52 protein-coding genes (2 of these 52 cut by a window edge) are annotated in these 57,671 nt (G+C 65.2%); 30 read left to right on the top strand and 22 right to left on the bottom strand.

Annotation, left to right across the window (positions count from 1 at the left end; translation table 11 throughout):
* The 10 genes from RF638_RS04640 to RF638_RS04685 form a co-directional block, all read left to right on the top strand.
* Positions 1 to 452: the 3' portion of a TetR/AcrR family transcriptional regulator gene (locus RF638_RS04640; RefSeq protein WP_129699987.1), read on the top strand. The gene continues 106 nt to the left of window position 1, outside the view; the window shows 452 of its 558 coding nt (coding positions 107-558); the start codon falls outside the window, past its left edge; it ends in the stop codon at positions 450 to 452.
* A complete protein-coding gene (locus RF638_RS04645) occupies positions 449 to 847 on the top strand; it encodes a DUF6463 family protein (protein WP_368629068.1) in 399 nt (132 codons plus the stop codon). The genes RF638_RS04640 and RF638_RS04645 overlap by 4 nt, the downstream gene beginning before the upstream one ends.
* Before the next feature lie 24 nt (positions 848 to 871).
* Positions 872 to 1,849: a hypothetical protein gene (locus RF638_RS04650; protein ID WP_202976179.1), complete on the top strand. Its 978-nt coding sequence runs from the start codon at positions 872 to 874 to the stop codon at positions 1,847 to 1,849.
* Between the two features lie 79 nt (positions 1,850 to 1,928).
* Positions 1,929 to 3,953: an alpha/beta fold hydrolase gene (locus RF638_RS04655; RefSeq protein ID WP_238663054.1), complete on the top strand. Its 2,025-nt coding sequence runs from the start codon at positions 1,929 to 1,931 to the stop codon at positions 3,951 to 3,953.
* 162 nt (positions 3,954 to 4,115) lie between these two features.
* Positions 4,116 to 6,023 carry a translational GTPase TypA gene (typA, locus tag RF638_RS04660; protein ID WP_095797466.1) on the top strand — a complete coding sequence of 636 codons (1,908 nt, stop codon included), beginning with the start codon at positions 4,116 to 4,118 and terminating at the stop codon, positions 6,021 to 6,023.
* 2 nt (positions 6,024 to 6,025) lie between these two features.
* The gene (locus RF638_RS04665) at positions 6,026 to 6,955 is read left to right on the top strand and encodes a PIG-L family deacetylase (protein WP_129699985.1); all 930 of its coding nucleotides are present in this window, start codon (positions 6,026 to 6,028) and stop codon (positions 6,953 to 6,955) included.
* Positions 6,952 to 7,569: a hypothetical protein gene (locus RF638_RS04670; RefSeq protein ID WP_095797464.1), complete on the top strand. Its 618-nt coding sequence runs from the start codon at positions 6,952 to 6,954 to the stop codon at positions 7,567 to 7,569. Before RF638_RS04665 ends, RF638_RS04670 begins: the two co-directional genes overlap by 4 nt.
* 54 nt (positions 7,570 to 7,623) lie before the next feature.
* Positions 7,624 to 7,947, top strand: a complete 324-nt coding sequence (fdxA, locus tag RF638_RS04675) for a ferredoxin (RefSeq protein WP_095797463.1) — start codon at positions 7,624 to 7,626, stop codon at positions 7,945 to 7,947.
* Positions 7,948 to 7,949: 2 nt separating this feature from the next.
* Positions 7,950 to 9,095 carry a succinyldiaminopimelate transaminase gene (gene dapC, locus RF638_RS04680; RefSeq protein ID WP_129699983.1) on the top strand — a complete coding sequence of 382 codons (1,146 nt, stop codon included), beginning with the start codon at positions 7,950 to 7,952 and terminating at the stop codon, positions 9,093 to 9,095.
* 174 nt (positions 9,096 to 9,269) lie between these two features.
* A complete protein-coding gene (locus RF638_RS04685) occupies positions 9,270 to 10,571 on the top strand; it encodes a citrate synthase (RefSeq protein WP_095797461.1) in 1,302 nt (433 codons plus the stop codon).
* 371 nt (positions 10,572 to 10,942) lie between these two features.
* Here the strand turns inward: RF638_RS04685 and RF638_RS04690 are convergent, their stop codons facing one another.
* The 5 genes from RF638_RS04690 to dapD form a co-directional block, all read right to left on the bottom strand.
* A complete protein-coding gene (locus RF638_RS04690; protein ID WP_143469950.1) occupies positions 10,943 to 11,224 on the bottom strand; it encodes a hypothetical protein in 282 nt (93 codons plus the stop codon).
* A 39-nt stretch (positions 11,225 to 11,263) separates the two neighbouring features.
* Entirely contained in the window at positions 11,264 to 11,821 is a 558-nt protein-coding gene (locus RF638_RS04695) for a dihydrofolate reductase family protein (RefSeq protein ID WP_129699979.1), read from the bottom strand.
* A gap of 43 nt (positions 11,822 to 11,864) precedes the next feature.
* Positions 11,865 to 12,881: a UDP-glucose 4-epimerase GalE gene (galE, locus tag RF638_RS04700; protein ID WP_095797458.1), complete on the bottom strand. Its 1,017-nt coding sequence runs from the start codon at positions 12,879 to 12,881 to the stop codon at positions 11,865 to 11,867.
* A 19-nt stretch (positions 12,882 to 12,900) separates the two neighbouring features.
* Positions 12,901 to 13,863: a hypothetical protein gene (locus RF638_RS04705; RefSeq protein ID WP_259913432.1), complete on the bottom strand. Its 963-nt coding sequence runs from the start codon at positions 13,861 to 13,863 to the stop codon at positions 12,901 to 12,903.
* A 98-nt stretch (positions 13,864 to 13,961) separates the two neighbouring features.
* Entirely contained in the window at positions 13,962 to 14,933 is a 972-nt protein-coding gene (gene dapD / locus RF638_RS04710) for a 2,3,4,5-tetrahydropyridine-2,6-dicarboxylate N-succinyltransferase (RefSeq protein ID WP_095797456.1), read from the bottom strand.
* A 58-nt stretch (positions 14,934 to 14,991) separates the two neighbouring features.
* Between dapD and dapE the strand changes: the two genes are divergently transcribed.
* The gene (gene dapE, locus RF638_RS04715) at positions 14,992 to 16,098 is read left to right on the top strand and encodes a succinyl-diaminopimelate desuccinylase (RefSeq protein ID WP_259913429.1); all 1,107 of its coding nucleotides are present in this window, start codon (positions 14,992 to 14,994) and stop codon (positions 16,096 to 16,098) included.
* Positions 16,099 to 16,215: 117 nt separating this feature from the next.
* On the opposite strand, the gene RF638_RS04720 is transcribed toward dapE, so the two are convergent.
* The 4 genes from RF638_RS04720 to RF638_RS04735 form a co-directional block, all read right to left on the bottom strand.
* Positions 16,216 to 17,079 carry an amino acid ABC transporter permease gene (locus RF638_RS04720; protein ID WP_238663053.1) on the bottom strand — a complete coding sequence of 288 codons (864 nt, stop codon included), beginning with the start codon at positions 17,077 to 17,079 and terminating at the stop codon, positions 16,216 to 16,218.
* Positions 17,076 to 17,762 (bottom strand): amino acid ABC transporter permease, encoded by a 687-nt coding sequence (locus RF638_RS04725; protein ID WP_259913423.1) that lies wholly within the window; start codon positions 17,760 to 17,762, stop codon positions 17,076 to 17,078. The genes RF638_RS04720 and RF638_RS04725 overlap by 4 nt, the downstream gene beginning before the upstream one ends.
* Before the next feature lie 77 nt (positions 17,763 to 17,839).
* Positions 17,840 to 18,670 (bottom strand): glutamate ABC transporter substrate-binding protein, encoded by an 831-nt coding sequence (locus RF638_RS04730; protein WP_095797453.1) that lies wholly within the window; start codon positions 18,668 to 18,670, stop codon positions 17,840 to 17,842.
* A 72-nt stretch (positions 18,671 to 18,742) separates the two neighbouring features.
* Positions 18,743 to 19,540 carry an amino acid ABC transporter ATP-binding protein gene (locus RF638_RS04735; protein WP_095797452.1) on the bottom strand — a complete coding sequence of 266 codons (798 nt, stop codon included), beginning with the start codon at positions 19,538 to 19,540 and terminating at the stop codon, positions 18,743 to 18,745.
* Positions 19,541 to 19,669: 129 nt separating this feature from the next.
* Here RF638_RS04735 and RF638_RS04740 point away from each other — a divergent pair, with 129 nt between their 5' ends.
* The 3 genes from RF638_RS04740 (at position 19,670) to RF638_RS04750 (ending at position 21,981) form a co-directional block, all read left to right on the top strand.
* Positions 19,670 to 20,452, top strand: coding sequence for a TIGR00730 family Rossman fold protein (locus RF638_RS04740; protein WP_095797451.1), 783 nt, complete (start codon positions 19,670 to 19,672; stop codon positions 20,450 to 20,452).
* Positions 20,449 to 21,714 (top strand): hypothetical protein, encoded by a 1,266-nt coding sequence (locus RF638_RS04745; protein WP_254049321.1) that lies wholly within the window; start codon positions 20,449 to 20,451, stop codon positions 21,712 to 21,714. Before RF638_RS04740 ends, RF638_RS04745 begins: the two co-directional genes overlap by 4 nt.
* Positions 21,715 to 21,813: 99 nt before the next feature.
* Positions 21,814 to 21,981: a DUF3117 domain-containing protein gene (locus tag RF638_RS04750; RefSeq protein WP_016997557.1), complete on the top strand. Its 168-nt coding sequence runs from the start codon at positions 21,814 to 21,816 to the stop codon at positions 21,979 to 21,981.
* Positions 21,982 to 22,152: 171 nt separating this feature from the next.
* On the opposite strand, the gene RF638_RS04755 is transcribed toward RF638_RS04750, so the two are convergent.
* On the bottom strand, positions 22,153 to 22,785 hold the full coding sequence (locus RF638_RS04755) for an O-methyltransferase (protein ID WP_095797449.1): 633 nt from the start codon (positions 22,783 to 22,785) through the stop codon (positions 22,153 to 22,155).
* A 264-nt stretch (positions 22,786 to 23,049) separates the two neighbouring features.
* Between RF638_RS04755 and RF638_RS04760 the strand changes: the two genes are divergently transcribed.
* A complete protein-coding gene (locus tag RF638_RS04760; protein WP_238663051.1) occupies positions 23,050 to 23,760 on the top strand; it encodes a hypothetical protein in 711 nt (236 codons plus the stop codon).
* A 46-nt stretch (positions 23,761 to 23,806) separates the two neighbouring features.
* Positions 23,807 to 24,163 (top strand): twin-arginine translocase TatA/TatE family subunit, encoded by a 357-nt coding sequence (locus tag RF638_RS04765; protein ID WP_095797448.1) that lies wholly within the window; start codon positions 23,807 to 23,809, stop codon positions 24,161 to 24,163.
* Positions 24,164 to 24,265: 102 nt separating this feature from the next.
* Here RF638_RS04765 and RF638_RS04770 read toward each other — a convergent pair whose 3' ends face one another.
* The 3 genes from RF638_RS04770 to RF638_RS04780 are packed head-to-tail and all read right to left on the bottom strand — an operon-like array spanning position 24,266 to position 27,412.
* Positions 24,266 to 25,474, bottom strand: coding sequence for a P-loop NTPase (locus tag RF638_RS04770; RefSeq protein WP_129699968.1), 1,209 nt, complete (start codon positions 25,472 to 25,474; stop codon positions 24,266 to 24,268).
* Complete coding sequence (locus RF638_RS04775; RefSeq protein WP_095797446.1) at positions 25,471 to 26,121, bottom strand: DUF1003 domain-containing protein; 651 nt, start codon at positions 26,119 to 26,121, stop codon at positions 25,471 to 25,473. The genes RF638_RS04770 and RF638_RS04775 overlap by 4 nt, the downstream gene beginning before the upstream one ends.
* A complete protein-coding gene (locus tag RF638_RS04780) occupies positions 26,114 to 27,412 on the bottom strand; it encodes a CBS domain-containing protein (protein ID WP_095797445.1) in 1,299 nt (432 codons plus the stop codon). The genes RF638_RS04775 and RF638_RS04780 overlap by 8 nt, the downstream gene beginning before the upstream one ends.
* Before the next feature lie 140 nt (positions 27,413 to 27,552).
* On the opposite strand from RF638_RS04780, the gene RF638_RS04785 reads away from it, so the two are divergent.
* On the top strand, positions 27,553 to 28,716 hold the full coding sequence (locus RF638_RS04785; protein WP_368841530.1) for a general stress protein: 1,164 nt from the start codon (positions 27,553 to 27,555) through the stop codon (positions 28,714 to 28,716).
* Positions 28,717 to 28,875: 159 nt separating this feature from the next.
* Here the strand turns inward: RF638_RS04785 and RF638_RS04790 are convergent, their stop codons facing one another.
* A complete protein-coding gene (locus RF638_RS04790; protein ID WP_368841531.1) occupies positions 28,876 to 30,459 on the bottom strand; it encodes an aminopeptidase P family protein in 1,584 nt (527 codons plus the stop codon).
* A gap of 97 nt (positions 30,460 to 30,556) precedes the next feature.
* Here RF638_RS04790 and RF638_RS04795 point away from each other — a divergent pair, with 97 nt between their 5' ends.
* A complete protein-coding gene (locus RF638_RS04795) occupies positions 30,557 to 31,408 on the top strand; it encodes a PHP domain-containing protein (RefSeq protein ID WP_368841532.1) in 852 nt (283 codons plus the stop codon).
* 129 nt (positions 31,409 to 31,537) lie between these two features.
* Here RF638_RS04795 and RF638_RS04800 read toward each other — a convergent pair whose 3' ends face one another.
* From RF638_RS04800 to RF638_RS04825, 6 genes are all read right to left on the bottom strand, one after another.
* Positions 31,538 to 32,386: an urea carboxylase-associated family protein gene (locus RF638_RS04800; RefSeq protein WP_368841533.1), complete on the bottom strand. Its 849-nt coding sequence runs from the start codon at positions 32,384 to 32,386 to the stop codon at positions 31,538 to 31,540.
* Between the two features lie 73 nt (positions 32,387 to 32,459).
* Entirely contained in the window at positions 32,460 to 33,329 is an 870-nt protein-coding gene (locus tag RF638_RS04805) for a site-specific DNA-methyltransferase (protein WP_368841534.1), read from the bottom strand.
* Between the two features lie 6 nt (positions 33,330 to 33,335).
* Complete coding sequence (locus RF638_RS04810; protein WP_238663065.1) at positions 33,336 to 34,952, bottom strand: DEAD/DEAH box helicase; 1,617 nt, start codon at positions 34,950 to 34,952, stop codon at positions 33,336 to 33,338.
* 403 nt (positions 34,953 to 35,355) lie between these two features.
* Positions 35,356 to 35,589, bottom strand: a complete 234-nt coding sequence (locus RF638_RS04815) for a DUF3107 domain-containing protein (protein WP_095797440.1) — start codon at positions 35,587 to 35,589, stop codon at positions 35,356 to 35,358.
* 84 nt (positions 35,590 to 35,673) lie between these two features.
* Positions 35,674 to 36,330 (bottom strand): TetR/AcrR family transcriptional regulator, encoded by a 657-nt coding sequence (locus RF638_RS04820; protein WP_129699963.1) that lies wholly within the window; start codon positions 36,328 to 36,330, stop codon positions 35,674 to 35,676.
* Positions 36,331 to 36,367: 37 nt separating this feature from the next.
* A complete protein-coding gene (locus RF638_RS04825) occupies positions 36,368 to 37,696 on the bottom strand; it encodes a glutamyl-tRNA reductase (RefSeq protein WP_129699961.1) in 1,329 nt (442 codons plus the stop codon).
* Positions 37,697 to 37,820: 124 nt separating this feature from the next.
* Between RF638_RS04825 and hemE the strand changes: the two genes are divergently transcribed.
* From hemE to hemL, 8 genes are all read left to right on the top strand, one after another.
* On the top strand, positions 37,821 to 38,972 hold the full coding sequence (gene hemE / locus RF638_RS04830; RefSeq protein WP_368841535.1) for a uroporphyrinogen decarboxylase: 1,152 nt from the start codon (positions 37,821 to 37,823) through the stop codon (positions 38,970 to 38,972).
* Entirely contained in the window at positions 38,969 to 40,465 is a 1,497-nt protein-coding gene (hemG, locus tag RF638_RS04835) for a protoporphyrinogen oxidase (protein WP_259913411.1), read from the top strand. Before hemE ends, hemG begins: the two co-directional genes overlap by 4 nt.
* 39 nt (positions 40,466 to 40,504) lie before the next feature.
* Positions 40,505 to 41,230, top strand: a complete 726-nt coding sequence (hemQ, locus tag RF638_RS04840; RefSeq protein ID WP_315277067.1) for a hydrogen peroxide-dependent heme synthase — start codon at positions 40,505 to 40,507, stop codon at positions 41,228 to 41,230.
* Between the two features lie 2 nt (positions 41,231 to 41,232).
* On the top strand, positions 41,233 to 42,447 hold the full coding sequence (locus tag RF638_RS04845) for a ferrochelatase (RefSeq protein WP_368841536.1): 1,215 nt from the start codon (positions 41,233 to 41,235) through the stop codon (positions 42,445 to 42,447).
* A complete protein-coding gene (gene hemC / locus RF638_RS04850) occupies positions 42,444 to 43,379 on the top strand; it encodes a hydroxymethylbilane synthase (protein ID WP_129699953.1) in 936 nt (311 codons plus the stop codon). Before RF638_RS04845 ends, hemC begins: the two co-directional genes overlap by 4 nt.
* An 8-nt stretch (positions 43,380 to 43,387) precedes the next feature.
* Positions 43,388 to 44,245 carry a uroporphyrinogen-III synthase gene (locus RF638_RS04855; protein WP_238663049.1) on the top strand — a complete coding sequence of 286 codons (858 nt, stop codon included), beginning with the start codon at positions 43,388 to 43,390 and terminating at the stop codon, positions 44,243 to 44,245.
* A complete protein-coding gene (gene hemB, locus RF638_RS04860) occupies positions 44,242 to 45,249 on the top strand; it encodes a porphobilinogen synthase (protein WP_259913401.1) in 1,008 nt (335 codons plus the stop codon). The genes RF638_RS04855 and hemB overlap by 4 nt, the downstream gene beginning before the upstream one ends.
* An 84-nt stretch (positions 45,250 to 45,333) precedes the next feature.
* Positions 45,334 to 46,653, top strand: a complete 1,320-nt coding sequence (gene hemL, locus RF638_RS04865) for a glutamate-1-semialdehyde 2,1-aminomutase (protein ID WP_129699947.1) — start codon at positions 45,334 to 45,336, stop codon at positions 46,651 to 46,653.
* A gap of 184 nt (positions 46,654 to 46,837) precedes the next feature.
* Here the strand turns inward: hemL and RF638_RS04870 are convergent, their stop codons facing one another.
* On the bottom strand, positions 46,838 to 47,569 hold the full coding sequence (locus RF638_RS04870; protein WP_274542999.1) for a 3'-5' exonuclease: 732 nt from the start codon (positions 47,567 to 47,569) through the stop codon (positions 46,838 to 46,840).
* Positions 47,570 to 47,870: 301 nt separating this feature from the next.
* On the opposite strand from RF638_RS04870, the gene RF638_RS04875 reads away from it, so the two are divergent.
* Positions 47,871 to 51,266, top strand: a complete 3,396-nt coding sequence (locus RF638_RS04875) for a PD-(D/E)XK nuclease family protein (protein ID WP_368841537.1) — start codon at positions 47,871 to 47,873, stop codon at positions 51,264 to 51,266.
* On the top strand, positions 51,263 to 54,739 hold the full coding sequence (locus RF638_RS04880; RefSeq protein ID WP_095797429.1) for an ATP-dependent DNA helicase: 3,477 nt from the start codon (positions 51,263 to 51,265) through the stop codon (positions 54,737 to 54,739). Before RF638_RS04875 ends, RF638_RS04880 begins: the two co-directional genes overlap by 4 nt.
* 52 nt (positions 54,740 to 54,791) lie before the next feature.
* Here the strand turns inward: RF638_RS04880 and RF638_RS04885 are convergent, their stop codons facing one another.
* Positions 54,792 to 55,913: a macrolide 2'-phosphotransferase gene (locus tag RF638_RS04885; protein WP_238663048.1), complete on the bottom strand. Its 1,122-nt coding sequence runs from the start codon at positions 55,911 to 55,913 to the stop codon at positions 54,792 to 54,794.
* 94 nt (positions 55,914 to 56,007) lie between these two features.
* Between RF638_RS04885 and nudC the strand changes: the two genes are divergently transcribed.
* Together nudC and RF638_RS04895 are read left to right on the top strand one after the other, a co-directional pair.
* The gene (gene nudC / locus RF638_RS04890) at positions 56,008 to 56,991 is read left to right on the top strand and encodes an NAD(+) diphosphatase (protein WP_095797428.1); all 984 of its coding nucleotides are present in this window, start codon (positions 56,008 to 56,010) and stop codon (positions 56,989 to 56,991) included.
* Between the two features lie 4 nt (positions 56,992 to 56,995).
* Positions 56,996 to 57,671, top strand: partial view of an ATP-dependent helicase gene (locus tag RF638_RS04895; RefSeq protein ID WP_095797427.1) — the 5' end (the start) only. Its footprint extends 1,121 nt past the window's final position; 676 of the gene's 1,797 nt are visible here — the first part of the coding sequence; it begins with the start codon at positions 56,996 to 56,998; its stop codon lies beyond the right edge, outside the window.

Raw genomic sequence — 57,671 nt, forward strand, 5'->3', positions numbered from 1 at the left:
GGGGTTCCTTCTACCACCACTTCGTAGACATGCCCGGATACCGAGTGGCCTTGTTGGAGGAGTTCGAACTGAGGTGGACCTCGCGGTTGATTGACCACGCGGAATCTATCGCAAGTCAAGGCCCAGCGAGTCAATTACAAGTGTTGTCGGATGATGTGGTCGACAGTCTCTCTCCCCGCGAGGCGATTATCGAAAGAAATGTGCGTGCCTGGGCGACGCAAGACGCTGATGCCGCCACAATCTGGGCGCGCATCGACGCGCGCAGGTTGGCCTACCTCACTGACCTGTTGCGCGGTCTTGGATACGACCAAACAGAATCCGAACGGGGCGCGCGACACCTAGCCCTGTTGGTGATCGGCGCCAATCTCATGAGTCCACCGAGTAGCCCATCGGAGTTGCGTGAAGTTTTCCAGCCTCTGATCGAGAATTTGTTAGCAGGTGCATCACAATGACCAATTGTCCGAAACGCATTTCGCCGCTGCGCAGTGCGGGGGTATGGACCATGGTGCTGGGGTCGGTTCATATCGCCACGACAGGGATGTTCTACCCTGCCTCTGTGCGCAGCATCATCAAAGCCGGGGTCGTTTCTTCGGTCGATGCAGACCCTGCACTGGCTGAACGTCGTGGAGTCGGTTTCTGGTACTTCACGTCTGGCCTACTGCTGATCGGCCTGGGAGCTACGGTTAGGGAGCGAGAAAGGGCTCATGGCCGCCCACCGCGTAGCACCGCAGCCATTCTGGGGTTGACCGGTCTCTGGGGCATTACGCTCTCGCCCGCCTCTGGTTTCTGGCTGTTCTTGCCGATTGCCTGGCTTGCACACACGGCCCGACGTCGCGCTTCACAATGATTGATCGCGAACAAAGGACACGTGATGAAAAACCTCATGGCCGATCAAGTGCGCCGGGTACGGGTAACCGAACCGATCGCTACAGATGGCCGCCCCTTCGACTACGCCGATGCCTTTGAAGTTAGTGTTCCCCATCCGGATATGAGCGCTCCACGGGAGTGGCTGCATGAAGGGTTGGCAACGACCTCGGGTGTGGTGACGCGGCTCGTTGGTGTTCTTGGGCTTGGTGAATCACCAACTGAGGTTGGCCAGCTGGGACCTTTCCGGATCATCGAATCCAGCGCGGAAGTGATCCACCTCGAAGCGGCCATTCCACTGATGCACATCACTATGGTGGGTCGACGAACTGTGCCTTCGCAGCGGCGGCTAACGACCGTCCTCCACTTCAGGCGACCACTTCTGGGCCGAATTGCCTGGACGATTATCGGTCCGGTGCATCGCCGAGCGGCAAAGTCGCTCATCACCGCCGCGACGACTCTTCGTCCGGATCAGGAGCTTGACTCGGCGGCGGGCTCGACCCAGGTTGACCGTGGGTCTCGCGTTTCCGGTCTGGCTTTCGTGGACGAACATGCCGTGGTGATCAATGCACCTGCGAACAACGTCTGGTTGAACCTGAGTGCCGCGCTTGACCAGACGTTCTCAGGATCAGTCGCAACAACCTATGCCCGGGTTGCAGGTTGTGCAGAACGATCTCCATCTGGACCGAGGCCCCTTGCTATTGATTCGACACTCGTCGGGTTCCGAGTCGCCAGTGCGAGGCCCGGAGCGGAACTTGAGCTCACAGGGAGGCACCGGTTTTCCGTGTATGCCCTGTCGTTCCACATGGAGCAGGCAAATAGCGGACAGACGCGTCTTCGGGCAAGAACCCATGCCAATTTTCCGGGCGGGGGCGGTCGCTTGTATCGCTTGCTCGTGGTGCGGACCGGTTTCCATGCTCGATCCGTGAGGCATTTGCTCAAGGACATCCAGCGTCAAACTGAATCCTCCCGGGGCACCGGCTGAGACGACCGCAACGAAAGGACCGGGATCGGGAAAATGAGAGTCATCATGGCGCTGAATGATTGGCGCTAGTGTGACTCACATGACATTTCGCTTTGACACCCCCGAGCATCTGGTCGCCTCACCTCGACTCTCCGGATTCAGTACCCATCCCTCCGGAGGTGTGATTGCCCTGCGTAAAGAACTCTCCGCTGACGGCAAGAAATACGTGGCCCAGGCGTGGTCCGTAGAACACATTGATGATCGTGCGGTCGGTAGGCAACTGACCCACGATCAGCACGGGGTCTCGGAAGTGTGTCCGGCGCCCGATGGCAATGTGTTCTTCACTTCGGGTCGGCCGTACGGGGATGACGACAAAGAACGCACGCGACTATGGTTGCTGCCGCCGCACGGTGAGGCGCGGATGATTCTGGAACGGCCCGGCGACGTCGAAGACCTCAAGCTGGGTGGCGAACGCTTGTTCTTCGTGAGCGGTACGCTCCCGTCTGCCCGCCATGCGAAAGACATGAAGGCGGAGAACGAGCGGTTGGACAAGCTCCGTGAGGATTCGGGGGTGAGTGCGATCCTGTACGAGAAAGCGCCCACTCGAGACTGGGATCACGACCTGGGACCGGATGAACCGACCTTGTGGTTCGTGAACGCGTCGGAAGCGATCGGCGGCGCTGCGGTCCAGGACAGCATGCGACCTGTTCGGCTTCCGGAAGGCCGTCTGCTTGGCTATGAGCCTTCACCCGATGGAAGCTTTGTGGTGGTCACAGTGAACGCCTGGATCGACGGCGGCTGGGAGCGATCGGAGGTCTGGCGCATCCCGGCAGCGGAGGATGGTTCCGGCGAACCCCAGCTTATCCGCGCCGCTGACTCGAACATCTGGTGGGAAACGGGCCCGGTCAGCCCCGATGGAAGCCGGGTCATTCTGCTCAAGGAACAGCTGTGGAGGAGTACGCAAAACCTCTCGGTGTCACTGTGGGCGTACGACTTCGACTCGGGTGATGCGCAAGAAATCCTGCACGGAGACGAATACTGGGGAGAAGGCCCCCGGTGGATCGATGACAACACCGTGGTGTGCAGTGCGGATTACCGGGGCCGCGGGATTGTGTTGCGCGTGACCTGCGCCCCGGGGCAGGAACCCAGTGTCGAAATATCTGCCGGTGGTGATGGCCAAGGGTGGACGTACGGTTCTGTTCAGGTTGCAGGGGACGGGCTCTGGGCCCTGCGATCGCGGGTGGATCGTCCCGAGGAACTTGTCCGCTGGCCCGTCGACGAATTCTCAGCTGATCCCGCGCCTGTCGAGGGCATCCTTCCCGACGACGTTCCGGCCGGTCGGCTCGAAGAGGTCACCACGCTTGCGGAAGACGGCACGGAGATCCGAGCCTGGCTCGCACTACCGGACACCCCCGCCGCGGCGGAACTTCCCCTGCTGGTGTTCGTACATGGCGGTCCGTGGGCATCCAACAACGCGTGGTTGTGGCGGTGGAACCCCTGGCCGTTCGTGACCCGCGGCTACGCGGTATTACTTCCGGACCCTGCCATCTCGACCGGCTACGGCCAGCACATGATCGACCGGGGTCAACAGGAACTAGGTGGTGCACCGTTCACTGATGTCATGGCCCTGGTGGAAGCTGCGACGCAACGCCAGGACATCGACGCCGACCGGCAGGCACTACTGGGCGGTTCCTACGGCGGGTACATGGCCAACTGGGTGGCCGGGCACACGGGGGAGCGGTTCAAATGCATCGTGACCCACGCGTCCTTGTGGGATCTGCACACCATGGGCTCGACCACCGACAACACCGAATGGGAGGAAGCAATGGCGCCGTCGCAGGCGGATCACTATTCACCCCATCGGTTCGTGGATGACATCCAGGTGCCCATGTTGGTGATCCACGGCGACAAGGACTACCGCGTGCCCATCTCCCAGGGTCTGCAACTGTGGTCTGATCTACAGCGGCATACCGCGGTTACGGGACACAAGTTCTTGTACTTCCCGGATGAGAACCACTGGATCCTCAAGCCCGCGAACGCGCGTACCTGGTACGAGACGGTTCTGGCCTTCGTGGATGAGCACGTGCAGGATAAGCCGTGGCGCAGGCCGGAGTTGTTGGGGTGAGAAGCGGAACTGTGAGGGGAATACTGCGGCTCCCTTTACAGTGTCAGACCTTGGAACGCGTGAGAAATGAGTGATAGGTCACGTGTGGACGAGCAGCTCACTCAGGAAGAGTAGAATCGCTGAGATTCCCCTCTACCTCGATTCATGAAGAGAGACTTGCGTATGTCTGAAACCACCGCCCAGCGCGCCGATCTGCGCAACGTGGCAATTGTTGCCCACGTTGACCACGGCAAGACCACCATCGTCGATGCCATGCTCCAGCAGACGCACGCTTTCTCCTCACACGGAGAGGTCGAAGAACGAGTCATGGACTCGGGCGACCTGGAGCGGGAGAAGGGCATCACCATCCTCGCGAAGAACACCACGGTGTTCTACGACGGCCCCTCGGCCGACGGCGAAACCATCACGATCAACGTGATCGACACCCCGGGCCACGCTGACTTCGGTGGCGAGGTGGAGCGCGGCCTGTCCATGGTGGACGGCGTGGTGCTCCTGGTCGATGCTTCCGAGGGTCCCCTGCCCCAGACCCGTTTCGTGCTGCGTAAGGCCCTCGAGGCCAAGTTGCCCGTGATCCTCGTGGTCAACAAGGTGGACCGCCCGGACGCCCGCATTGAGGAAGTGGTCTCCGAGACCATGGACCTGCTGCTCGGCCTGGCTTCCGATATCTCCGAGGACTACCCGGAGATGGATCTGGACGCCGTTCTGGACGTCCCCGTGGTCTACGCCTCCGGTAAGGCCGGTCGTGCGTCCACCGACCAGCCCGGCAACGGCGAGCTCCCCGACAACGAGGACCTCGAGCCGCTGTTCAAGACCATCATCGAGCACATCCCGGCACCTTCTTACGAAGAGGGCGGCGTGCTGCAGGCCCACGTGACCAACCTGGACGCCTCCCCGTTCCTGGGTCGTCTGGCCCTGCTGCGTATCTTCAACGGCACCCTGAAGAAGGGCCAGACCGTTGCGTGGGCCCGCCAGGACGGCCAGCTGAAGAACGTCCGCATCTCCGAGCTGTTGGCCACCAAGGGCCTCGATCGCGTTCCCGCCGAGCAGGCCGGTCCCGGTGAGATCGTGGCCGTCGCCGGTATCGAGGACATCACCATCGGTGAGACTCTGACCGACCCGGAGAACCCGCAGCCGCTCCCGCTGATCACCGTGGACGATCCCGCGATCTCCATGACCATCGGTATCAACACCTCCCCGCTGGCCGGTCGCGTCAAGGGCGCCAAGGTGACCGCCCGTCAGGTGAAGGATCGCCTGGACAAGGAGCTCATCGGTAACGTCTCGCTCAAGGTTCTGCCCACCCAGCGCCCGGACGCCTGGGAAGTTCAGGGTCGTGGCGAGCTGGCACTGGCCATCCTCGTGGAACAGATGCGCCGCGAAGGCTTCGAAATCACCGCCGGTAAGCCGCAGGTGGTCACCAAGACCGTCGAGGGTAAGGTGCACGAGCCCTACGAGCACATGACCATCGACGCCCCGGACGAGTTCCTCGGTGCCATCACTCAGCTCATGGCGGCACGTAAGGGCCGCATGGAGGGCATGGTCAACCACGGCACCGGTTGGGTGCGCATGGAGTTCAAGGTTCCTTCGCGCGGTTTGATCGGCTTCCGTACCAAGTTCCTGACCGAAACCCGCGGCGCCGGCATCGCCTCCTCGTACGCGGACGGATACGAGCCGTGGGCCGGCGACATCGAGTACCGCACCAACGGCTCGCTCATTGCTGACCGTTCCGGTGTGGTCACCCCGTTCGCCATGATCAACCTGCAGGAGCGCGGTTCCTTCTTCGTGGAACCCACCTCTGAGGTGTACGAGGGCATGATCGTGGGTGAGAACTCTCGCGCGGACGACATGGACGTGAACATCACCAAGGAGAAGAAGCTCACCAACATGCGCTCTTCCACCTCGGACAGCTTCGAGCACCTCACTCCGCCGCGCAAGCTCACGCTCGAGGAGTGCCTCGAGTTCGCTCGCGAGGACGAGTGCGTCGAGGTCACCCCGGAGGCCATCCGCATCCGCAAGGTCGTCCTTGACGCCAACGAGCGCGTGAAGGCTGCTCGTCAGCGGGCTCGCGTCTGATCATGAGCACACCGCAATACCCCCAAGCGGGCACGGTCACCAAGGGCGCAGTGGATTCACTGCTGCCCGCGGGCCGTGCCCCGGGGGACGCGCGGATCCTGTGGGTTCACGCCCACCCGGACGACGAGTCGATCGCTACCGGTGGCTCGATCGCCCACTACGCGCGCACCGGTGCCAGCAACGTGCTGCTCACCATGACGCGCGGTGAACGCGGCGAGGTCATTCCCGCGCCATTGGGCCACCTCGAGGTCGGCCAGCCCGGCTGCCCCGACACCGACGGCACGGCCCTGGGCCTGTATCGCGTGGGCGAGCTCGACGACGCCGCCGCGGCACTCGGTCTCTCCGATCGCTTTTTCGCGGGGGAGACCCCCGCCTTTGATGAGTCCGTAGGTTTCGCCAACGGGTTGGGCCGTTACCTGGATTCCGGGATGAGCTGGGGCGACAACGGTAGGGCACAGCCCGCTGAGGACGTCTCGTCGGCAGCCCTCACGTCGGCCACCGAGGACGAAGCCGCCGCCCACGTGGCCGCGGCGATTCGAGAAGTCCGTCCGCACGTGGTGGTCACCTACTGCGACGACGGCGGTTACGGCCACCCGGACCACGTGCGCACCCATCACGTCACGATGCTCGGCATCGACAAGGCCAAGAGACCGGCCGACGGCGCGGAAGCCTGGGACGTCCCACTCGTCTGGGGCACCGAGGGCGACGTGGATCCCGAGGACCAGCGGCAACAGGCCGTGATCTCCGGGGACCTCGACGCCAAACGCGCGGCCATGGCGGCCCACGCCACTCAAATCGTTCTACCGGAAGACGCATCCGAGACGTTCGAGCTGTCCAACGGCGTTCCGCAGAGGTTGACGGCCACCGAGCACTATCGCTTGCTCAGTGGGGACCTGAACAGCGGAGACCTAGACAGCGGAGACCGCTCATGAGCCGTGCCGAACGGACTCCCGTGAATCCCGCCCCGTGGCAGAACAGCGCAGGGAACGGGAACCGCGGCGACCAGATCTCCACTGGATACGACTCCGCTACTCGACTCTCCGCAGACGGCACTAAGCCTGCCGCGGCGGATCCCGCGGTTGCGAACCCGGCCGACGAAACGGGGGAGACGGACGAGACCACCGCGACCGGGGCGGCGTCGGCGCGCCCGACCACCCTGTCCGCCGTGCTGACCACCGTGATCACCGGCCTGCTGATCGGCTCCGTGGCCACCGTGATGCACGCGAACATCTGGTACGTCAACGAATCCTTGTGGCTACCGTGGGGACTGTTGTTCTCCGGAGCCCTCGTGTGGTTCGCGAGCGTGTGGTGCGGTACCGCGACCCGTCGGGTGTGGGCCGCTGCGGTCCCCGGCCTGCTGACCTACGTGCTCTCGTGGGGGTTCGCCTATCTCAAGAACGGCTCAGCCCTGGTGGTCACCTCGTGGGAAGCGCCCATCGGCATGGTGGGTTACGGATGGTTCGCCGTGATTTTCGTGGCAGTCATGGCGGCCGTGATTGTTACGGGCCGCTACATCGTCAGACTCCGCCGACAAGCACGTGACTGACCACGCGGTTAGACTGTTGGCTGATCCCCTCGAACCAGGAAAGGTACGTTTACCGTGACATACGTGATCGCTCAGCCTTGTGTGGACGTCAAGGACAAGGCATGCGTCGAAGAATGTCCCGTGGACTGCATCTACGAGGGAGAACGCTCCCTGTACATCCACCCGGACGAGTGCGTGGACTGCGGCGCGTGCGAACCGGTGTGCCCCGTGGAAGCCATCTACTACGAGGACGACACCCCGGAGGAATGGGCCGAGTACTACAAGGCCAACGTGGAGTTCTTCGATGACCTGGGTTCCCCGGGCGGTGCCGCCAAGCTGGGCAACACCGGTAAGGATCACCCGATCATCGCCGTGCTGCCCCCGCAGAACCAGGACTGACCGTGACGCAGCAGCGCGCCTTCGGTCTGGATCTGCCGGATTACCCGTGGAACTCGCTCGCGCCCTATCGCCAGCGCGCGGCTGAGCACCCGGGCGGCACCGTGGACCTGTCCATCGGCACGCCCGTGGATCCCACGCCGCTCGTGGTCCAGGATGCGCTCGCGGCCGCCTCGGACGCGCCCGGCTATCCCACTACGCACGGAACGCCCGCGCTGCGCGAGGCGATCGTGGACTGGTACTCCCGACGCCGCGGCGTCGCCCATCTGGACCCGGCCGCCGTGATGCCCACCGTGGGTTCCAAGGAATTGGTCGCGTGGCTGCCGCTGTTGCTGGGACTGGGCCCGGGCGACGTCGTCGCGCGTCCGACCGTCGCGTACCCCACCTATGACATCGGGGCGCAGCTGGCCGGCGCCGAGGCCGTGGCCGCCGATGACCTGGACGACCTGGAGCCGGAGATTCGCTCTCGTGTGCGCATGGTGTGGGTCAATTCGCCGGGTAACCCCACCGGAATCGTGCGTGACGCTGCGAGCCTGAAGAAGATCGTGGACCAGGCGCGTGCGCAGGGTGCCTTGGTCGTTTCGGACGAGTGCTACGCCGAACTGGGCTGGGGCGATTGGGACGTGGCCGAAGGCGGCGAACCCGTACCGTCCGTGCTGGACGAGCGCGTGACCGGGGGAGACCTGTCGCTCGTGCTGAGCGCGTACTCGCTGTCCAAGCAGTCGAACCTCGCGGGCTACCGTGCAGCGTTCTTGGCCGGTGACCCCGAACTGATGCCGTCGCTGATCAATTCGCGCAAGCACGCGGGCATGATCGTGCCGTATCCCGTGCAGGAGGCCATGCGAGTGGCTCTCGCCGACGACGCCCACGTGGCGTCCCAGAAGGCGCTCTACCGTGACCGTCGCGCCAAGTTGTTGCCCGCCGTGGAGGCTTTCGGGCTGCGCATCGACCATTCCGAGGCCGGTCTGTACCTGTGGGGAACCGCGGGGGAGGACACCTGGGACACTGTGGGTCGCTTTGCCGAACTGGGCATCGTGGTGGGCCCCGGAACGTTCTACGGGGACGCCGGAAACGGCTACGTGCGACTGTCCATGACCGCCAGTGACGAGCGGATCGATGCCGCTGTAGCACGACTGCGCGAGGCCGTGTAACCACACTCATCGCATGTCGAATGAGTGGAACCTACGCCACACCACGGGGTAGGTTAGATGATGATCAAACTGTGCCCCATTATGTGCGTGACAGTCACGGAAACGAAGTTGTTGCCGTGAACGGGACCGCGAACAGCTCGCGGGGCACCCAAGCAAACCGTGGAGGACAACACCATGGCAGAGGCCAAGAAGAACGCCCAGAAGGTTGAACTGAACTATCAGGACGGCAAGGCATTGGAGCTGCCCGTCCTGGAAGTCACCGAAGGCAACCAGGGCTACGGTCTGGGTTCGTTGCTCAAGGAAACCGGCAACGTGACCTACGACCCGGGCTTCATGAATACGGCCAACACCAGGTCCCAGGTCACCTACATCGACGGCAACAACGGGATTCTTCGTTACCGCGGTTACCCGATCGAGGAACTGGCGGAGCACTCCAACTTTGTGGAGACCGCCTACCTCCTGATCTACGGTGAGCTGCCCACGCGCGAAGAGTACGAGGACTTCGAGCACCGCATCACCACACACACCATGGTCCACGAAGACATCAAGATGTTCTTCAACGGTTTCCCGCGTTCCGCGCACCCCATGCCCGTGCTGTCCTCGGCCGTGTCCGCGCTGTCCACGTTCTACTCGGACTCCCTGGATCCGTTCGACAAGGAACAGGTGGAGATCTCCACCATCCGCTTGCTCGCCAAGGTCCCCACCCTGGCCGCATACGCGTTCAAGAAGTCCATGGGTGAGCCGCAGCTCTACCCCCAGAACAAGCTCAACTACGCGGAGAACTTCCTGCGCATGTGCTTCGGCGTGCCCGCCGAGGACTACGAGGTGGACCCGGTGGTCGCCAAGACCCTGGACATTCTGCTCATGTTGCACGCGGACCACGAGCAGAACTGCTCCACCTCCACCGTGCGCCTGGTGGGCTCCTCGCACGCCAACATGTTCGCTTCCGTCTCCGCGGGCATCAACGCCCTCTACGGCCCGCTGCACGGCGGCGCCAACGAGTCGGTGCTGCACATGCTTGACCAGATCCAGAACCGCGGCCTGTCCGCAGACGAGTTCATGGAGAAGGTCAAGAACAAGGAAGACGGCGTCCGCCTCATGGGCTTCGGACACCGCGTGTACAAGAACTACGACCCGCGCGCCAAGATCATCAAGGGCTACGCCCACGACGTCCTGGCCAAGCTGGGTGGCAACAACGAGATGCTTGACCTTGCCATGAGCATGGAAGAGAAGGCCCTTGCGGACGACTACTTCGTGGAGCGCAAGCTGTACCCGAACGTCGACTTCTACACCGGCCTGATCTACAAGGCCATGGGCTTCCCCGAGAAGATGTTCACCGTGCTCTTCGCCATCGGCCGCCTGCCGGGCTGGATCGCCCAGTGGCGCGAGATGATCGAGGATCCGGAGACCAAGATCGGCCGCCCGCGCCAGCTCTACGTGGGCGAGGGCGAGCGCCACTACCCGACCTCCAACTAAGCGCCACGCTTCAGTAGAACACCCCGTCACCGACTCAGGTCGGAGGCGGGGTGTTCTGCTGTGCGGCGGTGCGCTGCGGCCTGCGTGTGAGGGGACGTTAGGGCCGTGCGCCGCACCTGAGGTGTCGTTGGAACCCTTGGAGGGGCGGAGAAGGGTTCTTGGGGCGCAGGAGGTGTCCGTGAGGGTTCCAGCGGCGCATGGGGCGGTGTGCTTGTGAGGGGACGTTAGGGCCGTGCGCCGCACCTGAGGTGTCGTTGGAACCCTTGGAGGGGCGGAGAAGGGTTCTTGGGGCGCAGGAGGTGTCCGTGAGGGTTCCAGCGGCGCACAGTGCGGCATGCATTCCAGGGGACACGGCGAGCAGCGCGACGAGACTAATCGTTCAGATCAGCGAGCTTCTTCTCAAGTTTCACCTGTTTACGATGCAGGCGGCTCCAGCTGAACATCCGCAGGCTGACCATCTTTGCCAGTTCCTTGCGAGAGGGGAGGTCGTGAGCGGCGAGATCGCGATCGATGGCGGCTTCGTCGTCGCCGTCGTGCCGGTCCATGAGGTCGTTCGCGGCCTTGGCGCGCTCGGAACTCAACGGATGCTCCTGGATTTCGGCATTGACCGCATCGAGTTCAGCCTGTAGCTCCTGGCGTTTGTCCAAAGACAAGTTTGTTCTCCCTGATAGCCCTATGCGTACGAATAGAAACTAACAAGGTTCGTAGCGCATCGCGACAGCGCCGGACTTGTACTCGACGCGGTCAACGAGTCGGAGGTCCAGGGGTTTGGACAACCCTGCGAACAGCGTGGGGCCGTGGCCGATCACCCGTGGGTGGACGACCAACTCGTATTCGTCGATCAATCCCAGATCAGCCAGCGCCAGCGGTAATGTCACGCCACCGACGAACAGCCCTTCGCCGGGTTCCTCCTTGAGAGCGCGGACGGCTTCGCCCGGATCACCCCGCAGGAATTCGGAGTTCCAGTCGAGGCTGTCCAGAGTGCTTGAGACCACGTACTTCTTGGCCGAGTCGATGGTCTTCGCGAACGGCTCCATCCACGGCACGATCCACTCGCCCCACGTACCCGTGACCGGGTCGCGGCGCCATGCTTCTTCCATCATCTGATAGGTCACCCTGCCGAAAATGAGGGCGTCCGCTCGTGCAAGGGTCTCCGCCGCACGGCGGTGAAGTTCTTCGTCAGGAACGGCCGCCATATGATCTACGCAGCCGTCCAACGTGACGTTGACGGAGTACCTGAGCGGTCTCATGGCCCCAGGGTACGCCCGGGGCGGGGCGAGCATTCGGGAAGGGTCAGCCGTCGTAACCGTTGGGGTTGTTCTTCTGCCAGTTCCAGTGATCGCGGCACATGGTGTCCATGTCGCGGTCCGCGGACCAGCCCAGTTCGGCCAGAGCGGAGGAGGGGTCGGCGTAGGACACGGCGGCGTCACCGGCGCGGCGGGGTGCGATCTCGTAGGCGATGTCGCGCCCCGATGCCTTCTGGAATGCGTCGCGGACCTCGAGCACGGAGTAACCGCGGCCGGTGCCCAGGTTCCAGACGTGCACTCCGGGGTCCTGGCTAATGCGGTCCAGCGCCTTGAGGTGACCGTCCGCGAGGTCCACCACGTGGATGTAATCGCGCACGCCGGTGCCGTCCGGAGTGGGGTAGTCATCGCCGAAGACCATGAGCTTCTCGCGGCGGCCCACGGCAACCTGCGCCACGAACGGCATCAGGTTGTTGGGAATACCCGAGGGATCCTCGCCGATCCGGCCGGATTCGTGCGCACCCACCGGGTTGAAGTAGCGCAGCAGCGCCACGGCCCAGCGGTCGTCGGACGCGGCGAGGTCCGCGAGCATGTCCTCGATGTGCTCCTTGGTGCGCCCGTACGGGTTCTGCGCGTCCATGTTCTGCTTCTCGGTGAGCGGCATGGTCTCGGGCGCGCCGTACACGGTGGCCGAGGACGAGAACACGATGGAGCGGCAATCGTTCTCATCCATGGCCCACAGCAGGTTCACGGTGCCGGACACATTGTTCGTGTAGTACCACAACGGCTTCTCGTTGGATTCGCCCACGGCCTTGAGGCCCGCAAAGTGGATGACGGCCTGGGGGCGATGACGAGCGAACACGCGGTCGAGCCCGGCGCGGTCCAGTAAGTCGACCTCTTCGAACGCGGTGATCTCGCGGCCGGCCAGTTCCTGGACCCGTTCCAGGGACGTCTTGGACGAGTTGGAGAGATTGTCCAACACCACCACGTCGTGGCCTGCCTCAAGCAGTGCCAGAACAGTGTGCGAGCCGATATAGCCGGTTCCCCCGGTCACGAGAATCTTCATGGGCACCAGCTTAATCAGTTCAGGCTGGATCCTGGCTTGTTGCAGTACTGATCACCACTTGTGTGGACGGCGGCGCAGCTTGGCCCTCGTCGGTCAACTCAGCCGCGGACTCCCACCCGGGCACCGGGGAGAAGCGCGTGGAGGTCTGGTGCTCACGGTCCCAGGTCTGCCCCTCGTAACTCACGCGCGTGATGCCCAAGCGTTCGGCATTGGCCACGGCCCAGTGGGCGGCGGCCCAGCCGGCCTCGGAATTCTCGGGTTCGACGACGGCGCTCTCACCCTCTGCGCGCACCTCACCCAACGTGTCGCCGTAGTCCCGTTGCAATCCGACGGTCGTCGAATCCGCGCGCTGCTCTGCGGAAGCGGCACCATTCGAGGTCGAGGGGGACTTCTCCACCGGGTCCAGCACGCAGTTGAGCAGCGCGGGCTGTGTCCCGTGGAAGGCGTCCGTGAGGGCGGTGGCGCTGCCCTCGTGTTTGGCGTAACCGTCCGGCACACCGGATTGCTGCACGGCCTGGGCCGCCTGCGTCACGGACATCGAGTGGTAGTCCACGTGCACCAGGTGGTTGTAGAAGGCCACCGTGGAGTAATGGGGATCCATGATTTCTTCGACGGTCCCCCAACCCTGGGAGGGCCGCTGCTGGAAAAGTCCCACGGAATCGCGGTCGCCGTAGTCGATGTTGACCAGTTCCGACTCTTGCTGTGCGGTGGCCAGTGCAATCACGGAGGCCCGGTCGTCCAGGTCCCGCGCGAGCGCCTCGGCGGAGACGATCGAGGCATTGAGGGTTTGTTCCGGGGTGAACGTGTGTTTGGTGCCGTCCGCAGCGACCACCGTGCACCGGGGATCGCCGACCGCGGGTTTACCGGCGATCAGGTTGAACCCCACGTACAGGGCGGCCGCGATCAAGGCGCAGATCAGCACGATGATCAGGATCAGGTGAAGCGCGGCATGGCGGCGACGACCGGACGAAGTGGAAGACATGATTCCCCGGAGTAGGCAGCTGAAGAGTCGAGTGTATCGCCGAGCCCGCGGCACCTCGCTCGGAGGTGCCGCGGGCTCACCGGCTTCAGTGGGTGTTCCTAGTTGGCGTGCAGGGCGGGGTTGAGCTCAATGGCTCCACCTTCGCGCGGCAGCGCCTCGACCGCGCCGTTGGTCGAATTACGGCGGAAGAGCAGGTTGGAGATCCCGGACAGCTCGGAGGCCTTGACCACGCGGGAATCGGCGCGGGCTTCCAGCAGGGTTACGCGGGTACCGGCGGTGACGTACAGGCCGGCTTCGACCACGCAGTCATCGCCGAGGGAGATGCCCACACCCGCATTCGCACCCAGGAGGCAGCGCTGGCCCAGGGTGATGCGCTGCTTGCCGCCACCGGACAGGGTGCCCATGATGGAGGCGCCGCCGCCGATGTCGGTGTGGTCGTTGACCACGACACCTGCGGAAATGCGGCCCTCGACCATTGCGGATCCCAGGGTGCCCGCGTTGAAGTTCACGAAGCCCTCGTGCATTACGGTGGTGCCCTCGCCCAGGTAGGCACCCAGGCGCACACGGTCCGCGTCACCGATGCGCACACCGGTGGGAACCACGTAGTCCACCATGCGGGGGAACTTGTCCACACCGAACACGGTCACGTGCCCACCGGCGCGCAGTCGCACGAGCGCGGTGGTCAGTTCCTCGGCGAGCACGGGGCCGCGGCTGGTCCAGGCCACGTTGGCCAACTGGCCGAACACGCCGTCCATGTTGATGGTGTTGGGCTTGGCCAAGCGGTGGGACAGGACGTGCAAACGAAGGTAGGCGTCCGCGGCGTCGGCGGGGGCGGCGTCGAGATCGATCACGGTGGTGACGATCTCGGAACGTACGTTGCGATCGGGATCGGTGGTCGCGGCCACGCGCAGGTCGGCCTCGAAGGACGTGTCAGCGTTGGGGCTCAGCGCGGGAGCCGGGTAGAAGACATCCAGGACGGTGCCGGCCTTGGGACCGGAATCGACCACGGTGGCCAGGCCTACGCCGGATGCGGTGCGGGAAGTTTCGGTGCTCTCGCTCGTTGAAGTCATGAACACCATCCTAGGATGTCCGCCACGGTGTGACGCGAAGGTGACTAGGCTGGCTCGCATGGACTCCACCACCACACCCATCGAACTCGACCTCACTATGGACCCGGCCGATCTCACCGCGGCACTCGTGGACGTGGAATCGGTGTCCGATCATGAGGGCCCCCTCGCGGACGCCGTGGAAACCGCCCTGCGTCAGCTGCCGCACCTCGAGGTGCACCGCGACGGGGACTCCATCGTGGCCCGGACCAATCTCGGCCGTGACGAGCGCGTGGTCCTGGCCGGCCACCTGGACACCGTGCCCCTGCCCACCGTGGAAGGCTCGCTGGGCACGGTGCCGTCTGTGCGGCGTCGGGAATCCGAGCGAGACGTGATCTACGGACGAGGCACCACCGACATGAAGGGCGGGGTGGCGGTCCAGCTCGCGCTCGCGAACGCGTTGACCGACCCCAACCGGGACATCACCTTTGTCTTTTACGACCATGAAGAAGTCGCCAGCGACGCCAGCGGACTGGGCCGACTCATGCGCAACAGTCCCGAGTTACTGGAGGCCGATTTCGCGGTGCTGCTCGAACCGACAAATGGCACGGTGGAGGGCGGCTGCAACGGCACCATGCGTTTCCGCATCACCACGGCCGGCAAGGCCGCGCACTCGGGCCGCGCGTGGATCGGAGAGAATGCGATCCACAAGCAGGCCGACGTCCTTGCGCGGTTGGCCGCCTACGAGCCCCGAACCATCACCGTGGAAGGTTTGGACTACCGCGAGGGCCTCAACGCGATCCGGATCGGCGGGGGAGTGGCCGGCAACGTGATCCCGGACAGCGCGTGGGTCGACATCAACTTCCGTTTTGCCCCGGACAAGACTCTGCAGCAGGCGCAGGACCACGTGCGCGAAGTTTTCAAGGGTTATGAGCTGGACTTCCAGGATCTGTCTCCGGCCGCCCGGCCCGGGCTCGATCGGCCCGCCGCGGCGCAGTTCGTCGCGGCCGTGGGTCAGGAACCGATGCCCAAGTACGGCTGGACGGATGTTGCTCGGTTCTCGGAGGCGGGGGTGCCGGCCGTGAATTTCGGTCCCGGGGACGCGCTGCTGGCTCACACGGATGACGAGCACGTCTTCGACGACGCAGTGCGCGAGTGCTACCGGGCGCTCGCGGAGTGGCTGGCCTAGTCACTTTTCCGCATGAGTGACGAAAGGGCCTCGGAAGCTCTCGGCTTCCGAGGCCCTTTCGCTGCGTTGATTTCCTGGTGTTCTCATTTGATTCGACGACGACGACGCTCGGCCGGCTCAGCCGGTCTCGTCACCCGCCGCGGCCTCGTGGAGGGGCCGGGTCTTGCCGGAGGTGCGGTAGCTGAGCAAGCGTGAGAGCCTCCCCGCGAGGAACGTCAGAGCCGAGTTGATGATCATGAACACCACTGCGGCCAGCAGCAGAGTTTGCAGAATGTTGCCGTCACCGGAACCCAGTCGGCGCGCGGAAGCGAGCAGCTCGGGGTAGGTGATGATGTAACCCAGGGCGGTGTCCTTGAGGATCACCACGAACTGAGAGACGAGCGAGGGCAACATGGCCGTGAGTGCCTGGGGCAGCAGGATGCTTCGCAGCGCTTGGGATGGTGTGAGTCCCACGGCCAAACCGGCTTCCCGCTGGCCCTTGGGCAATTGGTAGACACCCGAGCGCACGAGCTCCGCGATGACCGAGCCGTTGTAGAGGATCAACGCGATGACCACGGCCCAGAACGGTGTGTTCGACGGCTGAATCAGCCCGGTGCGTGCCAGCCCCAGGTAGAAGAAAATCATCATGACCAGCACGGGTACCGCGCGGAAGAACTCAACCACCACGGTGGACACCGCACGCAGGATCCACACACTGGAGAGGCGTCCCAGGCCGAAGATCAAACCGAAAATGACGGATCCCACGACGGCCAGGGTCGCAGCCCTGAGGGTGTCGAGCAGGCCGGGAATGAAAAAGTTGCTCCAGGTGCGTTCGGTGAACAACGCAGTCCACTTCTCCGCATCCAGCTGACCCTGTTCTCCCAGTTTCTGAACCACCAGCCACACCAGGACTGCGACCACGAGCACGGCCACCACATTGAGGATCATGGTGACGCGCTTGGCCCGTGGACCTTGAACATCGAAGAGTACGGACGTGCTCATCGCTTCACCGCCAATTTCTGCGACAGCCACGTGGTCAACAGACCCACGGGTATCACGATGATCACGAATCCCAACGCCACGGTGAGGAACACCGCAATGATCACGTCCGGGCGGAACTCGATCATGGTTTTCATGAGCGCGGAAATCTCCGTGACGGACGCCGCCGCGGCCACCGTGGTGTTCTTGGTCAGCGCGATCAGGGTGTTACCCAGCGGTGTGATGGCCCCGCGCAGAGCCTGCGGGAAGATGATCAACCGGGCCGCCGGTAGGAAGCTCAGGCCGATCGCCCGAGCCGCTTCCGCCTGCCCCGCGGGAACGGTGTTGACCCCGGATCGAATGGCCTCGCACACGAACGCCGCGTGATAGATGCTCAGGCCGATCACGGCGTAGATGAAGAAGTTCTGGTTGAAGTCGTCGGTGAAACTGATGGTCAGTTGCGACCACACGCCCAGAACCAGGAACACCAGGATGATGGTCAGCGGAGTATTGCGGATCAGGGTCACGTACGCGGCGCCCACGGCACGCATGGAGGCCGCCGGGCTGATGCGCATGAGCGCCAGGACACTGCCGAGCACCATGGAGCCGATCGCGGCCCAGAAGGTCAGTTGGATATTGACCCAAAAAGCACCCAGCACGTCGTACTGGGATAACAGTGAAGCGTAGTCACTGAGGTATTCGGACACGTTTTCCTCCCGTTGTACCCGGTGGGGTTCCGTAGGAATCTGTTGGGATCCCCACCGGGTGCGGGTCAGTCAATCGATCAGGCGCAAGCATCGGGAGTGGGCGGGTTCAAATCCTCGTTGTACTTGTAGTCAGCGCCCTCGGTGTTCTTGGTGACGGCTTCTTCCCACGCGCCGTCCTCAACCATCTTGGTGATCGCATCATTGATGGCCTGGCACTTGTCCGAGTCCTTGGGCAGGCCCACGCCGTACTTCTCTTCCGTGAACGGGTTGCCCACCACCTTGAACTTGCCGGAGTTGGCGTCCGTGGCGGCCAGGCCTGCCAGGATGATGTCATCGGTGGTGACGGCGTCCACGCCCCCGGAGCCCAGAATGGTCACGCAGTCCGCGTAGCCACCCTGTTCCACGAGGTTCACGGTGCCGGCGTACTGGTCCTTGATCTTCTGCGCGGAGGTCGAGCCGGTGACCGAGCAGAGGTTCTTACCCTCGAGGTCCTCGGGGCCCTTGATGTCCGTGTTGTCCTGGCTGACCAAAAGGTCCTGACCGGCCACGAAGTACGGCCCCGCGAACGCCACGGATTCCTTGCGCTTGTCGGTGATGGAATAGGTCGCGAAAATCATGTCGACCTGGTCGTTGGAGAGCATGTTCTCGCGATTGGCCGACGGCGATTCAACCCATTCGATCTGGTCCTCGGAGTAGCCCAGTTCCTTGGCGACGTACTTGGCTACGTCCACGTCGAAACCGGTGTATTCCTCGCCGTCCTTGAAACCCAGGCCGGGCTGGTCGTACTTGATGCCGATGCGGACCGACTCGCCGTCGCCGCCAGATGATTCCCCACCGCCGCCGTCGTCATTGCCACCGCACGCGGTCAGGGTCAGGGCTGTGGTTGCGGCCAGGGCCGCAAGGGTCATTGATTTTCCGTACTTCACGGGGTGCTCCTTAAATAGAGTGTGAGGTGCGCTGTGATCAGTGGTGCTGAGGCATCAGTGACCCAGAACCTTGCCGAGGAAGTCCTTGGCACGGTCACTGCGCGGATTGGTGAAAAACTCTTCCGGGGTGTTTTCTTCGACGATTGCGCCGTCCGCCATGAACACCACGCGGTCCGCCGCACGGCGGGCGAAGCCCATCTCGTGGGTGACCACGACCATGGTCATGCCGGCCTTGGCCAGAGAAACCATGGTGTCCAGGACCTCGTTGATCATCTCGGGGTCCAGGGCTGAGGTTGGTTCATCGAACAGCATGACCTTGGGGTCCATGGCCAGCGCCCGGGCAATGGCCACACGCTGTTGCTGACCACCGGAGAGCTGGGCGGGCAGCTTGTTCGCCTGATTTCCCACTCCCACCCGGTTGAGCAGTTCCATGGCCCGTTCTTCGGCCTTTTTCTTGCTAGCTCCGCGCACGCGCATGGGGCCAAGGGTGACGTTCTGCAACACGGACTTGTGTGCGAACAGGTTGAAGGACTGGAAGACCATGCCCACGTCAGCGCGGAGTTTCGCGAGCGCGCGGCCTTCCTTGGGTAGAACTTTGCCATCCACGGTGATCTCACCGCTGTCAATGGCTTCCAAACGGTTGATGGCCCGGCACAGGGTGGACTTCCCGGAACCGGAGGGACCGATGACGATGACCACCTCGCCGGCGGAGACTTCCAGGTTGATGTCTTTGAGTACGTGAAGGTCTCCGAAGTGCTTGTCCACGTGTGACAGTCGGACCAGGGGCTCTCCGGTGCGCGTTCCGGCCCCGGCGCCTGGATCGGTGTCGGTGGAGGCGGTTGAGTGTGACATGCAAGTAAAAGTAGTGCACGGATTGACCAAATGTGGTCTACAACACAAGACCGAATGTTAAAGTTCGGTTTCATTTTGATGGCGCGGTGCACGCCTGTGCGTGTCCCAGGCACCCCGTAGCCTGGAGCCATGACCATTCCCTCTGACTCCAGTCCAGATCAGGTTCCACCCGAGCGGTTCAAAGGTCCCGTGGTGCTGCGCCGTTCGGAAATGGCACGACGCACCTCTGATCAGCGGTTCTTGGATCAGCGCCCGGAAGTTCCGGGCGATTTCACGCGTACTGATCCGTGGCGGGTGCTGCGCATCCAAGCGGAGTTCGTGGAGGGGTTCGACGCCCTGGCAACACTGGGTCCCGCGGTCTCCGTCTTCGGTTCGGCACGCACACCGCAGGAGCACCCGGAATACCGAACTGCTCGTGAGATCGGCCAGGCCCTCGGGCGCGCCGGTTACGCGGTCGTGACCGGCGGAGGCCCGGGAGTCATGGAGGCGGCCAACCGTGGTGCGGTGGACGTGGGCGCTCAATCGGTCGGGCTCGGGATCGAGCTGCCCCACGAGCAGCGGCTCAATGACTGGGTCGATCTGGGCATCAACTTCCGCTATTTCTTCGCCCGGAAGACCATGTTCGTGAAGTACACGCAGGGGTTCGTGGTGCTCCCGGGTGGTTTCGGCACCATGGACGAGCTCTTCGAAGCGCTCACTCTGGTGCAAACGGGCAAGGTCACGCGTTTCCCGGTGATCCTCATGGGCACGGCATTCTGGTCGCCGTTGGTTGCCTGGTTGGAGCAGATCGTGACCCGGGACCTCAAGATCGCTCCCGATGATCTGGAACTTTTCCACGTCACGGACAGCGTGGAGCAGGCGGTGAACATCTTGATCGAGGCGCATGCGGCGTCCAACGGTTCCGGCGCATGAGCACTACGTCCGTGGCCACAGCGCAACGATCTCGGATAGGAACTTCGCTGCAACGCGCCTGGGAGATCACACCATGGTGGCTCGCGGTGGTACTCGTCTATGGACTGTCCAGGGTGTGGGGCTGGATCGTCTTCACGGTCGTGGGGCGTCAGCAGGGGCCCGGGCCCTGGGGCCAGGGTGCCATGGGCTATCTGCAGTTCGTGGACATCTGGGATTCGGACTGGTACCGCCGGATCTTCTCGGAGGGATACCCTGCCCAGATTCCCCGCGATGTCTTCGGTCACGCTGAGCAGAATCAGTGGGCCTTTTATCCAGTGCAGCCCTTCCTGGCCCGCGGCATCGATGCCGTCACGGGAACCGGGTGGGCACTCACGGCCGCCACGATCTCGCTGCTCGCGGGCTTCGGGGCGGCCCTGGTGCTCTACAAAATTTTCGACGGCGTTCCGGCTCTCCGCGAATCGCGCTGGGCCAACAACGTGGGCAAGGCGCCGCTGTGGGCGGTAGGAGTCTTCGCCTTCAACCCCGTGGCGCCGGTGCTTCAGACGCCGTACTCGGAGGCGTTGCACCTGCTGTTCTTGAGCCTGGCCATCCTGTCGGTGCTGCGAGACAAGGCCCTACCGGCCGGAGTGTTCACCGTACTCATGGCACTCACCCGGCCCACGGGAGTGGCCTTCGCCGCAGCCCTGGGCGTGTGGTGGCTGTGGCGCAGCGTGGTGAGTGTGCGGCGTCGTGAACGGAAGTGGTACCGATGCGCGGACCGCTGGCTCGTGGTGACCCTCATCGCGTGCGCCGCGGCCCTGAGCTGGCCCGCCATCGCGTGGGCCGTCACGGGGGAGCTCACCGCGTACACCGACACGGAAACGGCTTGGCGCGGTGACGACCGGGTGATCCCGATCCTGCCGTGGGTGGACCGGGGTGTGAATCTCTTCGGTCCGGTCGCCGGGGTTCTGGCCCCCGTAGTGCTGGTCGCCGCGGTAGTTCTGATGCTGCGATCCCGCGTGGTGAAGGAGGCCCTGCCGTTCTTCGCCCGGGTGTGGATCGCGGCGTACGGCGGATACCTCCTTTTGGTCCTTCATCCGCAGTCCTCCACGTTCCGACTGTTGCTCCCGTGGGCCCTGCTGGCCGGGCCGCTGGTCCATGTGTCCGATTCCAAGGCGTATCGAACGCTGCTCATCATTACCGGAGCCATCCTGCAGTTCGTGTGGGTGGGGTGGCTGTGGCACTGGAAACAGCTGCCCGGCGGCGGCGATTTCCCGCCGTAACGGCCCTGGTCGGCGGCTCCGAAGGTGGGGCTGGTCACGGCGGCCGGTCAGTGTTCGATAAGATGGAATCCGTAGGTACACACGAAGAGGAGTTCATATATGGCGGCCATGAAGCCTAGAACCGGTGACGGACCGATGGAAGTCACCAAGGAGGGGCGCAGCCTCATCATGCGAGTCCCCCTGGAAGGTGGCGGGCGCCTGGTGGTGGAGCTGAAGGCCAACGAAGCCACGGAGCTTCGCGAGTGCCTCGCCAAGGTGACCGAGTAACGGACGGTTCAACACCGCACCACATACCTCGAGGGTCCACACACGCATCGTGTGTGGACCCTCGAGGTATGTGGTGTTCGCTGCGGGTCAACTGAGTCCAGCCGAAGCCCGTTTCAACGGTGGCGCGGTGCAGATGCCGGCCCGTTGAGGGGTTAGGCCCGGGACCGACGATCAGCGGCGCACGGCCAGCAGCACGCCGGTACCGGTGGGAAGCAGGGTGCTCGCCAGACGGTCCTCGCCGCGCAGGGTACGTACCACGTCGCGCATGATCACAGTGTCCTCGTCGCGGTGGGCCGGTTGCGACACCCGGTCTTGGTGCAGAGCATCGTTGACGATCAACATGCCGCCGCGGCGCAGCAGCCGTGCACCCTCGATCACGTACTCGGCGGTGTTGGCGAGGTCCGCGTCCAGGAACACCATGTCGTAGGAGTTCTCGGTCAATCGCGGGAGCACCAGCGAGGCCGCACCGGAAATGGTGCGGGTCCGTTTGGTTTCGAAACCGGCCTCGCGGAAGGTATCACGCGCGGCACGCAAGGCACGGATGTCCGTGTCGATCGTGGTCAGCACGGAATTTGACGGCATACCGCGCAACAGCGACAGGCCGGAGACACCGGCACCCGTTCCTACCTCGACCACGGTGGCCGGGCGGGACGACGCCGCCAGGACCGTGAGCAGCGCCGCGGTCGCGGGGGTGACCGGGTCGAGTCGGAGGGCGAGGGAGCGCTCGCGGGCACGGTACGCGCTTTCGTCGTCCGTGGCGTAAGCCTCGCAATAGGCCCAGCTAGTGGTCTTATCCGTACTCATGGACGTTAGTGTGCCCTTCGCTGCTTCCCTGTGGTCTCGATCCGCGACAATCCTGCCCGTGCGGGTGATGATGGTTCAGCTTATCGCGGTCCCCGAGCCACGCGCGTACCCGGGACTCGACGGGTGGACCGGGCTGAAGAGCGCCGGGCCCATGGTGCGTAGGTCACCCAAGTGAGTCCAGGGTGCCGGGAGATTTTCCCGCGACCACCCAGAACCCTGTCAGCTTCACGGCACACAATAACAACGTCAAATCAACGATCCACCATGATGGTCCGGGAGGGGGAGACCTCACTGAGCACGCTGTATCGAAACCTCACTCGGACCCGTCGCATCCCCCAGCGCCGTACCGTGATGTTCGCGACCACCGTGGCCCTGTGCGTCACCGCAGCGTTGCTCATAGGCGTCGGGTGGTCGGTGGGTAACAAGCTGAACGGATCCGGTGCCGAAGACGCACCCCCGGCCGCGGCCGCCTGGAACGGTAGTCACGGCATGATCAAGACCACCACCGAAACGGACGCGCAGTCCCTGCGTGCCGAAGGGTGGACCCTGCCGTCCCTGGGATCGGAGGGCTACCAGGTCGAGTCCATGGTGCAAGGCGAAGTGGCCGGACAACCCATGGTGGCCATCACCCTGGTGAACGATCACCACCGAGTCCAGGTCATCGAACAACGCGGTGACGTGAACCCGGACAATCCCGTGGACGGTGCGACCGGCCTGCCCGTGAGCGCAGAGGGCCTGCATGAATCCGCCGTGGAAGGCACACAGCTGTGGGTCGTTCGTTCGGAACCGTGGCGCGCCGTGATGGCCCGAGACGATGTCGTGTACACGGTCATGACTGACGCATCCCCGTCCACGCTGTCGCGTACTCTTACCCTTGTAGCTGCGGAGGAACGAGGCCGCGTCGCGCTGCCGGGTTCCGAACCGGATGGTTTCGGCACCACGGTGCTGGACGGGCTGCGGGAAATTGTTGGGTAAACGCGGCGTTCACGTTCGCGTCATATGGCGTTGGTAGGTTCAGTAAGTGTTCGGCATTTCTGGCGGAGAAGCCATCCTCATCCTGGTGGTGGCCCTGGTGGTCATCGGGCCCGAGCGGCTGCCCGAATACGCCGAGAAACTCAAGGACCTGATCAAGTCCTTGAAGCGCTATGCGACCGGCGCCAAGGACGACCTCAGGGAAACCCTCGGCCCCGAATTCTCGGACGTGGACTGGCGCAAACTCGATCCACGGCAGTACGACCCCCGCGTCATCGTGCGCGAGGCCCTCATGGAGGACGACGAGCCCCAGACCCCCGGCTATCAAGCGGCATCGGTCGCGGCGCCCACGGTTCGCAGACTCGAACCGGGGGAGCGTGCCCCCTTCGACACGGAAGCCACGTGATCCGCACTCGCGCGTAAGTTTTCAGGACGAAAAGTCATGACAGAGACCCGGGGTCCGGCACAGCAGCCGGACCCCGGGTCTCTGTCTCGTTGTTCTCGGACGTCAGCCCCGCGGGGTGATCCCCAGACTGCGGCCGGCCAGATTACGACCCTGCTCGTCCAGTGCCTTGGCCACGGTCCAAAGGTGTTTGGCGGCCGGAGAATCCGGGTTCGCCCACACTGCGGGTTCGCCGCGATCGGCGGCCTCGCGCACGGTCACGTCCAGCGGAATCTCCCCGAGCAATGGCACGTCATAACCCAGGCGTTCGGTCAACGACGCCGCAATGGTCGCCCCGCCGCCCGCGCCGAACACTTCCATGCGCGTTCCGTCCGGTAGAACCATGGCGGACATGTTCTCGACCACGCCCGTGACCTTCTGATCGGTCTGCTGCGCCAGCGCGCCCGAGCGCTCGGCCACGGTCACCGCGGCGTGCTGCGGTGTGGACACCACCAGAACTCCCGAATTCGGCAGCAACTGACCCACCGAGATCGCAATGTCACCGGTGCCCGGGGGCAGATCCAGCAGCAAGTGATCGAGATCCCCGAAGTGTACGTCCGTGAGGAACTGCTCCACCGCACGGTGCAGCATGGGTCCGCGCCACGCAACGGGCTGGGAAGGGTCCACGAACATCCCGATCGAAATCACTTTGATCACGCCGCGGTTGGCCCGGCGCTGGGAGGCGCCCGGAGCGGCGTCGTCGAAGGGGATGGTGAGATCGGTGGGGACCTCCACCACGGGTGGCAGGATCATATCGCCCACGCGCGTGGGCGGCTGGGTGATGCCGAGCAGTCCCGGGACCGAGAAACCGTGGATGTCCGCGTCCACAATGCCCACCGTGCGGCCCATCGCAGCCAGCGCGGCGGCTATGTTCACGGTCACGCTCGATTTGCCCACACCACCCTTGCCGCTGGTCACGGCGTGAACGCGCGTGAGGTTGCGGGGGTCGGCGAACGGGTTGGACTTGCGGTGCCCGAGCTTCACCTGGAGTTCCTCGCGCTGGGCCGGGGTCATCACGCCCACCTCGACGGACACGTCCGTGACGCCGTCGACGGCGCTCAGGGCCTCGGTCACGTCCGTCTCGATCGTGCCCCGCATGGGGCACCCCGAGATCGTGAGGAGAATGGTGACCCGTGCAGTGGTGCCATCCAGGTGGGCGGACTGGACCATGCCCAGTTCGGTGATGGGCCGGCGAAGCTCCGGGTCGATGACCTTGTCGAGAGCCTTGCGCAGCAGGGGATCGAGTGATTGTGGATCGATGGGGGAGTTGGTCATGAATCCTTACCGTCCGCAGCGTTGGGCACCACGGGGATGGCCGTGGTCGGCGGCTGGTTCTTTTTCTTCTTCTTGCCCTGACCGGGTTCCTTCTTGGCCGACTTGGCCTCCTCCGGTTGCTCGCCCTGGTTATTGCCCTGGGCCTCCAAAATCTCCTCGAGCAGGGAACGCAATTCGGAACGAACGTAGTCTCGGGTGGCCACCTCACGTAGCGCGATGCGCAGAGAGGCGATCTCCCGGGTCAGGTACTCGGTGTCCGCCAGGTTCTGCTGGCCGCGCTTGCGATCCTCCTCTGCCACGACGCGGTCGCGGTCGTCCTGGCGGTTCTGGGCCAGCAGCAACAGCGGGGCGGCGTAGGAAGCCTGGAGGGAGAGCATCAACGTTAACAGGGTGTAGTTGAGCGCGCGCGGGTCGAACTGCATGCTCTCGGGTGCCAGGGTGTTCCACCCGAGCCACACGAACACGAAGATGGACATCCACAGCAGGAACTGCGGGGTGCCCATCCACCGGGCGAACGTCTCGGTCAGCTGACCGAAGGAATCCGGGTTCGGGCGGAATCGCTGGAAGAAGTTGGGGCGGTGCTCCCGGGGCTGGTCCAGTGGGACCGGGGCGTACTGGGAGGACAGATTGCGTTTGGGTTCACTCATACCGCTTACCCACCTTCCGGATCGGGGTGCCGTCGTCATAGGTGCGCCAGTCATCGGGCAGCAGCGCGTCGAGCACGTCGTCAATGGTCACAGCTCCCACGAGTCGATCGGCGTCGTTGACGATCGGCAGGATGGTGAGGTCGTAGGAGGCGAGTTCGCGAGCAACCTCTTCCAAGGAGGCCATGTCGGACACGGGCTCGATGGATCGGTCGATCAGGTTCCCGATGGCCTCGGGCGGGGGATAGCGCAGGAGTCGCTGGGTGTGCACGAAGCCCAGGTACTTACCCGTGGGGGTTTCCAGGGGCGGACGGCACACGAGCACCGCCGAGGCCGCGGCCGGGATGATTTCCTCCTGGCGGATGTGCGCCAGAGCCTCGGCCACCGTGGCTTCCGGTGACAGCACGATGGGCACCGGGGTCATGAGCGAACCGGCGGTGCCTTCTTCGTAGGTCCGCAGACGGCGCACGTCCTCGGCGTCCTCCGGTTCCATCATGGTGATGAACTTCTCGGCGTCCTCGGGTGGCAATTCGTTGAGGAGGTCGGCGGCGTCGTCCGGGTCCATTTCCTCAAGCAGCGTGACGGCACGCTCGTTCCCGAGGTTGGTCAGGATGAAAACCTGGTGCTCCTCGGGAAGCTCCTCCAGGACGTCCGCGAGGCGTTCGTCCTGCAGCTCGGCAGCGATCTCGAGCATGCGCTTCTCGGGCATGCCGCGCAGTTCGTCCGCGATGTCCGCCGCCTGGTCCTCTTCGTGCTGGGAAATCCACTGCGTAGCCGGTTGATGACCCGCGTTGGACGGATCGTCCGTGTCCTCCCAGTCCACGATCAACGTTTCACCCCGGCGGCGGATCAGGCCTCCGGCGCTGCTTGAGCGCCGGACGAACAGCTGGGTGATCTGCCAATCGCCGCGGTTACCCACCTGTTGCATGGCCATGTCCTCGACGGTCGCGGTGCCGGAACCGTCCAGCAGCACCACGGTGCGGTCGAAGAGCTCGCCCACAGCCAGCGTCTCCGCTCCGCGCTGCTCGAACCGGCGGAGATTCACCAGGCCGGTGCAGATGATCTGATCGGCGTCGATGCTGGTCACTCGCGTCATGGGTACGAACACGCGTTTCTTGCCGAGTACCTCCACCACAAGGCCCACCACAATGGGGCGGGCCATGGACTGACCGCGACCACCGGGGCGCAGGAGCACCACGAGGTCGCGCAATCGCCCCAGTCGGTCACCGAGCGGGTCGAAGACGTCCAGGCCGATCAATCGGGCCACGAAAATTTTGGAGAGGTTTGTGCTCACTGTCCCAGCCTAATGAACGGGGGCAGCTGAGCAGCATTCGCGCCGCTGAGATTCCGATGACAGGCCCCGGATGTTCACCAGTCGCGATGTTCCAGGGGTTTCCCTGCGGCCTCCTGGGAAACTACGCGAGAATGGGACGCATGAGTTATTCGTCCAGGGGCCCCATGACACTGTCCACCACCGCAGAGATCCCGCGCGGTGAAGCCATCGGCCGGTACACGAGCTATGCCGATGCGCAGAAGGCCGTGGATCACCTGGCCGACCAACAGTTCGAGGTTGCCAAGATCTCGATCATCGGCAGCGATCTGAAGTCCGTCGAGCAGGTGACCGGTCGCCTGTCCTATCCCAAGGTGGCGCTCCAGGGTGCGCTCAACGGCGTGGTGTTCGGTGCGTTCTTCGGTCTGTTGATGTCGCTGTTGGGCGGCATGGATCTGGCCCAAGCGCTCTTGCTGCCCATCATCATGGGTGGTGCCTTCTGGATGCTCCTGGCCACCATCACCTACGCGATGCAGCGCGGTAAGCGTGACTTCACCTCGACCAACCGCATCGTGGCCGGAAGCTACGAAGTGATCGCGGCCCCGGAGGTCGCGGGAGAAGCCCGACATGTTCTGGGTGGACTCAATTTGCGACAGGCTCCGGGTTCCCGTCCGCAGCAGGGTAGCTGGAACCAACCCCCGCAGGGTCCCAACGGTCAGCGCGGCCAGTGGGGGCCGCAGGGTCAGTGGGGACCGCAGGGTCAGAACGGGGCACAGGGACGACCCGGACCGCAGGGCCCCAATATTCCGCAGGGATACTCCGGCCCGTACGGCAGTCAGCCGGGTCCTCACCAGCCGGGTCCTCACCAGCCGGGAACGCAGCAGGGTCAGCAGGGCTGGAATGCCGGGCCGGGCCAGCAGGGTGGCGCGCCGCAGCAGCAGGGCAGTCCGAATGCTCCTGCATCCCAGGGTCAGCAGGGACAACCCGCCTACGGTCAGCGCGTGCAGGGCCAGCCCCAGCAGCAGCCGGATTCCAATCGCTCCGCCAAGTTCCCCGACCTGCCGGACGGCCGTCCGCAGTACGGCATCCGCCTGGAACCGGAAACACCGGTGCAACCCCAGGGTGCGCCGCAGCATCCGGCCCAGAGCCAGAGCCAGAGCCAGAGCCCGAACCATGCAGCGGCCCCCGGCCAGCCGGAGAACCGTCATCAGCCGCAGGATCCGAACCAGCCACAGCAGGGGTCATCGCCCGCCGGTGCCCCGTGGTACAAGGGAGACCCCGGGGCCCGGGGTTCCAAGGACGCGGACGGAGATTCCGACCGCAGCTAGCTCCACGGCGATCGTTGTCGAGGGGAGGGAGCCGGAAACGTCGACTCCTCGAAACACCCCTCCACTGAAGAACCGCGGTGGGTCACTCCTCGTGAGTGACCCACCGCGGTTCGTGTATGTCGGGTCCTCAGACCGCGTGACAGATCCGAGGAGTTCCGCTTATGCGTTGGCCGAACGGTTCCAGATCCCCTGGATCCAGGTCTCCACATCCTCGGGGGAACGCGGGAGGGCCTCGGAAAGGTTTTCATTGCCGTTCTCGGTGATCAACACGTCGTCCTCGATGCGCACGCCCATGCCCCGGTACTCCTCGGGGATCGAGAGGTCCTCGGCCTTGAAGTACAGGCCGGGTTCGATCGTGAACACCATGCCGGGTTCGATCACGGCGTCCAGGTAGAGTTCACGCTTGGCCTGGGCGCAGTCATGCACGTCCAGACCCAGGTGGTGGCTCGTTCCGTGTGGCATCCAGCGACGGTGGTGCTGGCCGACCTCGGACAGGGACACATCCGCCGATACAGGCAGCAGTCCCCATTCCTCGAGCCGCTGTGCCAGGACCTTCATGGCGGCCGCGTGCACGTCGCGGAACTTGTTGCCGGGCACGGCGGTCTCGAAGGCGGCGTCGGCGGCGTCGAGCACGGCCTGATAGACCTTGCGCTGGATGTCCGTGTAGCTGCCGTCGACCGGCAGAGTGCGAGTGAGGTCCGCCGTGTAGAGCGACTCGGCCTCGACACCCGCGTCCACCAGGATCATCTCGCCGGGCTTGACCGACCCGTTGTTGCGGATCCAGTGCAGCACCGTGGCGTTGTTTCCCGACGCCGCAATGGTGTCGTAGCCCAGGTCGTTGCCTTCCAGCCGGGCACGGGAGAAGAACGCGCCCTCGACCACGCGTTCGCCGCGCTCGCCACCGATCGCGCGGGGGAGGACCGCCACGATGTCCTCGAAGCCGCGAATCGTGGCGTCGACCGCGTGGCGCAGCTGACCGATCTCGTAGTCGTCCTTGATGAGGCGCAGCTCGCTCAGCGCCTCCGTGAGCTTGGCGTCCTTGGCATCGGACTGTTCCAGGTCCACACCGGTGTTCAGTCGGGAGGTGTCCACCAGAGCGTCCATGTTCAGGTCCACGTCGCGCACCAAGCGGATGGTCATACCGCCCAGGGCCGCGTTGCCGGCGTTGACCGTCACAGCGTCCTCAAGGCCCGAGAGGTCCTCGGTGGGCAGATCGAACTCATCGGAGAGCTGTTGCAGGGTGGGGCGCGGACCCACCCAGAACTCACCGTTCTTGGCGTCAGCGTAGAACTCGTCCGAGTCGCGGCCGGCCATCGGGTGGAAGTACAGGGTGGCGGTGTGGCCGCTGCCGTTATCGCCCTGACCGTCCTCGGTGGGCTCCATGACCAGAACAGCTTCCGGCTCGTGGTCCACACCCATGCCGGTCACGTGCGCGAACGCAGAGTGCGGCCGGAAACGGTAATCGGTGTCGTTGGAACGCACCTTGGGAGCACCGGCCGGAATCACCAGACGCTCGCCGGGGAACAAGCGAGACAGCTTGGCGCGGCGCGCGGCGGCGTATTCGGCGACCTCGGAACGCGCTGTGTTCGTGGTTTCGGGAGCGGCCCACCCGGACGCCATGAATTCACGGAAGGCATCCGTGTCAGGGCGCTGCGAGCGGTTGTCCACGCGCTGCTCGAGCGGCTGTTCCTCGCTGTCCTGGGACGCTGCGGACGGGGTGACGTGCTGGGAGCTTTCGCTCATGTACGTATTCATCTCCTTGGTGCGCTGTATCGCTGGAATCGTTGCTTCCATGGTGCCACGCGGGTCAAATGAGACGCTGCGGGTATCGTTGCCAGTGATGCGCATCGACCTCCACATCCACTCCATCGCGTCGGACGGGACCGAAACACCCGCCGACGTCGCTCGCTCGGCCAAGGCCGCCGGTCTGGACGTTTTCGCGTTGACCGATCACGACACCACCGCGGGCTGGCAAGAGGCCGGCGACACCGCCGTCGAACTGGGGCTGGCTTTCGTTCCTGGCATGGAAATCACGTGCACCACGTCCAATGGTGTGTCGGTGCACATGCTCAGTTACCTGCACGACCCCACCTACGAACCCTTGTGGAATGCGGTGGAGTCCTCTCGCTCCGGGCGGCTCACCAGGGCCAAGCGGATGGTGGAGCTGCTCTCCGCCGACTACGACATCTCGTGGGACGATGTCCTGCGCCACGTGGGGACGGACGCGACCGTGGGTCGCCCGCACATTGCGGACGCACTCGTGGAACTGGGCATCATCTCCAACCGTTCCGCGGCATTCTCCGACATCCTGTCGGGTCGTTCGCCGTACTACGTGCGGCACACGACCATGAACCCGGTGGAGGCCATCAAGCTCGTGCGCGCCGCCGGCGGTGTTCCGGTGTGTGCACACCCCATGGCTCCCACACGGGGCCGGATCCCCACGACCGCGGACTTCAACGCCATGATCGACGCCGGGTTGGCCGGCCTGGAAGTCGCCCACCGGGACAACCCGGACGAGACCCGGGCGATCCTCATGCAGATGGCGGCGGACCATGATCTGATCGTGACCGGTTCCAGCGACTACCACGGCAAGGGCAAACCGAATCTGCTGGGGGAGAACTCCACGTCCGTGCAGTCGCTGACCCGCATCAGTGAAGAGGCCACCTCGAGGGTCGAGGTGCGCTGGCCGTAAGTGCGACTCGGTACGGCGAACCGCTGGGGCGGAATACAGTGGCGTCTCAGCAGCGAGTGCGCAGCATCTAGCGGTCAGCGGCACGAGACGCGCCAGACGCGCCAGACCGGCGTACGCCGGTCAAGCGGTTCAGGCCCAGGGCTTCTCTGCCAGTCCGTGACGCCCGCCGTACCGCGGTGACTCGGGTTCACTCCAACCACGCGTGAGTTCCGGATCCAGCGAGTAGACCGTGACCGCCAAGGGATGACAGTTGCCGACCGGGTCCTCGCTGTCCTCCCCGAACATCGGCGCGGAGAGATCGCCGCCGGGGCACGCGGACAGGGCCACCAGAAGATCCTGCTCGGCGAAGAACTCGAAGTAGTCGCCGGGTCGAGCGGGGCAGGTCTTCATGAAGTACTCGTCGCGCTCATTGAGTCCGGTGCACTGGAAGACGTTGAGCACGTCGTGCACGTCGAACTCGGTGAGCCCGAACGGCAGCACGGCGCGGGTCAGATTCGAGTGACAGTGGTAGTCGAAATCCGCGTTGTTGAGCATGCGTGAAACGTACGGATCGCAGCGTGTGCCCAGGGTGTCGTGGACGCGCCCGCCCTCACGGTCCACCCCGTAATCGGACAGTGTGTCGCCCACGATGGTGGCCATGGGTCGCAGGAACGGCAGTGTGGACCACAAACGATCGAACGTGCTGACATGGGCTGCCTGCAGCTGACGGGTGCGTGAGGCCCAGAAGCGCTCGCGAGGATCGTGCCGGTTCCACAGATTGAGGTCTCCCACCTGCGGGCCGTCCACCGTGGAGATCCGGCACACGTGACCCGCGGGGACTTCCCACGCGCGGCCCGAGCGAATCGGGACGGTCAGTTCGTTCACGACCGTGCGCCGACCGGTGTCCTGGCCGATCCGGCCGTAGAAGTCCCGGTCGACCTGCAATGCAGGTCCCTGATAGGCGGCTTCGGTCAGTCGGTGGTCCGGTGTTGCTGGCACGATGGCTGGCTCGCTTCGCTGCGTCGTGGGTGGAACGGCTCAAAGCCGGAACGGTACGTGCGCGACCGTAGCATCAGACCGTGTGCACGGGAGTATCGGGCAGGCGCTCCGACATGATCTCGACGGCCTCCGGGTTCACATCCACGCACACGAATTTGCGACCGAGGAGCTGGGCTGCCGCGCCGGTGGTTCCGGAACCGGCAAAGAAGTCCAGCACCCAGTCACCGGGTCGCGAGGACGCCGCGATGATGCGACGCAGAATTCCCACCGGTTTCTGCGTGGGGTAACCGGTCTTCTCCTTGCCGGTGGGGGAGACGATCGTGTGCCACCACACGTCGGTGGGAAGTTTGCCGCGGGCAGCCTTCTCCGGTCCGACCAGGCCCGGTGCCATGTACGGTTCCCGATCCACCTCGGCGGAATCGAAGTGGTACTTCCTGGGGTCCTTGACGTAGACCAGGATCGTGTCGTGTTTGGACGGCCACTTCCGAGTGGATTTACCACCGAAGTCGTAGGCCCAGATGATCTCGTTCAGGAAACTGTCCCGTCCGAACAGCGCATCCAACATGATCTTGGCGTAGTGCACCTCGCGGTAGTCCAGGTGCAGATACAGCGTGCCGTCGTGGGTGAGCAATCGGCGCGCCTCGACCAGCCGCGGTTCCAGAAACGCGAGGTAGTCGGCGAACGAGTCGTCGTAGCGGCGCAACTGCCCCATGACGGTCTCGTAGGACCGGCCTGAGAACCCCACGCGATCGCCCTCACCGTCCGCCACGGGGATGGACTTGGTGGTTCGGCGAACCTGGGCCCGGCCCGTGTTGAACGGCGGGTCCAGGTAGATCACGGTGAAGGACTCGTCCGGGAGCGTGCTCAGCACAGCCAAGTTGTCACCTTGAATGATGCAACTGTCCCCGTGGGGATCGAACCGGAACGAGTCCTTCTCCGTCAATTCGCGTTACTCCGCGCCGGGGTTGACCTGCTGGGCGCCACCCTGCTGCCCGTTGCCCTGGTTCTGGCCCTGATTCTGGCCGGAGGGACGACGGCGACGACGACGCCGCTTGCGGCCACCGTCCGTGGCCTCCACGGTCTTTTCGCGCTCGACCTTCTCACGCTGGGCGCGAGGCTGATCGTTCTCATCTTTGCGGGGCGCATCGGAGGAGTTCTCGCTGCGACCGCGACCACCGCGACCCCGACCACCCTGGCGGGTGCCCGACGAGCGGGAGTCGCCGCTGCGGCGTCGTGAATCCGAGCCCTCACGCGGGGAACGGGACTTCTTGCCGGGCTCGCCCAGGTCCTCGAGCGTCTCCGCGTCCAGACCCTCGTGGGTGCGCTGAGCCTTGGGCAGCCGACCCTTGGTGCCCTTGGGGATGTTGAGTTCGGTGAACAAGTGCTCGGAGGACGAATAGGTCTCCACGGGCTCCGGAACACCCAGCTCGAGGGCCTTGTCGATCAGACGCCAGCGGGGCACATCGTCCCAGTCGACGAAAGTGACGGCCGTACCCTTATTTCCCGCGCGGCCGGTGCGACCGGTGCGGTGCAGGTAGGTTTTCTCGTCCTCGGGGCACTGGAAGTTGATCACGTGCGTGACGTCTTCCACGTCGATGCCGCGCGCGGCGACATCCGTGGCGACCAGGACGTCCACCTTGTTGTTACGGAACGCGCGCAGGGCCTGCTCACGAGCGCCCTGACCCAGGTCGCCGTGTAGCGGGGCTGCGGCGAAACCGCGGTGGATCAGCTCGTCGGCCAGCTTGGCGGCGGCGCGCTTGGTGCGCGTGAAGATGATCGAGCGACCGCGGCCCTCGGCCTGCAGAATGCGCGCCACGACCTCGTCCTTGTCCAGGTGGTGGGCGCGGTAGATGACCTGGCGGATGTCCTTCTTGGTGCTTCCCTCATCCGGTGCGGCGGCACGGATGTGCATGGGGCGGGACATGTAACGGCGGGCCATGGCAACCACGGGGCCGGGCATGGTGGCCGAGAACAGCATGGTCTGGCGGACCTCGGGAACGGCGCTGAGCAGCTTCTCCACATCCGGGAGGAAGCCCAGGTCCAGCATCTCATCGGCCTCGTCCAGCACGACCAGGCCCACGTGGCTCAGATCCAGGTAGCGCTGACGGTTGAGGTCGATCAGACGACCCGGGGTGCCCACGACGACCTCTACACCGCGCTTGAGCTCCTCGATCTGGGACTCGTAGGCGCGTCCACCGTAAATGGTGGCCACGCGGGCGTTGCGGGTCTTGGCGGCCACGGCCAGATCGTTACCGACCTGAACCGCGAGCTCGCGGGTGGGAACCACGATCAGTGCCTGCGGGGCACCGGGGTTCTTGAGCTTGTCCCAGCCGGCGTCATCGCGGCCGATCACGCGCTGCAGGGCGGGAATGCCGAAGCCCAGGGTCTTACCGGTGCCGGTCTTGGCCTGGCCGATGATGTCCTGACCGGACAGTGCCACGGGCAGGGTCATGGACTGGATGGGGAAGGGGGAGGTGATGCCGTGATTGGCCAGTGCATCCACGATGTCCTGGCGCACGCCGAAGTCCGCGAAGGTCTGCGTTACTTCGGGTTCAGCGGTTTCGATGGCCTGGGTTCCGGCCTCGTCGGTGTCCGGGCCGTTGGGCTCGGTGGTTACGGTAATTTCGGTCACGATGGTCCTTTGTTTCGGGTACATCGCGGGGCCCGTCACCGGCGCACTCGTGACCGTCCCGTGAGGGGATGGGGGGCGAGAACGCCGGGGGCCGCCGCGCGGCGAAGTGGAAGCCGATCGTGAAACAAATGCAGATCCGGGGCTCACGGAGCGTTGCGGTCAGCAACCCTGCCGGGCCGACTCGGACTAGCGAAAAGTGAACGTTACGGTCTCAACCGACGACCGGTCATCCTGTCAACGTTTCCCAGTGTAACCGCCAGAAGCGGAAAGCACCGCCTCGTGAGTATGAGGCGGTGCTTTCACACGTTCGGCGGCCAGCAACCCGGCAGACCCGAAATCAGCTTTGCGGGAGCGGAGTGAAACCCACGTGACGCTTGGTCTCGGTGCCGGTTTCCACGTAACCGATCTTCTCGGAAGGAATGACCGTGGTGGTTCCCTTGGAGTCCTTCAAGACCAGGGGAGTGCCGGAGCTGAGGGCTTCGGTCACCTTGGCCTCGACCTCTTCGGCGGTCAGGTCTGCGTTGACCGTCAGTTCACGACCCACGTTCTGGATACCGATCTTGATGTCCACGTCGGTTTACCTCCTGCTTGGTTGAGGGGTGCAGCTCGCCCGGCGAGACTGACACCTGTGATTGAGAGCCAGTCTAGGAGTGGCCTACTTCCAATCCTCATCGAGGATGCTGATTCCGCCCCAGGCTAAACGGAACACTTGTTGTTGAGCTTCCTGCCGGGTGGCACTTTCCGGGTGCTGTGCCCAGTACACCGCCGCCGTCTGCACCATTTGCACCAGGCCTCGGCCGAGCATCGCGGCTTGGGTGTGGGGAATACCCACGTTCGGGCCGAGCACGGACGCGATGATGCCGGCAATGCCGTCGTAGAAGTTGTTGAGCCTGTCCGCGACCTCGGGGAACGCCAACAGGTCCGCGCTGAAGACCAAGCGGTGGGCCTGCGGTTGATGTTCCACGAACTCGAAATGGGTGTCGATCATGGACTCCACGCGGATTCGATTCACATCACTGGCCGCCAGTGAATGATCCAACTTGGCGGACAGGTCCACCAATGTGTACTCCACGAGCGCCAGATACAGCTCCCGCTTGCCCGGGAAGTGCTGGTACAGAACCGGCTTCGAGACGCCCGCGGCGGCTGCAATGTCGTCCATGGACGTGGTGTGGTATCCACCGTCCGCGAAGGCGTTCAGCGCGGTTGTGAGCAATTGATCGCGGCGGTCTTCCTTGGCCATCCGCGGCGCGCGAGAGTAGTTGGAGGTACCGGCGACTGTTTGTTCCGGTTGGCTATTAGGTTGCAGATTCATTGTGGTCCTCCTCGCGGCGGGAGCCCCCGCCTTGTGATTAGCCGACCGCGCGATTCTGCGCAGTAGTCGAGGGGGATTGATCCGCGGGGGGATTCTGCTGGGATTCGCGATGGGCGGGGGCACCCACCTCGATTCCGTACAGCGCTTCCAATCCGGTGAAGTATTCGTCAGCACGGCCCTGTGAGGCCAGTTGCTTTGCTCGAACGGTGGGAGTGTGCAACAGCGAGCGGACCATCCGGCGCAGGGCCATTTCGATCTGGTCCTCGGCGCCGGTGCAGCCGTGGTGGGAACGAACCTTTTCCATTTCGGCGTCCAGGACGGCCATGGTGTGCTTGCGCAGCGCGACGATCGCGTCGTCCATGGCGCGGGCGTTCTGGGCAGCCTCGAACTTCTGGGCGGCCTGGTTCACGATGTCGCTGGCGGCGGCCACGGACTCTCCGGTTTCATCGGGGGCGGCCACGCGGACGGACTCGAGGGTGATGAGTTCCACGTGCGGCAGGTCTGCAATGGCGGGGTCGAAGTCGCGGGTCAGGGCCAGGTCCACCACGGTGCGGGGGCCTCCCGGGAACGACGACGCGGACATGGGGGAAGATCCTCCCGAGCAGCCGATGATCACGTCCGCGCGGCGCAGGGCCGCGGGCAGCTCGGCGTCCGAGACGGGGCTTCCACCGCGCTGGTCAGTGAATTGTTCGGCGCGGCCGGATCCGGAATACACCTCGATGTCCGCGCAACCACGATCGCGCAGGGCCGCCATAGTGGCTCCCGCGTACGCACCGGTTCCGAAGACCAGGGCGCGGCGCTCGGGCCACGAGCGGGCGGTGATGTCATCGGCGAGATCCAGGGCCACGGAGACTATGGAGCGGCCCCGTTCACCGAGCTCGGTGCGCGAACCCACTTCGCGGGCCGTGCGGGCGGCGGACTCGAACAACTGCACGAGATGACCGGAAACGGTCCCGGACTGCTGGGCCTGGTTCAACGCACGCCGGACCTGACCGGTGATTTCGCGTTCGCCCACAACGGCCGATTCCAGTCCTGAGACCACAGTGAACAGGTGCTGGGGGACCTCAACCCCGGTGAACGCGTCCATGGTTTCCAGAACGAACCGTTCGTCCAAGCCTGCTCGTTGGGCAATGCGCTCCACGATTTCCTGCTGGGCGCGGGCCACCTGACCCGCGGGGTCTCCGTGCTGGTCGGTCTTGAGCTCACCGTAGAGCTCCAGCCGGTTGCACGTGGACAACGTCACGGCGCCGTTCAAGGCGCCTTCGGAGACCGCTTCTTCAGCCACGCCCAGGGCACCGGTACTGAGCCGTGCGACCGTGTTGAGGTCGACGGAGCGGTGCGAGGCGACAAGACAGAAAAGGACCACAATCCAGCCATTCTAGACGAATTCTTCTGGTGCTCTCAGCATAACCATGCCGTAGGCGACTTGCCCGGACGTGGACAGGTCGTCAATAAAACTCCCATGTTTCCTTGGCACAATGGGAGGCACTATGGCTTCCCAGGACTTCAGCGCCGCCGCGCCCAGCGACCCCGCACACCGTACCGACTCCACCGAGCAGCAGTCTTGGGATCAACGCATCGCAGCATTGAGCTCGGATCACCCGCTCAAGCGTGACGAGGTCGCCAACTCCGCGTTGATCCGCACGCTGCGTGGCTTGGGCGCGCCCCACACCCCGGTGTGGTTCATGCGTCAGGCGGGGCGCTCGCTGCCCGAGTACCGCGAGGCTCGTGAAGGCACCGGCATGTTGGAAGCGTGCCTCACCCCCGAGCTCGCTGCCGAGATCACCGTGCAGCCGGTGCGTCGCCACAAGGTGGACGCGGGCATCTTCTTCTCGGACATCGTGGTCCCCATGAAGCTGGCTGGCGTGGGCGTGGACATCGTGGTCGGTCGCGGTCCCGTCCTGGACCAGCCCGTACGCACCGCCGCCGACGTCGCGGCCTTGCCCGAACTTCCCGACGCCGCTCTCGACCCCATTCGCGAGGCCGTCTCCCGCACCGTGGACCTGTTGGGTGACACCCCTTTGATTGGTTTCGCCGGCGCACCGTTCACGATCGCTGCCTACGCCGTAGAGGGTGGCCCGTCCCGGGATCACCTGCGTCCGCGCACCATGATGCACGCGGACCCCCAGGCCTGGGATGCCCTGGCCCAGTGGGCGGCCCGGACCTCCGGTGCATTCCTGCGAGCTCAGGTCCAGGCCGGTGCCTCAGCGGTGCAGCTCTTCGACTCGTGGGCCGGTTCGCTCTCGCTCGCCGATTACCTCGAACACGTGCAGCGTCACTCGGCGGATGCACTGGCCGCCGTGGCCGATCTGGGAGTGCCGCGCATCCACTTCGGCACCGGTACGGGTGAGTTGTTGGCCGCCATGCGTGACGCAGGAGCGGACGCCGTGGGTGTCGACTACCGCATCCCCTTGGACACCGCCGTGGAACGGGTCGGAAAGCGTACGGTGGTACAAGGCAATATCGACCCCGCGTTACTGGCTGCCCCTCGATCGGTGTTGCACGAACACGCTCGCGACGTTCTGCGCCGCGGCCAGAGCGCGCTCGCACACGTGGTGAACCTGGGTCACGGCGTTCCTCCGGAAACCGACCCCGAGGTACTGACCGACCTGGTGGCCTTCATTCACAAGGAGACGCAGTGACAACTTCGCCAGGTGCAACGGCCGCTACCGGTACTCGGCGTAAGGCCCGCACGGCCCTGGTCGTGGGTGGTGGCGTTGCCGGTTTGACGGCGGCCAGAGATTTGGCCGCCGCGGGCTTGCGCGTCACGCTGGTCGAAGCCGACGATCACTTCGGCGGTGCCGTGGGCGCCCACGAGGTCGCCGGGCTGGTCCTGGACTCGGGAGCGGAGTCGTTTGCGACCCGTTCGGACGCCGTCCCGCAGCTGCTCGAAGACTTGAACCTCAGTGACCGCGTGGTCAGCCCCAATCCGGCAGGCTCGTGGTTGTACCTTCCCGAAGGTGCGATGCCCGCGCCCAACACCGGCGTGCTGGGCATTCCCGCCGACCCCGCGGCGTCGTCGTTGCGACCCGCCCTGGGACGCTCCGGAATCGCCCGCGCGCGGATGGACCGGATGCTGCCCGCTTCGGTGGGGGCGGGGGAAAAATCGCTGGGCTCGTTGGTGCGCGCCCGTCTGGGTGCCCGTGTGCTCGAGCGGCTGGTCACCCCGTTCGTGTCCGGCGTGTACTCGACCCACCCAGATGAACTCGACGTCGACGCCGTCGCCCCCGGTCTGCGCGCCGGTCTCCGCGAGCACGGCAGCCTGTGTGCGGCCGCCGGGGCCCTACGCGCCAAGAGTCCGGCCGGTGCGAATGTGGCCAGTCTGGACGGCGGCATGAACCAACTCAGCGAGCGCTTGGTGCGCGACGTGGAATCCCGCGGCGTCAAGATCGTCACCGACTACGACGTGATCGCCCTGGACCGCGATCCCCGCCGCCCCGGCTGGATGGTCATTCAACGTCAGCCACAGAACGGCGATAAGACTGCCGTGGCGCGCGGTGAGCTCCTGGTCATGGCCGCGGACGGCCCCACCACGGTGCGACTCATGGGCGGTCACCTGCCCGATTCGCAGCGTTACTCTCCGAAGCCCGGGCCGCGCGTTGCCCTGGCCACGCTGGTGTTGGACTGTCCCGATCTCGACGGCGCCCCGCGCGGCACCGGGCTGCTGGTCAGCTCGGACGTGGAAGAGGTGCGCGCCAAGGCGCTGACGCACTCGAGCGCCAAGTGGGCGTGGGTTCAGCGCGAGGCCGGAGAACACCGGCACGTTTTGCGGCTGTCCTACGGGCGTGCTGACGCCGGTTCCGACACGGTCCCACCCGAGGTCGCGTTGCCCGACGGGCACCTGATTTCACTGGCGATCAGCGACGCGCGCACCCTGATGGGGGTGCACATCGGACCCGAACAACTGGTCGGAGCGGACGTGGTGCGTTGGCACACGGCCCTTCCACGCACGGACGTGGGCCACAGCAAGCGCGTCAACGATTTCCGCCGAGCCATCAAGGACGTCCCGAACGTGATTGCCGTGGGCGCGTGGCTGTCCGGTACCGGACTGGCCGCGGTGGTGGCCGACACACGCCAGCAGGTCGCGAAACTGCTGCGCAACCACGGGTACGAAACACCCGCACAGCGGGACTGAAACTTCAGCCATGACACGAGCATCGAAAGGACACACACGATGAGTGAGCACGTACACGCAGCACAGCAATCCGCCGTCGAGACGGAGGAAACGACCGAGGAGAAGCTGTACTGGGCTGTTTACACCGTGCTGGAGCGAACCGGGGACCGCACCCCGGACGCCGATTCCGAGGCCCACCAGGCCGAATTCGATCGTCTGGTCCAGGAACTGTCCGGTGACAACGTGACCGTGCGCGGCGTGTACGACGTCTCCGGCATGCGTGACAACGCCGACCTCATGGTGTGGTTGACCGGTGATCAACCCGACGTGCTGCAGGAGGCCGTGCGCAAGATCCGCCGCCAGCCGCTGCTGGGTGGCACCCGCCAGGTCTGGAACGCGATGGGTGTGCACCGCGACGCAGAATTCACCCGCAACCACGCGCCGTCGTACGCGCGCGGCATTGCCCCCGAGAAATGGGTGTGCGTGTACCCGTTCGTGCGCTCCTACGAGTGGTACTACATGAACTCCGAGCGCCGCGCCGAAATGCTCAAGAACCACGGCATGAAGGCTCGCGACTACCCGCAGGTACTCGCCAACACCATTGCGTGCTTCGGGCTCAATGACTTCGAATGGCTGCTGGCCCTGGAAGCGCCCGAGCTCGTGGACCTGGTCGACGTCATGCGCGAGTTCCGCAACACCGAAGCGCGCCTGCACGTGCGCGAGGAGATCCCGTTCTACACGGGCCGCCGGATCGAAACCAGTGAGATCGCCGAGGTGCTGCGCTAAGCATGGCACCCGTCGAACAACAGGTCAGCAATCCTCTCAGTACCGCCCGCGCCGCGGAACCCCGGCACTTCGACGCCGTGATCCTCTCGTCCTTCGGTGGTCCCGAGGGCCAGGACGACGTGATTCCGTTCCTGCGCAACGTCACTCGTGGGCGCGGCATCCCGGATGAGCGCCTCGAGGAAGTCGCCACCCACTATCGCGCCAACGGGGGAGTGAGCCCCATCAACGCCCAGAACCGTGCGCTGCGCGATGCCTTGGAAACGGAACTGCGCGATCGCGGCGTGGACGTGCCCCTGCTGTGGGCCAACCGCAACTGGGACCCCTACGTGGCCGATGTGCTCACGGAGTGCAACGACCGCGGTTACCGGGACCTGTTGGTCCTGGCCACCAGCGCGTTCTCCGGATACTCGAGCTGCCGCCAGTACCGTGAGGACTACGGCATGGGGCTGGAAGAACTCGGTCTGGCGGACACGTTGCACGTGGAGAAGGTGCGCCCGTACTTCGACGAGGTGGGGTTCCTGACCCCCTCGGTGGAAGGTCTGCGGGACGCCCTGGCCAAGCTGCGCGAACGCACGGCGGAGGGCCCTTTGGAGGTGCTCTTCACGACCCACTCGGTTCCGGACACCGATGCCTATGCTTCAGGTTCTGAACGCATCGAGTTCGAGGAGAACTCCGCGTACGTGGCCCAGCACCTGGCCGCTTCACGTTGGATCGTGGCTCAACTCGGCGACGCCATGGACGGCGTGAACTGGCAACTCGTTTATCAGTCCCGCTCCGGCCCGCCGCAGATCCCGTGGCTCGAACCGGACATCTGCGACGTGATCGAGACTCTTCCCGAATCCGGTGTGCAGGGCGTGGCCGTGGTGCCCGTGGGCTTCGTGTCCGATCACATGGAGGTCATCTGGGACCTCGACACCGAGGCCAAGGACGCCGCGGCAGAGGCCGGTATCGAATTCGAACGCGTGGCCACCGCTGGAACGCACCCTGCCTTCGTGGGGGCGCTCGCGGACGCCATCGAACAGCGGCTCGGGACCGAGACGGCTCCGCCGCGTGTCTCGGCGTGCGGGCAGGGAACGTGGTTCGACAACTGCCCCGCGGACTGCTGCACCAAGATCCTGCGCGGCCAGACCGAACCCCGGCCGACCGTGGCACAGACCCCGCTGGACCAGCCCATTGCCGTGGCCATGGACGAGCAGGGCGAGGTGATCTACCGGTGAGCGAAAAAACCTTCAGGGTCGGAACGCGTGGTTCCCAGCTGGCGATGACGCAGACCGGTTACGCGGCGGATGCCGTGGGTGCTGCTGCCGACCTAACGCCCGAGCTGATCACCGTGCGCACCGAGGGTGATGTGCTCACGGGGCCGCTGTCCCAGATGGGCGGCACCGGGGTCTTCGCGACCGCCCTGCGTGCGCGATTGCTGGACCGTGACGTGGACCTGGCGGTGCACTCGCTCAAGGATCTGCCGACCGCACCGGTCCAAGGCCTGGTCATTGCCGCCCTGCCGGAACGTGAGGATCCCCGGGATGCCCTGTGCGCCCGCGACGGTCTCACGCTGGACGAACTTCCGCAGGGTGCGGCCGTGGGTACGGGTTCACCGCGCCGCGTGGCCCAGCTGCGTGCACTGCGCCCCGATCTGAAGATCGTGGACATTCGCGGCAACGTGGGAACCCGCCTCAACCGGGTGGCCCCGGGCGACCTGGATGCGGTGGTGCTGGCGGCGTCGGGCCTGAAGCGTTTGGGCCTGGAAGGTCGGATCACCGAGTACCTGGACCCCGAGCGAATGCTGCCGGCACCGGGGCAAGGCGCGCTCGCGCTCGAGGTCTCGAGTGAACTCCCCGAGGATTCACCGCTGGGCCGCGGTCTGGCCGCCGTGGATGACCTGCCTACGCGCCTGGCGGTCACCGCCGAACGTTCCGTGCTGGCCCGGCTCGAGGCCGGTTGCGCCGCGCCCGTGGGAACTTTCGGCCGCATGGTCGACGGCGATCTGCACCTTGACGTGGTGGTCGCCAACCCTGACGGCACCGAGGTCATGCGTCGCTCGGAAGCTACCGATGAACTCTCCGTGGAGGCCGCCGCAGCCCTGGGCGTGCGGATCGCCGACGAACTTCTGGCCGACGGCGCCGATCGATTGGCGCGGTTGACCCTGTGATATCCCGCGTGTTGGTCACTCGCGGTCCCGCCGTGTCCCGTGAACTCACGGGGCTGCTGCGGGACCGCGGGTACGACGTACGCGTGGCACCTTTGCTCGAGGCGCAGTTGCCCGAGGACACCGCTGCCCTGCGGGCCGTGTTGGATCTCGCCGCTGGCCCTGAGGTTCCCACATGGCTCACCGTCACCTCCGCGAACACGGTGTGGGCGCTCGCGGCCATCGCCGACAATTCCGACTGGGGTGCCGCTCTGGACCGAGCGCGCGCGAGCACACCGAAACTCTCCGTTGCAGCGGTTGGCCGCGCCACGGCGTCGGCGTTACGACAGGTTGGAATCGGCGTGGACTTCACCCCGTCGCACGAACAGAGCGCGGCCGGAATGCTGGCCGAATGGCCCACCGCACGCGCCTCCGCGGGGGAAGTCGCGCTGGTGCCCGCGTCCGAACTGGCGTCGTCGGCCCTTGCGGATGCACTGGCCGAGCGCGGCTATGACGTAACGACCGCCGTCGCCTATCGCATGGTGCCCGCACCGGCCGCCGAGCCTTTACAGCCAGACGCTCCGCTCGGTGACGATCCGGCCGTGCTCGACGCCGACGCCGCTCGCGACCAGTGTGCGCGCGGCGAGTTCCGCGCCGTGGTGGCCACGGCGCCGTCGCGCGTTGCTGCCCTGTTGGACGGCCTGGCGCCTCCGCCCGGGGGGACGAGGTGGGTGGCGATCGGCGAACCCACCGCCGCCGCGCTGCGACAGCGCGGCCTCACGCCCGTTGTGGCCGAGGATCCGAGTCCGGCGGCCCTGGCTGTGGCCGTGGATCGCGCCCTTGAAGATTTGTTCAAGACCACTAGTTCGACCGAGGAGAAATCATCGTGAGCTCACACGCACCGTTGTACGACCTGGTGTCACGCCCGCGCAGGCTCCGCACCAATCCGGCCATGCGCCGCTTTGCCGCGGAGAACCGCGTGCACCCTGAGGAACTGATCCTGCCTGCGTTCGTCAAGGAAGGCATTTCCAAACCCGTGGAGATCCAGTCCATGCCCGGCGTGGTTCAGCACACCGTGGACTCGCTCAAGCAGGCTGCGGCCGAGGCCGTGGAGCTGGGGTTGGGCGGCATCATGCTGTTCGGCATCCCCGAGACCCGCGACGCCGTGGGATCCGCCTCACTCGAGGAGGACGGGATCCTGAACCACGCGATCGCCCAGGTCCGCGCCGAGGTGGGCGATGACATCGTGGTCATGTCCGACCTGTGCCTGGACGAGTTCACCGACCACGGTCACTGCGGTGTGCTGGACGATGACGGCGTGGTCGACAATGACGAAACGCTGCGGATCTACGCCGAAATGGGCGTGGCCCAGGCGCAGGCCGGAGCCCACATGGTGGGCCCGTCCGGCATGATGGACGGCCAGGTGGGCGTGATCCGCGCGGCACTGGATTCCGCCGGCTACCAGGATGTCTCGGTACTGGCGTACTCCGCCAAGTACAACTCGGCGTTCTACGGTCCGTTCCGCGAGGCCGTGGATTCGGCGCTCACGGGTGATCGCAAGACCTATCAGATGGACCCGTCGAACCGTCGCGAGGCGCTGCACGAGCTGCAACTGGACCTGGACGAGGGCGCGGACATGGTCATGGTCAAGCCGGCCATGAGCTACCTGGACATCCTGCGGGATGTGGCCGAGGTGTCCCCGGTGCCCGTGTCCGCGTACCAGATCTCCGGTGAGTACGCGATGATCGAGGCCGCAGCGGGTAACGGCTGGATCGACCGCGACGCAGCGGTCAAGGAGTCCGTGCTGTCCATCAAGCGCGCGGGAGCCAATTCAATTTTGACGTACTACGCCGCCGAACTGGCGCGCTGGTACCGCCAGGACAACGGGAACTAAATCAGACTGCCGCCGCGCGTGCCCCCAACCGGCCGCGGCACACACGACCGGGAAGATCCCCGGTGGAAGGAACCAAGTGATCTCATGAGTGTCTCCCAAGAACTGTTCGACCGTGCTCAACGCGTGATGCCCGGCGGCGTGAACTCCCCGGTGCGCGCCTTCAACTCCGTGGGCGGTACCCCTCCGTTCATCTCCGCAGCCAAGGGTCCGTACCTGACCGATGTGGACGGTCGCGAATACGTGGACCTCGTGGGTTCGTGGGGTCCGGCACTGCTGGGCCACGCGCACCCCGTGGTGTTGGAATCGGTGCACGAGGCTGTGGAGCGCGGCCTGTCCTTCGGTGCCACGACTCGCGGTGAGACCGAACTGGCCGAGCTGCTGGTCGATCGTGTGGGCCCGGTGGAGGAGATCCGCATGGTCTCCACGGGCACCGAGGCCACCATGACCGCTTTGCGCCTGGCCCGCGGTTTCACCGGCCGCGACCTGGTCATCAAGTTCGCCGGTTGCTACCACGGTCACGTGGACTCGCTGCTGGCCGAGGCCGGTTCCGGCGTGGCCACCCTGGCCCTGCCGGGCTCGGCGGGCGTGACCGAAGCGACGTCATCCCAGACGCTGGTGCTGCCGTACAACGATGTCACCGCCTTGGAACAGGCCTTCGCGGATCACCCGGGCGAGATCGCCGCGGTGATCACGGAGGCAGCGCCCTGCAACATGGGCGTGGTGACCCCGGAGAACAACTTCAACGCCGAGATCCGCCGCGTGACCCAGGAACACGGCGCGCTCATGATCCTGGACGAGGTGCTCACCGGGTTCCGCGTGCACGAGGCCGGTTACTGGGGTCTCACTAACGAGGCAGAGGGCGGCTGGACCCCCGACCTGTTCACGTTCGGCAAGGTGATTGGCGGCGGCCTGCCCACCGCGGCACTCGGTGGCCGCGCGGACGTCATGAACTACCTGGCTCCGACCGGTCCGGTGTACCAGGCGGGCACACTGTCCGGTAACCCGATCGCCATGGCGGCCGGCCTGGCCACGCTCAAGTGTGCCGATCGCATTGCCTACCAGACGATCGATCGCCGCTCCGAGCAGCTGCGTGACGCCGTGCGCTCGGCACTGGACACCGCTGGCGTGAACTACTCGATCCAGGAGGCGGGCAACCTCTTCTCGATCGCGTTCGGCACTCGCGACACCGGCGTGCACAATTACGCGGACGCCAAGGCACAGGAAACCTTCCGCTACACCCCGTTCTTCCACGCGATGCTGGACGCGGGCGTGTACCTGCCGCCCTCGGTCTTCGAGGCGTGGTTCCTGTCCGCAGCCCACGATGACTCGGCCATGGACCGGATCATCTCCGCACTGCCCGCCGCCGCTCAGGCCGCTGCGGAGGCCCAGCCCGAGCGGGGCTGATTCCGTTTCTGCGGGATGCGGGCCATTTGGTGCGGGTTTACTCCACGGTAGACCGGTTTACCGTGCAGTAAGACCGCATCAAAAGGTGGTTGGCTCCCACGACGGCGACGGCGCCGCGTCCCTTGCCGGGGCGCGGCGCCGTCGTTCTTTCTGGACACTGGGCGGGTTTGGCTTCAACATTCGGTCAAACTCGGTGGTGGACCGGCCAGGTGCCTTCCACCACGGCGTCCGGGTCGCGGCGTCGGAAATACTCCTGCAATGACGCCGCCTGCTCAGCGGCCCATCCGATTTGGGCCCTGTGGAGTTCGCTCGCCGTGGCCTGCAGTTCGGCGAATTTCTCAGCCATGGCCGCGGCTAACCGTTCGGTGGCCAGGGCATCTGCGGCGGAGGTGTGAGCGGCGTCGAGCACCACGCCGTACTCCTCGCACAAGGCCCCCAGCGTGCGCTTGCCCTTTCGGAATTTGTGCACCTGCTTGTTCAGGATGAACGGGTCGAGCACGGGAAACGGCTCCACCCAGGGCACGCCGTGTCGCTCGCCCTCGCGAGCCAGGACCGTCAGGTCGTAGGCGGCATTGAAGGCGAGTACCGGGGTGCCTTGCCCCCACAGTTCGGCCAGAACGGCGGTCAATTCGGTGACGACGGCGCTCGCGGCCTGTCCCTCGGCCCGCGCCTTCTCGGTGCTGATCCCGTGGACCGCGGCGGCGGCCTCCGGGATCTCGACGCCGGGATCGGCGAGCCATTCCCACTCGCTGACGACGGCGCCGTCGGGAGCCACGAGGACGACCGACGCTGTGACGATGCGGGCGGTCTGTGGATCGCGGCCGGTAGTTTCCAGGTCGAAGCACGCCCTGGGGAGTGCGGTCCAGGGCGTCGTGGGATCGACCGGTGCGGGCTCAGCACCTGTGCCCTCCGGCACTGCAAAAGCTTTGGTTCCGGGCTCACTGTCTGCCGGAATGTGGACCGTCGGTCGGGCGGGTGCGGCGGGAGGTGCCTGGGGCGTCGAAAGTGCGGGACTTTCCGCGACGTCGAACAGCGTGTCCTGTGTGGGATCTTCGGCGGATTTCTGGGAATCGGTGGCTTGCGCGGTGTCGGGGACGTCGAAGAGAGCCGGCTGATCGTGCGGCGAGTGCTGCTGCGGGGAAGGCATGGTGTTTACGCTACCGGCTCCGTCCGTCGGTGTCGTTATGCGTGTCCGCCGGGCGTGATGTGATGGGACCATGCAGACGCAGCATGAGACCCCCTGGCGGATCCTTCCGCCGCGCTCCGTCACGGGGAGTGGCCGGACGTTCACTCCGGATGCCCATCAGCGGGCCGTGACCGAGCTGGAACCGGGACACGGCCCGGTGCTGGTGTTGGGGGCGCCGGGTACGGGTCGTTCGAGCACGCTCGTGGAGTTCGTGGTGCGGCGTTTGGCCGCGGCCGCAGATCCGCAATCGATGCTGGTGCTTGCACCCACGCGAACTCAGGCCGCCGAGCTGCGCGATGCGATCAGCCAGCGCGCGGCAGCCACCATCAGCACGCCGCTCGTGCGGGCCTGGCAGGCTTACGCCTTCGACCTGTTGCGCCGAGCCCACGCGCAAGGTCTACTCCCCGGTGTCATGGAGCCCCCCGTCTTGCTGTCGGGTCCGGAACAGGATGCGTTCATCGCGGACATGATGCGCGGACACACCGCGGGGCACGGGACAGGAATGGTGTGGCCAGCGGACCTGGACCGCGCGTTGCAGACGCGGGGTTTCAGGGGACAACTGCGCGAACTGTTCGACCGCATGAACGAATACCGCATGCCGCCGGAGCGGCTCTCATCATGGGCCGAGCCGCTGGGCCACCCGGAATGGCGCACGGCAGCGGCGTTTCGTGCCGAGTACCAGCAAGTGCGTGCGCTGCGCATGCCCAACGCCTTCGACCCGTCCGAGCTCGTGGACCGTGCCGCCAGGGTGTTGGAGGAGAACTCCGAGTTCCTCGCGGAGGAACGAGCGCGCCTCGGTGTCGTTCTGGTGGACGATCTGCAGGAGGCAACGCCCTCGGTCTACCGCTTGATCGGAGTACTGACCCGCGGGGCGGATGCCATCTATACGGCTAACCCGGATACGACCGTCCAAGGATTCCGTGGCGCGCGCCCGGACCTGCTGCGTACTCTGCAGGACCGCGTGGGTACGGAGCGGTACCCGCTACGTCGGATGTCATTGGACCTCACTCATCGACTCCCATCGGACGTCAATCAAGCCTGGCAACGCGTTGCCCGAGCGATTTCAGTCGTGGCCGGAGCCCGGATCAACCGAGCGCCGGAGTCCTCCGTAGAGAACACGGGCTCGATGCGCGCGGTGGTCTTCGACTCGCCCACGGCTCAGGCCCGATGGTGTGCGGATCACTTCCTGCGGCTCCACGTGCTGGAAGGGGTGCCGTACCGGGAGATGGCAGTGATCGTGCGCAGCGGTTCGCAGTTGTCGTCGTTGACCCGGCAGCTGTCTTCGCTCGGGGTCCCCACCACCTCTTCCGCGGCCGAAACGCCCTTGCGCGAGGAACCGGCCGTGATTCCGCTGCTCAACGCACTACGGCTCTTGCTGGACTCCCAAGGGAAGCCCTCCGGCCCCGATGGAGCTGAGACCCGCGAAACCGCCATCAATGACGAAGAACCGCGGTTGTTGACCGCGGAGGCCGCGGTCGCTCTGTTGACGTCCCGGTTGGGAGGGGCTTCGCCCATGGATGTGCGTCGCATCCGGCAGCGACTGCGTGTCTACGAACTCAGCACCGGCGGCGGACGCACCAGTGACACACTGCTGGTTGAAGCCTTGACTGACGGTGTGCTGCTGGAGGCCGCCGGGGTCCGGTCGGGCCCGGCTCACCGCATCGCGGACATGTTGCACGCGGGGCAGGAGGCTTTGGCCACCCCCGGTGCCACCGCCGAATCGGTCTTGTGGGCGCTCTGGAATGCGTCGGGGGTTGCCGAGCTGTGGCGGCGTCGAGCGATCTCGGGTGGCGCGGAGTCCGTGCGGGCCGATCGTGACCTGGATGCCGTGGTCGGGCTCTTCGAATCCGCCGAGCGTTTCGTGGATCAGGTACCCGGGGCCACGGCGCAGGCCTTCATGGATTACATGGAGCACCAGGAATTGCCCATGGACACGCTGGCCGCTCGTGCTCCCGCGGAGGACAACGTGTCGATCTTGACCCCGGCGGGGTCCGCCGGGCGCCAGTGGGCCCACGTGGTCGTGGCCGGAGTCCAGCAGGGCGTGTGGCCCAACACGACTCTGCGCGGTCAGCTGCTCGGAACAGATGTCCTCACCGATGCCTTGGATTTCGGGGTGGAGCAGGCGGCCCGGTTGGGGCCCTTGGACCGGTTGCGTCAGGTGCGATTCGACGAGCTGCGTCAGTTCGCCACGGCGGTCTCGCGTGCGAGCTCTTCGCTGGTGGTTTCGGCGGTGTCCAATCAGGATGAGCAGCCCTCAGAGTTGTTGGACCTGGTCGCCTCGGGATGGGGCGGGGAGGACTCCGGGCATGAGCTGGAGTATCTGGAGGCGCCGGTGCCACTGACCTTGCGCCAGCTGACGGGGTCACTGCGTCGAACGGTTTTCGATGCCGAGGAGGCCCCCGAACTGGGCGAAGCGGCAGCGCGGTTGCTGCACGAGTTCACCTCTCTTACCGAGCCCGTGCGTGGCGCAGATCCGCAGGAATGGTGGGGGTGGGCCCCGCTCAGTAGCGACGAGCCGCTGTTCGCTGCGGATGATCCGATTCCGGTGTCCCCGTCGAAGATCGAAACCATTCACCGGTCACCCCTGGACTGGTTCGTGAGTGAGGCCAAGGCCGAGGAGGTCACCGACTTCAGCCGGAGCCTAGGAACCCTCGTTCACGACATTGCCGAAACCATGCCGGATGCTCCGAGCACCGAACTGATCGCGGAGCTGCGACGCCGGTGGCCGAGCCTGGGTATGCCTCCCGGGTGGATCACCGACACGGAACAGGAACGCGCGGAGATCATGCTGCGCAAGTTCGCGGAATATGTGATCAATGCGCGCAAGGATGACGGACGCGAGCTGGTGGGAGTCGAAGGGAGTTTCCACGTGCTCGTGCGCGGGGAAGCCCGAGATGCTCTGCTGCGCGGTCGCGTGGACCGATTAGAGGTTGATGCTCAGGGCCATCACATGGTGGTCGACCTCAAGACGGGCAAGTACCAGCCGGCAAGCAAGAAGATCGAGAACCACCCGCAATTGGGGGCCTACCAAGTGGCCCTGCAGGCCGGGGCGGGTGAGCAGATGCGTCGCGAAGTCGAGATCAGGGAACGAGCCGTGGCTGCCGGCGAGGATCCGGATGCCGCCGTGCGGCAGGCCGGTTCCGAACCCATCGAACTGCCCCAGGGAACCGTGATCGCCCAGCCAGGCGGAGCGCTGCTGGTTCAACTGGGCACGAGTAACAAGAAAGTGGGAACCCAAAACCAGCAGCCCCTGGACCCGGAGCATCTGTGGGCCAGGGACCTCATTACCCGTGCCGCGGACCTGGTCTCGGGAACGCGGTTCGAAGCCCGGCACGATTCGGAACACGGGTCCAATTTCGGTTTGCGATGCACCCTGCCCTGGGTGTGTCCGTTGTGCGCAGAAGGTCGACAGGTGAGCGAACGATGACCACCCCCCAGTACTCTCCCTTCGACATTGCCGAGGCACTGGGGGATTTCCCTCCCACACAGCAGCAAGCCGAAGTCATTTCAGCTCCGCTGACGCCACGGCTCGTGGTGGCCGGTGCGGGGTCCGGAAAGACCACCACCATGTCCGATCGGGTGGCGTGGTTGGTGGCCAATCGGCTCGTGGAACCGGAACAAATACTGGGTGTGACCTTCACCCGCAAAGCCGCCGGCGAACTGGCCGAGCGCATTCAGGGCAAGCTGCGCGGACTGCGTCGTGCGGGACTGCTGGGGCCGGAAGCACAACTGGTCGCGGCACCCCACGAGTCGCCGTTTGCACCCGAGCCCGGTGATTCCGATGAACCGGTTGTGCCGCAAGAACCCACCGTGAGCACCTACCACTCCTACGCCAACTCGCTGGTGCGCAGCTACGGACTCAGGTTGGGGGTCGAGGCGGATACTGTGCTCATGGGTCAGGCGCAGGCGTGGCAATTGGCGCACCGACTCGTGGAGAGCTGGGACGGACCATTGCCGGAAAGCATGCCGGCGGTCTCCACGCTCACGACCGGATTGATGAGTCTGGCCTCGGAGTCCTCCGAGCATTTGGTCTCGCCGCACCACGTGGGGCAGTGGGCCCACCAGTTCCGGATGAGCTGTGTGGATGTTCCGCCGGTCGGTAGGAAAAAGGCGATTGCCAAGCCCATCCAAGATGCGCTCAAAAGATTGGAAACCACGGAACTACTCGCTCAACTGGTCGAGCGATTCCAACGAGTGAAGACGATTGAATCTGCCCTGGACTACGGCGATTTGCTGGCGCTCGCGGCGGAGATCGTGCATGTAGACCCTCGAGCCTGTGCCACCGAACGTGACCGCTTCAAAGTGGTCTTGTTGGACGAATTCCAGGACACTTCCCACGCTCAGCTCAAGCTGTTCTCCGGACTCTTTGGGGACGGGCACTGCGTGATGGCCGTGGGTGATCCGCAGCAGTCCATTTACGGGTTCCGTGGCGCGTCTGCGGGGCAGCTGTTCAGCTTTGTGGAGAACTTTCCGCGCAGCAACGGGGATTCCGAAGAGCCGGCTGCGTTTGCGGATTCGAGTTTCCTCACGGTGGCCTGGCGGAACTGCCAGTCCGTCCTGGACGCGGCCAACCGGATTGCCGCGCCCCTGCGTACCCCACCACCGTGGAATCGTTCCGCGTCTACCGTGCAGGTGCCCCCGCTCGATCCCTCGCCCCATGCCACGGTCGGGACTGTGCGGGTGAGTCGGTACGTCACAGACTCGGAGGAGGCTCAGGCCACGGCTCGGGCTATCGCGGAACAGCGGCGCGCCCACGAAGGACAGCCGCTGGACGAGATGCCCACCATGGCTGTTCTGTGCAGGAAGCGGGCTCAGTTCGAACCGATCCGCTTGGAACTCGAGGCGCTGGATGTGCCGTACGAGGTGGTCGGGCTCGGCGGGCTCCTCAGCACCCCCGAAGTCGCAGATATTGTGGCCACGCTGTACGTCTTGACCGACCCTGGACGTTCCGATGCACTGGCGCGGTTGTTGGCCGGTTCCCGTTGGCGGATCGGACCCAAGGATCTCGCGGCGCTGGGGGATTGGGCGGGTCACCTAGAGCAAACTCGGTCCCGCGCGGCTGCGGCGCAGCGAACCGAACTCTCCGCGGAAGAACTCGCAGAATCACCCGCTGAAGAACCCGCAGTTGCCGTGGTTGAAGGCGACATCGTGGACCGGGCGAGTCTGATTGAGGCCATTGAGACGCTGCCCTCGGAAACGTGGGTGTCCTACCGTGGTCGCTCCATCAGCCCCCAGGCGTTGGGCAGGATGCAGATACTTCGATCCGAACTCAACCATTTGCGGTCGGTGCTCGGTGACGAACTCACCTCTGTGATCCATGAGGTGGAGACCACTCTCGGTTTGGACGTGGAACTGGCCGCGAGCCCCGGCATGACGCCCGCTCAGGCACGAAAGAACGTGGACAGTTTCTACGACCAGGCCGTCCAATTCAGCGCGACTACCCGCACGCACGACGTTGCGACCTTCCTTGCGTGGCTCGAGGCCGCCGCCCACGAGGAAAACGGGTTGGAACTCCCGCCGGGGGAGACCCGTCACGACGCCGTTCAGTTGCTGACGGTGCACGCGGCCAAGGGCCTGGAATGGGATCACGTCTACGTGCCGGGGATGAACCAGGGAGATTTTCCCTCGAAACGGAAATCAGCCTGGACCGGAGACTCTTCAAAATTGCCGTGGCCCCTGCGTGGTGATGCCCAACAGCTGCCGCAGTGGAACGCTGATCCCACGGACGTGGAAACGCTCAAGGAATCGTTCGAACTCTTCCTGGCAGACGCCGGCACGCATGATGAAGCCGAGGAACGCCGCCTGGCCTACGTTGCCTGCACACGAGCCAAAACACTGCTTGAACTGTCGTGTTCGGTGTTCCGAGGCACCGCGAAAACCGCGCATGACCCGTCGGTCTTCCTGGAGGAAGTACGGGCCATGACGGAGGAGTCCCATCCCGGTCTCGAGCTGGGGGAGTGGGCCGAGGTTGAGCCGGGCACCGACAATCCCCAGGCGGACACCGTGTTGAGTGCGCTGTGGCCTTACGATCCCCTCGAGGGGCCGGAGATCGTTCGCAAGGAGCGGTCCGTTGACGGCCAGGAAAAGCTCACGGTCTCGACGCCCGTGCACAGCGGTCGGCGCGAACGCATGGACCGTGCGGCCCACGCGGTCCAGACAGGTGGCTTCGATACCACCCGGGAGTTCACGGCGGAGCAACTTGAAACCGGTGAGCACGGGGAAACCGTCAAACGCTGGCGGCGGGAGGCGGAACTGCTCATCGCCAAGCGGGACGCGGTGGAACAGCGCAACACCGTGCACATGCCCTCTCACGTCTCCGCGTCCGCCCTGGTCGCCATGGACTCCAACCCTGAAGCCTTCATCATGGGGTTGCGCCGTCCTATGCCCGCACGACCCGGCTCTGCGGCTCGCGCTGGTACGACGTTCCACACGTGGGTCGAGAATTTCTTCGGTGACTCGGCGATCTTCGACATGGATGAATTGCCGGGTGCCGACGACTACGTGGATGAAGAGCTCGACCTGCCCGCGCTCGCCGAGACCTTCCGCGCGAGCCAGTGGGCGAATCGTCAACCGTACGCGATCGAGCTGCCGGTGGAGACGCCAGTGGGCTCGGTGACCGTGCGCGGCCGGATCGACGCCGTCTTCCGAACGGACTCCGGTGGTTGGGACCTCATCGATTGGAAGACGGGACGAGTGCCTCACGGCCAGGATTTGCGCAGGAAGTCAGGACAGCTGGCGCTTTACCGGTTGGCATTCGCCCGGTTGCACGGACTGGACCTGAGCGATGTCTCTGCCGCCTTCTACTACGTGACCGAGGACAGGGAAGTCCGCCCGCACGACCTCGCCACGGAACAGGAACTGGAGGCGATCGTCGAGTCGATGTATCAAGTGCATGGCTGACAAGATCCCTTGGTGTCAACGTGGCTGCAATGCAGTTATTACGGCGTAGGAATTAATCCTGGGGGCGCGCAGCGGACGATCCTATGGAGCCAGAGCCAGAGCCAGAGCCAGAGCGGTAGCCGGATCCGACGGCTGGCGTAGCCTCTGGACGCAATCCCTTCTCCGGCTCCACCTCTGACGGCTCCGGAATCACTCCTGGTGCTGGAGAACCGGTGCGTTCCACGTCCAGCGTCAGGGTGTTGAGCATCCGCTCGGCGTCCTTGACCATGGACTCGATGCCGCGGTCCACACCGCGCACAAGCCACTCGGCCAGAGCGAACTCCGCGGCCAGATGGGCCCGGCGCAACAGGTGCCGGTCGGGTGGTTGCACGGCCGCGACCGAGTACGCCTCAAGTACCGTGTCCGCGAACTCCGAATTCGCCATGCCCACGAGCCACGCGAAATCTACGGCGGGGTCACCCACGTGCAGGTCGCTCCAGCCGGTCAGGGCTCCCAGGGCACCTTCGTGCACGATCACGTTGTCTTCATGGAGGTCACCGTGAACCACGCGGGTCGAGAACCGCCACAGTGTGGTGTCCTCGAGCGCATGTTCCCAACGGCGCAACAGCTGACCGGGAATCCGTCCGGTAGTCGCAGCCCGGTCCAGGTCGTGCAGCATGCGGCTGCGGCACTGCTCGGCACTGTAGGCGGGCAGGTCGGCGTCCATGACCAGCGCCCGGGGCAGGGAATGAATGGCGGCCAGTGACCTGCCGACCTGAACCGCCAGGGGGGCGCGCGGTTCAGCACTGGGAGCGGGAGCCCGTGACGGCGCGACAGGATTCTCGTTCTGCCGGGACATCTCAGCCAGTGTGAGCGTGGTCCCGGGCAGGTGTGAGTACACGAATGTGCGCAGCCCGGATTGCTCGACCGAACCCACCACGCTGGGCAAATGGAACGGCAGGTGGGCACGCACCGACGGCGTGAAGGCCCCCAGAACCAGGTGCTCGGTTTCGAGCCGCATACTGGCCTCGGCATTGAGCGGGCTGCGAACACGCCACCGCTTGTTCTGCGTGTCTTTGACCACGCACGATCGGAAATCAGAGTTGTCATCGGGAGAAGGACCGGTCGCCACCGGGGCGATACTTGGCACGGCGGCGGCGGCGATGGCTGCGAGCAATTCGGGGGTCGTTCTCACCACATCCACACTACCGGGAGTGCGCTGAGCACGGGCCCAACGGTTACCCACAGCCCCCTGCGACCTACCGGGGGACGCGGACTACAGTGGACGGGTGACTTCTTCCGACCCCATCACCTGGACGCATGACCGCTCCGTGCCCGGACTGAACCCTGCGGACCTGCCGTTCGCGGCGTCGTCGTTCGACCGCGACGCCGTGGACCGCGAGCAACACGACCTGCGGGCCGCAGCGGCCACGGACCCGGCTGCGCGCGTGCTCGTCATGGTGGGCGGCGACGCGCCCGTGCGTGACGGGCGTCTGGTACTCGAGGACTACGACGCCGCCCCGGCCGCGAGCGATGACCCGGCCCACCCGGACGTGTACCTGGGCAGACTGCGCGGGGACGGGGCACCCGTGGTGCTGCGCAGCTTCCCGGCGGGCACAGACCTTCCCGGCCAGGACGATGTTGTGCGGGCCGGTTTGCGCGTGCTCGGCACCGAACTTGAGCCGGAAGAAACGTCGCTCCTGGTCACCGCGCAGTCGGTGGCGCTGTGGCACCGTGACCACCCGCGGTGCCCGCGCTGCGGCACGGTGACCGAGGTGATCCGGTCCGGCTGGGCGCGCGAATGCCCCGAGGACCAGTCCCTGCATTTTCCTCGCACGGACCCCGCGGTGATTGTGGCGATCACGGATGGCAACGAGGATCCGGAGCAGGAACGTATTCTGCTGGGTCGATCGTCGCTGTGGGCCAGCAACCGGTTCTCCACGCTGGCCGGATTCGTGGAACCTGGTGAATCCGCCGAACAAGCGGTGGTGCGCGAGATCTTCGAGGAGGCGGGCATTGTGGTGGGCTCGGTGCACTACCAGGGCTCGCAGCCATGGCCGTTCCCGCGCTCCCTCATGTTGGGGTTCCGCGCCGTTGCCCAAACTATCGACTTCACCCCGGACGGTCAGGAGATTTTGGACCTGCGCTGGTTCACCCGGGCGGAGTTGAAGGCTGCGGCGATCGAGCAGTCCATCGTGTTGCCCGGCCGAATTTCCATTGCTCACGCCCTGATCGTGAGCTGGCTGGGCGAACCGCTACCGGAAGGCAACTGAGCCATTGGCGAGTGACGCATCGGCCGAAGAACGAATCCTGGGCGGGTTGGATCCCGAACAGCGCGTGGTGGCGACCACTCTGCAGGGTCCGGTGTGCGTGCGGGCCGGAGCAGGGACGGGTAAGACCCGCGCCATCACCCACCGCATTGCGTGGGGCATCGCCTCAGGCGTGTACACGCCGCAGAAAACCCTGGCGCTCACGTTCACTGCGCGGGCGGCCAACGAGATGCGGCAGCGGTTGCGGCAACTGGGCGCCCCCGGAGTTCAGGCACGGACCTTCCACTCCGCCGCACTGCGGCAACTGCAGTACTTCTGGCCGCAGGCCGTGGGCGGGCCCCCGCCCGGCCTGGTTAATCACAAGGCCCGGTTGTTGACCGAGGCCGCCCAATCCATGCGTCTCACCACCGACCGGGCGACGGTGCGCGACGTGGCAGGGGAGATCGAGTGGGCCAAGGTCTCCATGCTCACCCCTGACACTTATGCCGCCGCGGCCGAGAAGCGCAGCATGCCCATGGGCTACGACGTGCGCACCATGCAGCGTCTCTACCAGTCCTACGAGGACCTCAAGGCGGACCGCCACCTGATCGACTTCGAGGACGTCCTGCTCATCACAGTGGGCATCCTGGAGGAGGACGAGCGGATTGCCGCGGCCGTCCACGCGCAGTACCGCCAGTTCGTGG

The organism is Kocuria sp. CPCC 205235, assembly GCF_040980905.1.
Lineage (GTDB): Bacteria > Actinomycetota > Actinomycetes > Actinomycetales > Micrococcaceae > Kocuria > Kocuria carniphila.

Bases quoted from the DNA above. Each gene is read 5' to 3' on its own strand.
- RF638_RS04670 (WP_095797464.1), top strand. From the start codon at position 6,952: ATGAGCCGTGCCGAACGGACTCCCGTGAATCCCGCCCCGTGGCAGAAC.
- RF638_RS04880 (WP_095797429.1), top strand. From the start codon at position 51,263: ATGACCACCCCCCAGTACTCTCCCTTCGACATTGCCGAGGCACTGGGG.
- RF638_RS04760 (WP_238663051.1), top strand. From the start codon at position 23,050: ATGATGGTCCGGGAGGGGGAGACCTCACTGAGCACGCTGTATCGAAAC.
- RF638_RS04665 (WP_129699985.1), top strand. From the start codon at position 6,026: ATGAGCACACCGCAATACCCCCAAGCGGGCACGGTCACCAAGGGCGCA.
- RF638_RS04695 (WP_129699979.1), bottom strand. From the start codon at position 11,821: ATGAGACCGCTCAGGTACTCCGTCAACGTCACGTTGGACGGCTGCGTA.
- RF638_RS04730 (WP_095797453.1), bottom strand. From the start codon at position 18,670: ATGACCCTTGCGGCCCTGGCCGCAACCACAGCCCTGACCCTGACCGCG.
- RF638_RS04845 (WP_368841536.1), top strand. From the start codon at position 41,233: ATGGCACCCGTCGAACAACAGGTCAGCAATCCTCTCAGTACCGCCCGC.
- RF638_RS04775 (WP_095797446.1), bottom strand. From the start codon at position 26,121: ATGAGTGAACCCAAACGCAATCTGTCCTCCCAGTACGCCCCGGTCCCA.
- RF638_RS04685 (WP_095797461.1), top strand. From the start codon at position 9,270: ATGGCAGAGGCCAAGAAGAACGCCCAGAAGGTTGAACTGAACTATCAG.
- RF638_RS04750 (WP_016997557.1), top strand. From the start codon at position 21,814: ATGGCGGCCATGAAGCCTAGAACCGGTGACGGACCGATGGAAGTCACC.
- dapD (WP_095797456.1), bottom strand. From the start codon at position 14,933: ATGACTTCAACGAGCGAGAGCACCGAAACTTCCCGCACCGCATCCGGC.
- hemE (WP_368841535.1), top strand. From the start codon at position 37,821: ATGGCTTCCCAGGACTTCAGCGCCGCCGCGCCCAGCGACCCCGCACAC.
- dapE (WP_259913429.1), top strand. From the start codon at position 14,992: ATGGACTCCACCACCACACCCATCGAACTCGACCTCACTATGGACCCG.
- RF638_RS04705 (WP_259913432.1), bottom strand. From the start codon at position 13,863: ATGTCTTCCACTTCGTCCGGTCGTCGCCGCCATGCCGCGCTTCACCTG.
- RF638_RS04650 (WP_202976179.1), top strand. From the start codon at position 872: ATGAAAAACCTCATGGCCGATCAAGTGCGCCGGGTACGGGTAACCGAA.
- RF638_RS04820 (WP_129699963.1), bottom strand. From the start codon at position 36,330: ATGAATCTGCAACCTAATAGCCAACCGGAACAAACAGTCGCCGGTACC.
- hemL (WP_129699947.1), top strand. From the start codon at position 45,334: ATGAGTGTCTCCCAAGAACTGTTCGACCGTGCTCAACGCGTGATGCCC.
- typA (WP_095797466.1), top strand. From the start codon at position 4,116: ATGTCTGAAACCACCGCCCAGCGCGCCGATCTGCGCAACGTGGCAATT.
- RF638_RS04785 (WP_368841530.1), top strand. From the start codon at position 27,553: ATGAGTTATTCGTCCAGGGGCCCCATGACACTGTCCACCACCGCAGAG.
- RF638_RS04740 (WP_095797451.1), top strand. From the start codon at position 19,670: ATGACCATTCCCTCTGACTCCAGTCCAGATCAGGTTCCACCCGAGCGG.
- RF638_RS04875 (WP_368841537.1), top strand. From the start codon at position 47,871: ATGCAGACGCAGCATGAGACCCCCTGGCGGATCCTTCCGCCGCGCTCC.
- RF638_RS04770 (WP_129699968.1), bottom strand. From the start codon at position 25,474: ATGACCAACTCCCCCATCGATCCACAATCACTCGATCCCCTGCTGCGC.
- galE (WP_095797458.1), bottom strand. From the start codon at position 12,881: ATGAAGATTCTCGTGACCGGGGGAACCGGCTATATCGGCTCGCACACT.
- RF638_RS04745 (WP_254049321.1), top strand. From the start codon at position 20,449: ATGAGCACTACGTCCGTGGCCACAGCGCAACGATCTCGGATAGGAACT.
- RF638_RS04795 (WP_368841532.1), top strand. From the start codon at position 30,557: ATGCGCATCGACCTCCACATCCACTCCATCGCGTCGGACGGGACCGAA.
- RF638_RS04655 (WP_238663054.1), top strand. From the start codon at position 1,929: ATGACATTTCGCTTTGACACCCCCGAGCATCTGGTCGCCTCACCTCGA.
- RF638_RS04720 (WP_238663053.1), bottom strand. From the start codon at position 17,079: ATGAGCACGTCCGTACTCTTCGATGTTCAAGGTCCACGGGCCAAGCGC.
- hemQ (WP_315277067.1), top strand. From the start codon at position 40,505: ATGAGTGAGCACGTACACGCAGCACAGCAATCCGCCGTCGAGACGGAG.
- RF638_RS04755 (WP_095797449.1), bottom strand. From the start codon at position 22,785: ATGAGTACGGATAAGACCACTAGCTGGGCCTATTGCGAGGCTTACGCC.
- RF638_RS04735 (WP_095797452.1), bottom strand. From the start codon at position 19,540: ATGTCACACTCAACCGCCTCCACCGACACCGATCCAGGCGCCGGGGCC.
- RF638_RS04790 (WP_368841531.1), bottom strand. From the start codon at position 30,459: ATGAGCGAAAGCTCCCAGCACGTCACCCCGTCCGCAGCGTCCCAGGAC.
- RF638_RS04645 (WP_368629068.1), top strand. From the start codon at position 449: ATGACCAATTGTCCGAAACGCATTTCGCCGCTGCGCAGTGCGGGGGTA.